Source organism: Pseudomonas sp. GM60 (assembly GCF_000282415.1).
GTDB classification, from domain to species: domain Bacteria; phylum Pseudomonadota; class Gammaproteobacteria; order Pseudomonadales; family Pseudomonadaceae; genus Aquipseudomonas; species Aquipseudomonas migulae.
The window spans coordinates 1-56,001 of sequence record NZ_AKJI01000047.1 but is presented as its reverse complement, the minus strand read 5'-3'; the positions used below and the strand labels follow the sequence as shown (position 1 = coordinate 56,001).

Below are 56,001 nucleotides of genomic sequence, written 5' to 3'. Positions count from 1 at the left end.
CTTCGTCTAGTGGCCTAGGACACCGCCCTTTCACGGCGGTAACAGGGGTTCGAGTCCCCTAGGGGACGCCAGTTTTACAGAAGCGATGTCGCAAGATGCCGCTCCGCCGCGAGGCGAAAAATCCGGGGCTATAGCTCAGCTGGGAGAGCGCTTGCATGGCATGCAAGAGGTCGACGGTTCGATCCCGTCTAGCTCCACCAATTTTACAGTTCAAGGTCTGGCCACACCGGCCTTGAATCGATCAGCTCTCAGCACTGATCAGTTGTATAGAAGGTTTTGCGTCCCCTTCGTCTAGTGGCCTAGGACACCGCCCTTTCACGGCGGTAACAGGGGTTCGAGTCCCCTAGGGGACGCCACGATTACCCGCTCTGCGGGATTTTATAAGGGTCATTCAATTATTGAATGGCCCTTTTGTTTGTCTGGCGTTTGGCCAAATCCCCCATTTCTCTCAAACTGTTCTTCAGACCAGCGGTCACATCTACGACTTGCGGAAAATTATTATGAGAATAATATTCTAGTCGTAATATTCGGAGGCAACGATGAACGATAAAAAAGCTCAAACCCGCGAACGCATTCTCAAGGCCGCCAGCGCAGCGCTGATTCAGCGTGGCCCGGCCGAACCGAGCGTGGGCGAAGTGATGGGCGCAGCCGGCCTGACGGTTGGCGGCTTCTATGCGCACTTCGAAAGCAAGGACGCGATGATGCTGGAAGCGTTCAAGCAACTGCTCGGTCACCGCCGTGGCTTGATCGCCGACATGGACGCCGAATTGACCGGCGAAGAGCGTCGCGCGTTGGTGGCGGCGTTTTACCTGTCACGCAAACACCGGGATTCCTCTGAATCCGCGTGCCCGATCCCGGCCTCCGTCGGCGAGCTGGGACGCCTGCCGGATGCATTTCGGGTGGCATTGAATGAGCACGTGGAAATGATGGTCGCGCAGTTGGCGGCCAGCCCGGAAGACACCGACAAAGCCTTGGCCGACATGGCCTTGATGGTCGGTGGATTGGCTCTGGCACGGGCGCTGGGGCCGGGAGAGTTGTCTGATCGATTGCTGCGTGCCGCCAAGTCGGCGGTGCTATGACCTGAAGGCAATGGCCTGAGGAGTGAGAGCGATGAGCACGTTAAAGTGGGTTCGTGGCGTTAATGGCACCTTGGGCTGGTTTGCACCGAAACTGGTCGCGAGCAAAATGCGACTGGCGTTCATGACGCCGCGGGATCTGCCGCCGCGTGATTGGGAGTTGCCGTTATTGGCGAAATCCGAGCGCATCACGCTCCGTTTCGGTCTCTCGGCGTTGCGCTGGGGGCAAGGCCCGGCGGTATTGCTGATGCACGGTTGGGAAGGTCGGCCAACGCAGTTTGCCAGCCTGATCACCGCGCTGGTTGACGCCGGCTACACCGTAGTCGCCCTGGACGGTCCGGCTCACGGTCGCTCGCCGGGCAACGAAGCCAACGTCGTGCTGTTCGCCCGGGCCATGCTTGAGGCCGCTGCCGAGTTGCCGCCGCTGCAAGCGGTCATCGGTCACTCGATGGGCGGTGCCAGCGCCATGCTCGCCGTTCAGTTGGGCTTGCGCACCGAAACCCTGGTGACCATCGGCGCTCCGGCGCGGATTCTCGGGGTTCTGAGAGGATTTGCCCGCTACGTGCGACTACCGCCAAAAGCCCGTTCGGCGTTCATTCGCCAAGTCGAAAAAGACGTCGGCATGCGTGCGGCTGCATTGGATGTCTCGCGCTATCAGCTCGACATGCCTGGTCTGATCGTTCATGCCGAAGACGACAACTTCGTCCCGGTCAAGGAATCCCAGCTGATCCACGAGGCCTGGTTCGACAGCCGTTTGCTGCGGCTGGAGGACGGCGGTCATCAACGGGTGCTTGCCGACCCGCGGGTGATTGATGGCGTGTTATCACTGCTGGCCGGTCGCAGTCTGCAATCGCGCCAATCGGCCTGAGCATCCGTTACACTGCCCCGGTCGACATTATCTGACCGGGAGTGGGGCATGGGCTGGGATCGGGCAACGCCATTTATCATTGATCTTGCGGTGGACGCCGAGGACATCGACGGGTTGGGCCACGCGAATAACGCGGTATACGTGACCTGGCTCGAACGCTGCGCCTGGCGCCACTCGCAGCGGCTCGGCCTCGATCTGGTCGAGTACCGGCGGCTGGATCGGGCGATGGTGGTGGTGCGGCACGAGATCGATTACCTGGCGGCGGCCTATGAAGGCGATGAGTTGCAATTGGCGACCTGGATCGTCGATTGGGACCAGCGCCTGAAAATGACCCGACACTTCCAGCTCAAGCGCCCGAGCGACAACACCACGTTACTGCGCGCGCAAACCACGTTTGTCTGCATTGAGCTGTCCACGGGCAAACCCAAGCGCATGCCGGCGGAATTCATCGAAGGTTACGGCCAGGCGTTGCAAGTCGCGATTTGAGTGTCTTTGCGGGCCTCTTCGCGGGCAAGCCTCGCTCCTACATGAGATCGCACCGCACCTGTAGGAGCGAGGCTTGCCCGCGAAGGCGTCCGCACAATCATCACCGTCCGGTCTGACGAAATACCTTCTAACCGCCGAAACCAGTAAACTGCCGCACGTTTTTCGTCGAGTGTGTTTTTCATGCAAATTGCTTTGGCGCCCATGGAGGGGTTGGTCGACAACATCCTGCGGGACGTGCTGACCCGTGTGGGCGGTATCGATTGGTGCGTGACCGAGTTCATCCGGATCAACGACCAACTGCTCACCCCTGCCTATTTCCACAAGTTCGGTCCTGAATTGCTGACGGATGCGCGCACCGCGTCCGGCGTGCCATTGCGCGTGCAGCTGTTGGGTTCCGACCCGGTGTGCCTGGCAGAAAACGCCGCGCTGGCCTGTGAGCTGGGTTCCGAAGTCATCGACCTGAACTTCGGCTGCCCGGCCAAGACCGTCAATAAATCCCGTGGCGGTGCGGTACTGCTCAAAGAGCCCGAGCTGCTGAACCAGATCGTCGAGCATGTCCGTCGCGCCGTCCCGGCGCACATTCCGGTCACCGCGAAAATGCGTCTCGGCTTCGACAGCCCTGACGGTTCGCTGGTCTGCGCCACGGCCCTGGCCGAAGGCGGCGCGGAGCACATCGTGGTGCATGCGCGGACCAAAATGGACGGCTACAAGCCGCCGGCGCATTGGGAGTGGATCCCTCGCGTGCAGGAAGTGATCAAGGTGCCGGTATTCGCCAACGGTGATATCTGGAGCGTCGAAGACTGGCGCCGCTGCCGCGAAATCAGCGGCGTGGAAGACATCATGCTCGGTCGCGGGCTGGTGTCGCGTCCGGACCTGGCCCGGCAGATCGCCGCCGCCCGTGCCGGTGAAGAGGTGGTCGAAATGACCTGGGCCGAGCTGCTGCCGCTGATTCAGGACTTCTGGCTGCAAGCCAAAGCCCAGATGACGCCACGCCAATCGCCCGGTCGCCTGAAGCAGTGGCTGGCGATGCTGACCCGCAATTATCCCGAGGCGGTTGAGCTGTTCACCCTGCTTCGCCGTGAAACCGAACTGGATCAGGTTTCGCGTTTGCTGGGGTTGCAGGTAGCCGAAGCGGCCTGAAAAAAATCTCGAAATAATCTCTTGAAATGCAATCAGCGGTCCCTATCTAAGGATTACGCGATGCCGAATTCGGGTCGCGGAGACAAAAAACTTGCTGATTGTTTTCAGGAGATTTGAACCATGACTACTGCATTTTCCCTGGCCCCACTGTTCCGTTCCTCGGTAGGCTTCGACCGTTTCAACGACTTGTTCGAAACCGCCCTGCGCAACGAGCCAGGCAGCACCTATCCACCTTACAACGTGGAAAAACACGGTGACGACCAATACCGCATCGTTGTAGCGGCCGCCGGTTTCCAGGAAGAAGACCTGGACCTGCAAGTCGAGAAAGGTGTGCTGACCATCAGTGGCGGCAAACGCGACGCAACTGAAGGCGTGACCTTCCTGCACCAAGGCATCGCCCAGCGCGCGTTCAAACTGTCGTTCCGCCTGGCCGATCACATCGAAATCAAGGCCGCCGACCTGAGCAACGGTCTGTTGAGCATCGACCTGCTGCGTGTCATTCCGGAAGAGGCGAAAGCCAAACGCATCCCAATCAACGGGACGCAAAAACCTGCTTTGCAGCACTAAGGCGGGGCAATTGAAAAGGGCGCCAATGGCGCCCTTTTTTGTGCCCGCTATCTGTAGGAGCGAGCCTGCTCGCGATGGACTTCTGGGCGACGCGTTTATCCAGACAGTGCGCGTCATCGTTGACGTCCATCGCGAGCAGGCTCGCTCCTACACGAAGTGCGGGCTATTTCAGGAGTTTCTGGAACGCCTCCACCGGCAACGGCTGGCTGTGCAGATAGCCCTGATAAAAATGGCAGCCCAGCCCCTGCAAAAACTCCAGCTGTTCCGGCGTCTCCACCCCTTCGGCAATCACTTTCAACTCCAGGCTGCGGGCCATGGCGACGATGGCGCGGATGATCTCGGCGTCGTTCGGGTCGGTAGTCGCATCGCGAATGAACGACTGGTCGATTTTCAGGGTGTCGACCGGCAGTCGCTTGAGGTAAGTCAGCGAGGAATAACCGGTGCCAAAGTCGTCCATGGCGAAGCTGATGCCGAGTTTTTTCAGGCGGCGCATTTTGCTGATGGTGTCTTCCAGATTCTGGATGACGATGCCTTCGGTGATCTCCAGTTTCAGCAGCGAGCAGGGCAGGCCGTGGGTGGCGAGGCTGAGCTCGATGCGCTCGACGAAGTCGTTCTGGCGGAATTGTCGTGGGCTGATGTTCACGCACAGGCTGAAGTCGAGCGGGTCGATCAGGCCCTTGGCGATCAACTGTTTAAAGGCATCACAGGCTTCGTCGACGATCCAGGTGCCGACTTCCAGGATCAGTCCGCTGTCTTCCAGGACCTTGATGAATTCAGTCGGCGATTGCGCGCCCAATTCCGGATGGTTCCAGCGCACCAGCGCTTCGGCGCCGACGATGCGATTGTCGCGCGCGTCCACCTGCGGCTGGTAATGCACGTCGAATTCGCCCCGGGAAAGGGCCAGGCGCAGGTCGGTCTCCATGCGCAGGCGTTCACTGGCGGCCTTCTGCATGGTGTTGTGATACATCTGGGTGGTGTTGCGTCCCGAATCCTTGGCCCGATACAGCGCGATGTCGGCGCGTTTGAGCAGGTCGGTCGGGGTCGAACCATGATCGGGAATCAGCGCGATACCGATACTCGGTGTCACTTGCAGGCGCTGGCCGTCGAGGAACATCGGTTCCGACAACAGTTCGCGCAAGGTGTCCGCCAGTTCGCGGACCTGCTCGCTGACTTCATTGCGCGAACCTTCCAGGCCGCTGAGCAGCACCACGAATTCGTCACCGCCCAGGCGTGCCACGGTGTCTTCCATGCGCACGCTGGCTTCGAGGCGCGCAGTGATGATTTTCAGCACCGTGTCGCCCACCGGGTGGCCGAGCGAATCGTTGATGTGTTTGAAGTGGTCGAGGTCCAGAAACATCAGGGCGCCGCGCAGGTTGTGGCGTTTGAGCAGGGCGATCTGCTGGCTCAGGCGATCCATCAACAGCGCGCGGTTGGGCAGGTTGGTCAGCGGGTCGTGGTAGGCCAGGTGGCGGATCTGTGCTTCGGCGTTTTTCAACAGGCTGACGTCCCGCGCGGTCAGCAGCAGGCACGCGGTTTCATTGAGGGTGATCGGTTCTACCGAGACTTCGACGGTCAGCAAGTCGCCATGCTTGTTGCGCCCAAGCATTTCCTGGTGATGCACGCGGCCCTTGATCTGCAGCTCGGCCAGCAGCGCCGAGCGTTGTTTTTCTTCGGCCCAGATGCCGACCTGGTACACCGTGCGGCCGACGACTTCATCGGCGCGGTAGCCGGTCAGGCGGCAGAAACCGTCGTTGACCTCCAGATAGCGCCCGGTGTCGCGTTCGGTGATGGTGATGGCGTCGGGGCTGGAGTGGAAGGCCTTGGCGAACTTCTCCTCGCTGGCCTTGAGCGCCGCTTCCGAGCGTTGTTGCTGGGTGATATCACGCAAAGTGGTAACGATGCACGGCTGGTCGCCGACACTGATCTGGCGGCTGGAAATCACGCAGGTCAGCGACTGGCCGTCCTTGTGCTGGACGATGATGGCGACGTTGTTCAGACCTTGTTCGCGGATGACTTGTTCGATCCGGCGCAGGCTTTTCGCCGAGGCGTCCCACAGACCGATTTCGTCGGCGCTGCGACCAATCACCTCGGCGGTGCTCCAGCCGAAGGTCTGGGTGAAACTGGAGTTGATCTCGATGAACTGGCCGGTGTCCTGGCGGGTAACGCAGATCGGGTCCGGGCTGACCTGGAACAGGGTGGCAAACTTCTCTTCGGAGGCGACCAGCTTCTGTTCGCGTTCGACCTGATCGGTAATGTCCAGCAAGGTCCCCGCCATGCGTAGCGGTGCGCCGTTTTCATCGCGGTAGAGGCGGGCGCGGCTTTCCAGGTAACGCGAAGTGCCGTCCTCCAGCTGTACGCGGTAGGTCAACTGATAGTTGCCGGCCGGGCCTTCGCGCAGGCTGCGATAGGCATCGCGCATGCTGTCGCGCTCCTCGCCGGGCACGCCTTCGAAAAACTCGTCGAAGGATTCATGGAACGGTATGGGGTCCAGTCCGTGCAACTGCGCGGCGCGGGCCGAGCCATACAACATGCCGCTGGGAATGTGCCAGTCCCAGGTGCCGAGTTGCGCCGAGTCCAGCGCCAGATCGAGGCGCTCCTGGCTGTCTTTCAAGGCGAGTTCGGCAGCCTTGCGTTCAGTGGTGTCGAGGAAAGTGCTGAGCAGGTAGGGTTGGCCCTCGAGTTCGACCTTTTGTGCGCTGAGAATGCCATCGTGGACCTGGCCATTACTGGCGCGGAACTGCACCTCCATGCTGACCAGCTCACCTTTGGCCTTGGTCGCCTTGACCAGTTTCTCCCGTTGCTCGGGGTGCACCCACAGGCCCAGTTCGAGCGTGGTGCGGCCAATTGCGTTTTGCACCGGCCAGCCGAACAGGCTTTCGAAATACTGGTTGGCTTCGGTGATCAGGCCGTCTTCCTGGCGAGTCAGCAGCACCATGTTCGGGCACAGGTGAAACAGCGTCGCGAAGCGTTTTTCCGAGCTGCTCAGCGCCTGTTCGCGCTGACGCTGGTGGGTGATCTCGCGGATCACCCCGATCATGCGTGGTCGCCCGTGTTTGTCCGGCAGCAGGCTGCCGTTGATTTCCAGCCAGTGCAGGCTGCCATCGGGCCAGCGGATGCGGTGGTGCATCGCCTGTTCCAGCGGCGCGCCGGCGATCACCGCGTGGAAGGCACGGAGGGTTTTCGCTCGATCCTCCGGGGGCAACAGGTCGAGGTATTCCAGATCCGCCGGCAACGGTTGCCGGGGGTCGAAACCGAACAGCGCCTGCGTACCCCGCGACCAACTGATCTGCCCGCGTTCGATGTCCCAATACCAGGCGCCCAACCGTGCGCCGTTGAGGGCGGCCAGCAGCTGCGGCGCACTCTCCCAGCTCTGCTCGGATCGTTTCGGGTCAAGCGCCTGAATACGTGGCATCGGCGGAATACGGTCAACAGATTTCGGCATTGTCAGGCCTTGGGCTGAATGGGGCGTTAGGCGCAGGTATTTGAGGCTCTATAGGAGTAGCACAAATTAGCCTTGAGTCCCTGGCAGATCGAGTTGTGCATCCAGCAAGGCCATAAAAGCCCGTGCTGCGTTCGACAGCGTCCGTTCGGTGTGCAAGATATAGCCTAGCTGGCGAGTCAGTTGTATGCCGGGTAAAGGTATTCGCGCAACCTGATCGTCAAGCATTGTGCGCGGCAACACGCTCCAGGCCAGGCCGATCGACACCATCATCTTGATGGTTTCCAGATAATTCGTGCTCATGGCGATGTTCGGCGTCAAGCCTTGGGCTTCGAACAGGCGCCGGACGATATGGTGAGTAAAGGTGTTGCCGCCGGGAAACACCGCCGGATGCAGGGCGATGTCCGCCAGGCTGACCGCGCCATTGCTGATCAGTGAATGCTCCGGCGCGGCCACGAAATCCAGCGGGTCGTCCCACACCGGCGTGGCCTTGACCAGGGCGTGAGGCTCGGGCGCGAGGGTGATGACGGCCAGCTCGGCGCGACCGTGGAGGATTTCTTCGTAGGCCACTTCCGAATCGAGGAACTGAATATCCAGCGCCACTTGTGGGTAGCGTCGGGTGAATTCCCTTAACAAGGGCGGCAAACGGTGCAGGCCGATGTGGTGACTGGTGGCCAGCGTCAGGCGGCCGGTCACTTCGCCAGTCAGGTTGGTCAGGGCGCGGCGGGTGTCGTCCAGCACGTTCAGAATCTGATAAGCCCGCGGCAGCAGGGCGCGTCCGGCTTCGGTCAGGCCGACTTCGCGACCCAGTCGATCAAACAGTCGCACCTTCAATTGCTGCTCCAGCCCGGCAATCCGTTTGCTGATCGCGGGCTGCGTCAGGTGCAGCCGTTCGCCGGCACCGGAGAAGCTTCCTGTCTCGGCAATGGCAATAAAGGCATTAAGGTTGGCCAGGTCCATCGTCGTATTCCAGTTGGTTATCCAAAGCATAAAAAATATGAATTTGAGTTATTTAATGTAACCCCCTAGGATCGACCTCACAAGCCAAAGGGTTATTGAATCTCTCAAGACCCAGGGCATAGAAACACGCTGATGAGGACCGTCTGATGGCCGGCAAAACGCTTTACGACAAGCTTTGGGATTCCCATGAAGTGAAACGGCGCGACGATGGGTCGTCGCTGATCTATATCGACCGCCACATCATCCATGAAGTGACTTCGCCCCAAGCTTTCGAAGGCCTGCGCCTGGCCGGGCGCAAGCCTTGGCGCGTCGACTCGATCATCGCCACGCCGGATCACAACGTACCGACCACTCCGGATCGCAAGGGCGGCATCGAAGCGATTACCGACCAGGTCTCGCGTTTGCAGGTTCAGACCCTCGACGACTACTGCGATGAATATGGCATCACCGAATTCAAAATGAATGACGTGCGCCAGGGCATCGTTCACGTGATCGGTCCGGAGCAGGGTGCCACCTTGCCGGGCATGACCGTGGTCTGCGGCGACTCGCACACCTCGACTCACGGCGCGTTTGGCGCCCTGGCCCATGGCATCGGCACTTCCGAGGTCGAGCACGTGTTCGCCACGCAGTGCCTGGTCGCCAAGAAAATGAAGAATATGCTGGTGTCGGTCGAAGGCAAACTGCCGTTCGGCGTGACCGCCAAGGACATCGTGCTCGCGGTCATCGGTAAGATCGGCACCGCCGGCGGTAATGGCCACGCCATCGAGTTCGCCGGCAGCGCCATTCGCGACTTGTCTATCGAAGGCCGCATGACCATCTGCAACATGTCCATCGAGGCCGGCGCTCGCGTAGGTCTGGTGGCGGCGGATGAAAAAACCGTGGCGTACGTGAAAGGCCGTCCGTTTGCCCCGAAAGGCGCGGAATGGGACCTCGCTGTCGAAGCCTGGAAAGACCTGGTTTCCGATGCTGATGCGGTGTTCGACACCGTCGTCGAGCTCGACGCCACTCAGATCAAGCCTCAAGTCAGCTGGGGCACTTCGCCCGAGATGGTGTTGGCGGTCGATCAGAACGTGCCGGACCCGGCGAAAGAAATGGACCTGGTCAAGCGCGGTTCCATCGAGCGCGCCCTGAAGTACATGGGTTTGACCGCCAATCAGGCGATCACCGACATTCAGCTGGACCGCGTGTTCATTGGCTCCTGCACCAACTCGCGGATCGAAGACCTGCGCGCTGCGGCGGTGATCGCCAAGGGCCGCAAAGTGGCTTCGACCATCAAGCAAGCCATCGTGGTGCCGGGCTCGGGCCTGGTGAAGGCGCAAGCCGAAGCCGAAGGCCTGGACAAGATTTTCCTCGAAGCCGGTTTCGAGTGGCGTGAACCAGGTTGCTCGATGTGCCTGGCGATGAACCCGGACCGTTTGGAGTCGGGCGAGCATTGCGCATCGACCTCCAACCGCAACTTCGAAGGGCGTCAGGGCGCCGGTGGCCGTACGCACCTGGTCAGCCCGGCCATGGCCGCGGCGGCTGCCGTCAACGGTCGTTTCATCGACGTTCGCGAACTGATCTGAGGAACCGCACATGAGAGCTTTTACCCAACACACCGGTTTGGTCGCGCCATTGGATCGTGCCAACGTAGACACCGACCAGATCATTCCGAAGCAGTTCTTGAAGTCGATCAAGCGCACCGGTTTTGGCCCGAACCTGTTTGACGAATGGCGCTACCTGGACGTGGGTTATGCCTACCAGGACAACTCCAAGCGTCCGCTGAACAAGGATTTCGTCCTCAACGCCGAGCGTTACCAGGGCGCCAGCGTATTGTTGGCTCGCGAAAACTTCGGTTGCGGCTCCAGCCGCGAGCACGCGCCGTGGGCGCTGGAAGAGTACGGTTTCCGCAGCATCATTGCGCCGAGCTATGCCGACATCTTCTACAACAACAGCTTCAAGAACGGCTTGCTGCCGATCATCTTGAGCGACGCTGAAGTGGATGAACTGTTCCAGCAGGTCGAGGCGAATCCTGGCTACGAGTTGAAGATCGACCTGCAAGCCCAGACCGTGACCCGGCCTGACGGCAAGGTCTACAGCTTCGAGCTTGACGAGTTCCGCAAGCATTGCCTGGTCAACGGCCTCGATGACATCGGCCTGACTCTGCAGGATCACGAGGCGATTGCATCGTTTGAAGCCAAGCACCGTGCGAGCCAGCCTTGGTTGTTTCGCGACGCGTAAGTTTGCGTAAGGCGTGATGACGCCTTCGCGGGCAAGTCGGATCGCCGCACCGCTCGCTCCTACAAGGACAGCGCAATACCTGTAGGAGCGAGGCTTGCCCGCGAAGAGGCCCGAAAAAACACCCCAAGACTCACCCGAAAAAGGAAGTCCACATGACCAGCACCGCCCAGCACAGCCAGGTAGTCCAAAAGCAATTCGGCGAACAGGCCTCGGCCTACCTGAGCAGCGCCGTCCACGCTCAAGGCACTGAATTTGCGCTGCTACAGGCTGAGCTGGCCGGGCAGGGCGATGCCCGCGTGCTGGACCTCGGTTGCGGTGCCGGTCACGTGAGTTTTCACGTGGCGTCGCTGGTCAAGGAAGTGGTGGCTTACGATCTGTCGCAGCAAATGCTCGATGTGGTCGCCGGTGCTGCCGTTGATCGTGGGTTGGGCAACGTGTCCACGGTCCTGGGTGCCGCTGAGCGGTTGCCATTCGCCGATGGCGAATTCGACTTCGTCTTCAGCCGTTATTCGGCGCACCATTGGAGCGATCTCGGCCTGGCCCTGCGTGAAGTCCGGCGGGTGTTGAAGCCGGGCGGCGTGGCGGCGTTCATCGACGTGTTGTCACCGGGCAGCCCGTTGTTCGACACTTACCTGCAAAGTGTCGAAGTGCTGCGCGACACCAGCCATGTGCGCGATTATTCCGCCGGCGAGTGGCTGCGTCAGGTCAGCGAGGCAGGGTTGTACACTCGCAGCACCACGCGTCAACGCCTGCGTCTGGAGTACACCAGCTGGGTCGAGCGCATGCGCACACCACAAGTGATGCGCGCCGCGATCCTCGAATTGCAGCAGTCGATGGGCAACGAAGTACGCGAATATTTTGAGATTGAGGCCGATGGTTCGTTCAGTACCGATGTACTGGTGCTGATGGCAGAACGATAAGCTCGGAAACATAAGCACCGAGCGATAGAATTTTTCCGGGCGTGCCCAAGGGCACACCGACTGATGACATGAGGAAAGCATGAGCAAGCAGATTCTGATTCTCCCAGGTGACGGTATTGGCCCGGAAATCATGGCCGAAGCAGTCAAGGTGCTGGAACTGGCCAATGACAAGTACAACCTGGGCTTCGAGCTGAGCCACGACGTGATCGGTGGCGCAGCCATCGACAAGCACGGCGTGCCTCTGGCCGACGAAACCCTGGAGCGTGCTCGCGCCGCCGATGCTGTTTTGCTGGGCGCCGTGGGCGGCCCGAAATGGGACACCATCGAGCGTGACATCCGTCCTGAGCGTGGTCTGCTGAAGATTCGTGCGCAACTGGGCCTGTTCGGCAACCTGCGTCCGGCGATCCTGTACCCGCAACTGGCCGAAGCTTCCAGCCTGAAAGCCGAAATCGTTTCCGGCCTGGACATCCTGATCGTTCGCGAGCTGACCGGTGGCATCTACTTCGGCGCGCCGCGTGGCACCCGCACCCTGGAAAATGGCGAGCGTCAGTCCTACGACACGCTGCCGTACAGCGAAAGCGAAATCCGCCGCATCGCCCGTGTCGGTTTCGACATGGCCATGGTGCGCGGCAAGAAGCTGTGCTCGGTGGATAAGGCCAACGTGTTGGCTTCCAGCCAGCTGTGGCGTGAAATCGTCGAAGAAGTGGCCAAGGATTACCCGGAAGTCGAACTGAGCCACATGTACGTCGACAACGCCGCCATGCAGCTGGTGCGCGCACCGAAGCAGTTCGACGTGATCGTCACCGACAACATGTTCGGCGATATCCTGTCCGACCAGGCGTCGATGCTCACCGGTTCCATCGGCATGCTGCCGTCGGCATCGCTGGATACCCACAATAAGGGCATGTACGAGCCTTGCCACGGTTCGGCTCCGGACATCGCGGGCAAGGGCATCGCCAACCCACTGGCGACCATTTTGTCGGTGTCGATGATGTTGCGTTACAGCTTCAACCAGTCGGGCGCAGCGGATGCCATCGAGAAAGCCGTGAGCCTGGTGCTGGATCAGGGCCTGCGGACGGGCGACATCTGGTCGACCGGTTGCACTAAAGTCGGTACGCAGGAAATGGGTGACGCAGTAGTCGCCGCGCTGCGGAATCTGTAATCTCTCGGGCCCGCTGCCACTTTCCACTTCGAAAGCAGCGGCCCACTTTTCAAGAAGGTGTAGTTGCGATGAAACGTGTAGGTCTGATCGGTTGGCGCGGTATGGTCGGTTCCGTGCTCATGCAGCGGATGCTGGAAGAGCAGGATTTCGATCTTATCGAGCCGGTGTTTTTCACCACTTCCAATGTCGGTGGCCAAGGCCCGTCCGTGGGTAAGGACGTTGCTCCGCTCAAGGACGCTTACAGCATTGAAGAGCTGAAAACCCTCGACGTGATTCTGACCTGCCAGGGTGGCGACTACACCAGCGAAGTCTTCCCGAAGCTGCGCGAAGCCGGCTGGCAGGGTTACTGGATCGACGCCGCTTCCAGCCTGCGCATGCAGGATGACGCGGTCATCGTGCTGGACCCGGTCAACCGCAAGGTCATCGACCAGCAGCTCGACGCCGGCACCAAGAACTACATCGGCGGCAACTGCACCGTCAGCCTGATGCTGATGGGCCTGGGCGGTTTGTTCGAAGCCGGTCTGGTCGAGTGGATGAGCGCCATGACTTATCAGGCAGCCTCCGGTGGCGGCGCGCAGCACATGCGTGAACTGATCAAGCAAATGGGCGTGACCCACGGCGCTGTCGCCGATCAACTGGCCGACCCGGCCAGCGCCATCCTCGACATCGACCGCCGTGTGGCCGAAGCCATGCGCAGCGACGCGTACCCGACCGAGAACTTCGGCGTACCGCTGGCCGGCAGCCTGATCCCGTGGATCGACAAGGAACTGCCGAACGGTCAGAGCCGCGAAGAGTGGAAGGCCCAGGCCGAGACCAACAAGATCCTCGGTCGCTTCAAGAGCCCGATCCCGGTCGATGGCATCTGCGTGCGTGTCGGCGCCATGCGCTGCCACAGCCAGGCACTGACCATCAAGCTGAACAAAGACGTGCCGATCGCCGACATCGAAGGGCTGATCAGCCAGCACAACCCTTGGGTCAAGCTGGTGCCGAACAACCGCGACATCAGCATGCAGGAGCTGAGCCCGACAAAGGTCACCGGCACCCTGAATGTTCCGGTTGGCCGTCTGCGCAAGCTGAACATGGGTTCGCAGTTCGTCGGCGCGTTCACCGTTGGCGACCAGCTGCTGTGGGGCGCGGCCGAGCCGCTGCGTCGCATGCTGCGGATTTTGCTTGAGCGTTGATCGATTGAAGCAATGAAAGAACCCGTGCCTTGAAAGGGGCGCGGGTTTTTTTATGGAAGTTGTGTCGCCAGCAAGGGCCTCTTCGCGGGCAAGCCTCGCTCCTACAGGTGCGGCGCGATCCCATGTAGGAGCGAGGCTTGCCCGCGAAGAGGCCGGTACAGCCACCGCAAACCCTTGGCAGAATTGCCTGCACGCCACCCACCCGGTAAAGTGCCGCTCCCCCCGTTTCGCCAGAGGTACAACCATGAGCCAGTCCTTTGATATTGCCGTGATCGGCGCCACCGGTACTGTCGGCGAAACGCTCGTGCAGATTCTCGAAGAACGCGACTTTCCGGTCGGCAGCCTGCACCTGCTGGCCAGCAGCGAGTCCGCCGGTCATTCGGTGCCGTTTCGCGGCAAGAACGTGCGGGTGCGGGAGGTCGATGAGTTCGACTTCAGCAAAGTACAGCTGGTGTTCTTCGCCGCAGGTCCGGCGGTGACCTTGAGTTTCGCCTCGCGCGCCACGGCGGCCGGTTGCTCGCTGATCGATCTGTCCGGCGCCTTGCCTGCCGATCAGGCGCCGCACGTGGTGCCGGAAGCCAATGCTCAGGTTCTGGCCGGTCTGAAAAAGCCATTCCAGGTCAGCAGCCCAAGCCCGTCGGCCACCACCTTGGCCGTGGTGCTCGCACCCTTGCTTGGTCTGCTCGATCTGCAGCGTGTCAATGTGACCGCCAGCCTGGCCGTTTCTGCCCAGGGCCGCGAAGCCGTCACGGAACTGGCCCGGCAAACCGCCGAGCTGCTCAACGTGCGTCCGCTGGAGCCGAGTTTTTTCGATCGGCAGATGGCCTTCAACCTGCTGGCGCAAGTCGGCAAGCCGGATGAAAACGGCCATACGCTGCTGGAAAAGCGTCTGGTGCGTGAGCTGCGTCAGGTCATGGCCTTGCCTTCATTAAAGATTTCCGTCACTTGCATTCAAGCCCCGGTGTTTTTTGGCGATAGCTTTAACGTGACCCTGCAGTCTGCAAGCGTTGTGGACCTGGTAAAAGTCAACGCGGCGCTGGAAGACGCTCCGGGTATCGAACTGGTGGAAGCCGGCGATTACCCGACGCCGGTCGGCGATGCGGTAGGGCAGGATGTGGTCTACGTCGGTCGGGTTCGCGCTGGAATCGACGACCCGTCGGAACTTAATGTGTGGCTGACGTCAGATAACGTACGCAAAGGCGCGGCGCTCAATGCTGTGCAGGTGGCTGAATTGTTGATAAAAGACCTGCTGTAAAAGATACTTGGCAACAATTTGCAGAATGATTCTGGTCGGGCGTCATGCTCGACCGGATTGCTGAAGGCAAGCCACCCTGCGAGGCTTTCCGGGGCATGAAAGAAATGATCGCGCGCGACGACCCTTCGCCGCCGCGCGCAATGCCTTACGGCAGCGACTATCAACACCTTCTCGCTGGCCGAGGAATGTTCAAACAAAGGATGAGGCTATGGTTCAAGTTCGCAAACTGGTGTTAGCAATAGCGGCCGCCTCGGCGCTGTCCTCCGGTATGGCGCATGCGCTCGGGCTCGGGGAATTGACCCTGAAGTCGTCGCTGAACCAGCCGCTGGTGGCGGAAATCGAATTGCTCGACGTCAAGGAACTCACGGCCGCCGAATTGGTGCCGAGCCTGGCGTCGCCCGAAGATTTCGCCAAGGCCGGTGTCGACCGTCAGGCATTCCTCAATGACCTGAGCTTCACCCCGGTGCTCAACGCCAGTGGCAAAAGCATCTTGCGCGTGACCTCCAGCAAGCCGCTGTCCGAACCGATGGTGAAATTCCTGGTTCAGGTGATGTGGCCCAACGGTCGCCTGCTGCGCGATTACAGCGTGCTGCTCGATCCGTCCAAATTCTCGCCGCAAACCGCTGAAGCGGCTGCGCAGCCGGCACCGACTCAGACTGTCGCTGCACCGGTGACCGGCGCTACCAAGCCGACCCAATACACCACCACGCCGCGCGATACCCTCTGGGAAATCGCTGCGAAGGCGCGTAATGGCGGCTCGGTTCAGCAAACCATGCTGGCCATCCAGGCGCTGAACCCGGATGCCTTCATCAACGGCAACATCAACCTGCTGAAAACCGGTCAGGTGCTGCGCCTGCCGGATCAGACGCAAGTCGCCAGCGTGCCGCAACCCAAAGCCATTGCCGAAGTCGCTGCGCAGAACACTGCGTGGCGTCAGGGGCGTCGCTATGTGGCGAAGCCTGGAGCAGGGCAGCAGCAACTTGACGCGACCAAGCGCCCTCGCGCTGAAGGCGCTCCAGTGCAGCCTGCCAAGGACAAACTGAGCCTGGTGTCTGCCGAGTCCGGCAAGGCCGGTGGCAAAGGTGCTGCAGGTGATGCGAAGGCCTTGAGCAACAAACTGGCCCTGGCCCAGGAAAGCCTCGACACGACCCGTCGTGACAATGCTGAACTGAAAAGCCGCATGACCGATCTGCAAAGTCAGCTGGACAAGCTGCAACGCCTGATCGAGCTGAAGAACAATCAACTGGCCAAGATGCAGGCAGAAGGTGCTGCGGGTGCGCCGGCTGCTGCTGTCGCGGCGGCCCCGGCGATCTCGGCCGAATTGACGCCGAGCCCTGCACCCGCAACGCCAGCCCCGTTGGCGGCCGCTCCTGAGGCCGCGCCAGCTCCGGCTGAAACGCCTGTCGAGCCAGCGCCGGCCGCGTCTGACGATCAAAAATTCAATGACCTGCTGACCAATCCGGTGCTGCTGGGTCTGGTCGGCGGCGGGGCAGTGGTTCTGCTGCTGTTGCTGCTGTTGCTGGCCCGTCGCCGCAAAGCCCAGCAGGAAGCCGAGAAACACCTGCGGATGGCCCGTGCCTTGTCCGAGGAGCAGGATTTCTCCGCTGATCTGGATTTGCCTGAAAGCAGCTTCGAAGGTCTGGAAGTGCCACAGCCAAGCGTGAAACTCGCGACCGCGCCAGCTCCTGCACCCGCGCCAACCCCGGCCCCTGCTCCGGTCATTGAGCCAGTGGTGGTCATGCCGCCGATTGCCGCGCCACTGGTCGCGCCTGCTGCTGAACGTGATGACGACGTGCTGGCCAAGGCGCAGTCGCACATGGCCGCCGGTCGCCTGAACCAGGCGGCTGCGTTGCTGGAAGAGGGCATCAAACAAGAGCCTCAGCGCAGTGACCTGCGTCTGAAGCTGATGGAAGTCTACGGTCAGCAGGGCGACCGCGATGCGTTCGTGGCCCAGGAGCGTCAGCTCGTGGCCAACGGCGAAAACTTCGCCCGTGTCGAAGAGCTGAAAAGCCGCTTCCCGGCCATGGCGGTCGTCGTGGCGGGTGGTCTGGCTGCTGCGGCCGTCGCTGCCGAACTGGACGCCGAATACGTCAAAGAGCTGTTGATGGACGAGTCCGAAGAGCCGGCGCCGGCACTGGCCGATGACGACTTCGACAGCGCGTTTGATCTGAGTCTGGATGATCTGGAAAACGTCGTTCCTGTGGTGGCTGCGCCTGAGCCGACGCCTGAGCCGGAACCAGAGGCTTTGGCCGAGCTGGATGAATTCCCGCTGGACGACGACCTGAGCTTTGAGTCGGTGTTGCAGCAACAGACTGAAATCAAGGAAAACCTCGACGACCTGTCGGACTTCGATCTGGACATGGACCTCGGTGCCGATCCGTCGCCAGGGATCCTCGATGAAGACGATTTCCTGTTGAGCCTGGATGACGACGTCAAGGACTTGCCTGCCGTGGAAGTGCCAGCCGCCGCTCCTGAGGTCGCGCTGGATGATCTGGAGCTGCCGGCAGATTTCGATCTGTCGCTGGCCGATGAAATGGACGCTCCGGATGCATTCGCCGCTGAGCTGGATGACGTCAACGCCGAGCTGGATCGTCTGTCGCAGAGCATCGGCGAGCCGACCTTCACTGCCGAAGATGCATTGGCTTCCGCAGCTGACGAACCGGAATTCGATTTCCTCTCCGGCACCGACGAAGTCGCCACCAAGCTCGATCTGGCCCAGGCCTACATCGACATGGGCGACGCCGACGGCGCGCGGGACATCCTCAATGAGGTGGTCAGCGAAGGTGACGCGGGTCAGAAGAGCGAAGCCAAGGAAATGCTTTCGCGTCTGGCTTGAATGACCGGTAAGGCATAAACAAAACGGCAGCCCATTGAGGCTGCCGTTTTTGTTTTAACAATGGTGCGATGGTGTCTGTTGAGGTGTCTTCGCGGGCAAGCCTCGCTCCTACAGGATTCCACAACTCCTGTAGGAGCGAGGCTTGCCCGCGAAGCTTTTTGGCTCAGGCCAGCAAATCCTCATAAAACGCACCAAACGGCCGGGTAGGGTGGGCGATCTGGATTTCCAGAATCCATAACCCCACATTCGGACATTCCTCGAAATTCCCCAGATCCCCGGCACGATAAATCGCATGGGGGAAATCACTGACCCGGTGCCCCTTGATTTCCAGGTTCAGCTTCCAGCCCATCGCCGTCGCCTGTTCGTCGGCATAGCGATACAGCTCAGGACCGGCCACCTGCTGTGTACGCCAGTAATCGTGAACCTGATCGAACAAAGTCTTCGCGGCCGTCGCGCAGGCCTTCATCTCGGAATCGTCACCGACGATGAACGTTGCGCCGGAGTCGCCTTCATGGCGATCCCAGACCACGCCGAGGTCGATAAAGAAAATGTCGTTCTCGGCCAGTACCGGATCGCCTTCGGAGCGTTGCTTGAAGGTTTTCAGGGTGTTTTCGCCAAAGCGGATCTTTGACGGGTGCCAGATGCGGTCCATTCCCAGTTCGTTTAATACCTCAAGGCTCATGGCCAGCGCCTCGGATTCACGCATGCCGGGTTTGATGCGTCGGGCCATTTCGTCGATCGCTTCCCACGTCTTGCGTTTGGCGTGCAGCATGCCTTCCAGGCTGTACGCCAAGCCGACGGCTTCTTTGAGAGGTGCATTCATCATCAGGTCTCGGTGGTGTTCTGTTTTTTTTCGTTGTGTAGTTATCTATATAGCGAAGTCTGTGTGGACACTGCAACGGCACAAACGACACACGCCTCTGGCGTCCCGGTCCGGCGGCCTTATAATGCCCGCCTTTGCGTAGATCAGCAGGCTGTCACTCCTTGGCAAATATAGATAACCCGGCCGCCGAAATGGCGGCCGACGGCTTTTTCCGCATCGCGTTGGGCGTTGAATACAAAGGCTCGCGCTATCGCGGCTGGCAGCGTCAGGCCTCCGGCGTGCTCACAGTGCAGGAAACCCTGGAAAACGCCTTGTCCAAAGTTGCCGACTCACCCGTGTCGCTGCTGTGCGCCGGGCGCACGGACGCCGGCGTGCATGCCTGCGGGCAGGTGGTGCATTTCGACACACAGGTCGAGCGGTCGATGAAAGCCTGGGTCATGGGCGCCAACATCAACTTGCCCCACGACGTCAGCGTCAGTTGGGCCAAGGTCATGCCGGCGCATTTCCATGCGCGGTTCAAGGCCATCGCCCGGCGCTATCGCTACGTGATCTACAACGATCAGATCCGCCCGGCGCACCTGAACGAAGAAATTACCTGGAATCACCGTCCGCTCGACGTCGAGCGCATGGCCGAGGCTGCGCAATACCTGGTCGGCACCCACGACTTCAGCGCTTTTCGCGCCGGCCAGTGCCAGGCCAAATCGCCAGTCAAGGAGCTGCATCACCTGCGCGTCACGCGTCACGGCAAGATGATCGTGCTGGATATCCGCGCCAGCGCCTTCCTGCACCACATGGTGCGTAACATTGCCGGTGTATTGATGACCATCGGCGCCGGTGAGCGTCCGGTGGAGTGGATGAAGGAAGTGCTGGAGAGCCGCATTCGCCGTTCCGGCGGGGTAACGGCGCATCCATTCGGCCTGTATCTGGTACAGGTCGAGTACCGCGACGAGTTCGAATTGCCTGAACGTTACATTGGCCCACACTTCCTGACCGGTTTCACCGAACTTGACGGCTGACGCCCTCGAACGCATTTGTTACCATCCGGGACTTTCTCGGATTTACCCTGAGGTTTTATCGACATGTCAGCCGTTCGCAGCAAGATTTGCGGGATTACCCGCATAGAAGATGCGTTGGCAGCGGTCGAGGCCGGGGCTGATGCCATCGGGTTTGTGTTTTACGCCAAGAGCCCGCGGGCTGTGACGTTCCAGCAAGCGCGCGACATCATCAAGGCGCTGCCGCCGTTCGTGACGACCGTGGGTTTGTTCGTCAACGCCAGCCGTTGCGAGTTGGGAGAGTTGCTCGACGCCGTGCCGCTGGACCTGTTGCAGTTCCATGGCGACGAAACCGCTGCCGACTGTGAAGGCTGGCATCGACCGTACATCAAGGCGCTGCGGGTCAAGGCCGGCGACGATATCGCGGCGGCATGCAATGCGTTTCCAAGTGCCAGCGGTATCCTGCTCGACGCCTACGTTGAAGGTGTACCTGGCGGAACCGGCGAGGCGTTCGACTGGACTCTGATACCGCAAGGCTTGAGCAAGCCGATCATCCTGGCGGGCGGTTTGACGCCGGACAACGTCGCCGAAGCGATTGCCCGGGTTCGGCCTTACGCGGTGGACGTCAGTGGGGGAGTAGAGGCGAGCAAGGGCATCAAGGATCACGCAAAGATTCAGGCATTCATTAACGCGGTACGCAGCAGCAAGTAGTTGATGTGACGGCTGGCAGACTGCCGCCGTCCCAAAATGCACTGCGCTGCACAAAGCAGGCACGGCTGAGGATTGATGGGTTGTACGCAGGTCACGCTTCACTGACCCGGCCACCCACCGATCATCGCCACACACATGAATTTAGCTCAAGGGCATACGCGGGGCTGCGAACCAGAGCGTTCGGGCCGCCGGTACTGGAGAAAGAAAGCATGAGCAACTGGTTAGTAGACAAACTGATCCCTTCGATCATGCGTTCCGAGGTCAAGAAGAGCTCGGTGCCTGAAGGTCTGTGGCACAAATGCCCGTCTTGCGAGGCTGTGCTGTATCGTCCGGAGCTGGAAAAGACCCTGGATGTTTGCCCGAAGTGCAACCACCACATGCGTATCGGCGCCCGCGCCCGTATCGACATCTTCCTCGACGCCGAAGGCCGCAGCGAGCTGGGTGCGGACCTGGAGCCAGTCGACCGTCTGAAATTCCGCGACGGCAAGAAGTACAAGGACCGCCTGACCGCTGCGCAAAAGCAGACCGGCGAAAAAGACGCACTGATCTCCATGAGCGGCACCCTGCTGGGCATGCCGGTGGTGGTTTCGGCCTTCGAATTCTCCTTCATGGGCGGTTCCATGGGTGCGATCGTCGGTGAGCGCTTCGTACGCGCCGCCAACTACGCCCTGGAAAACAAATGCCCGATGATCTGCTTCGCCGCTTCCGGTGGTGCGCGGATGCAGGAAGCCCTGATTTCCCTGATGCAAATGGCCAAGACCTCTGCGGTACTGGCGCGTCTGCGTGAAGAAGGCATTCCGTTCATCTCCGTGCTGACCGATCCGGTCTACGGCGGCGTCTCCGCCAGCCTGGCGATGCTTGGTGACGTGATCGTCGGCGAGCCGAAAGCCCTGATCGGCTTCGCCGGTCCACGCGTGATCGAGCAAACCGTTCGCGAAAAACTGCCGGAAGGCTTCCAGCGCAGCGAATTCCTGCTGGAGCACGGTGCGATCGACATGATTATTCACCGTCAGGAACTGCGTCCACGCCTGGGTAACCTGCTGGCGCAACTGACCGGCAAGCCGACGCCGAAATTCGTCGCCGCGCCAATCGAGCCGATCGTCGTTCCGCCGGTGCCTGCAAACATATGACCCAACGCACCCTTGGCGAGTGGCTCGCCTACCTTGAGCAGTTGCACCCTTCGGCCATCGACATGGGCCTTGAGCGCTCGCAACAGGTAGCGTCCCGCATGGGGCTGGGCAAGCCGGCGCCTCGGGTGATCACGGTCACCGGCACCAACGGCAAGGGTTCCACCTGCGCATTCGTGGCTTCATTGCTGCGAGCGCAGGGTCTGAAGGTTGGTGTCTACAATTCTCCGCACCTGCTGCGTTACAACGAGCGGGTGCAGGTCAACGGCGTCGAAGCGACGGATGCCGAGCTGTGCGAGGCCTTTGCTGCAGTAGAGGCGGGGCGTGGCGAAACTTCCCTGACTTACTTCGAAATGGGCACCCTGGCGGCGTTCTGGCTGTTTCAACGGTCAGCGCTGGATGCCGTGGTGCTGGAAGTCGGTCTGGGCGGGCGACTGGACACGGTCAACGTGGTGGATGCCGACATGGCGCTGGTGACCAGCATCGGCGTGGATCACGCGGATTATCTGGGCGACACCCGTGAGTCAGTGGCCTATGAAAAGGCCGGCATCTTCCGCCAGGGCGCGCCTGCGCTCTGTGGCGACCTGAATCCTCCTCAACCTCTGCTGGACAAGGCGCGCGAGCTCGCTTGCCCGTTTTTCCTGCGGGGGCGCGATTTTGACCTTGGTGTCACCGATCACAACTGGCAATGGCGCGGTCTTGACGCTCAAGGGCGTGTAGTCGAGTTGCATGATCTGCCGTTGCTCGAACTGCCGATGGAAAACGCCGCGCTGGCGTTGCAGGCGTATCTGTTGCTTGGTTTGCCCTGGGTCGATGCGCAGATTATTGATGCGCTGAAAGCCACGCGGGTGGTCGGTCGCCTCGACCGCCGCCAGTTCGACTGGCAGGGCAAGCGTCTGAACCTGTTGCTGGATGTGGGGCATAACCCTCACGCCGCCGAATACCTGGCCCGTCGTTTGGCGAGCCGACCGCCGGCCGGCAAGCGTCTGGCGGTGTTTGGATTGCTGGCGGACAAGGATCTGGATGGTGTTGTCGGCGAATTGAATGCTAGTGTCCAGCACTGGGCTGTTGCGCCGCTGGATTCGCCGCGGGCGCGACCGGTCGCCGATTTGCACGGGGTGTTGCACAACCTCGGTGCTTCAGTCGCGTCCTATGACAGCGTGGCCGCCGCCCTGGAAGGGCAGTGCGCGCTGGCGACGAGCGACGACGAAATTCTGTTGTTCGGATCATTTTATTGTGTTGCCGAGGCCCTTGAATGGCTGGCCCGGCGCTCCACGGAGGAAGCGGCAAATGGCATTGCTGGATAAGGCTTACAAACAGCGCATGGTCGGCGCCCTGGTGCTGGTGGCGCTGGCGGTGATTTTCCTGCCGATGCTGTTTTCCCGTCAGGATGAGCAGCGTCAGGTAACGGTCGAAGCGCCAGCCGCCCCGCAAGCGCCTTCGGTGCCGCAGGTGCAGGTTGAGCCGGTGGCGGTGCCTGAGCCGCAAGTCTTGCCGCAGGAGCCTGTGCCGAGTGATGACGACATCGCGCAGCAGGAAGAACCCGTAATGCCGATCGCGCCGACTGCACCCGTCGCGCCTGCGCCTGCCGCAAAACCGGTAACGCCGTCTCCGGCACCGGCTCCGGTCAACAAACCGACGACTGCGCCGAGCCAGCCGATTACCGCCGCACCGGGTAAACCGGATACTACTCAAAGCCGCGTCGACGCCAATGGCCTGTCGATCAGCTGGTCGGTGCAACTGGCCAGCCTGTCGAGCCGTGCCAGCGCAGAAAACCTGCAGAAAACCCTGCGCAGCCAAGGCTACAACGCCTACATTCGCACGGCTGACGGCAAGAATCGGGTGTTCGTAGGGCCGCTGATCGAGCGTGCGGAAGCCGATCGTCTGCGCGACTTATTGAACCGCCAGCAGAACCTCAAGGGTTTTGTGGTGCGCTTCCAGCCTGAGCGCGGTTGAAAACTATCGACCCGATTTGAAATGCACTGACAATCGCAGCTTACCGATAAGCATGGGCTCTGCTAAAATGCGCCGCCTTATCCGTCTGTAGGCTGCACTGTGCCATTTACCTGGGTTGACTGGGCGATCGTTGCAATCGTCGCCATCTCCGCATTGATCAGTCTGAGCCGCGGCTTCGTCAAAGAAGCATTATCGCTGGTGACCTGGATCATCGCAGGAGTCGTCGCCTGGATGTTCGGTGGTGCATTGTCCGAATACCTCGCCGGATACATCGAAACGCCATCGGCACGTGTGATCACGGGCTGCGCAATTATGTTTGTCGCCACGCTGATCGTAGGCGCAATGATCAATTATCTTATCGGCGAATTGGTTCGCGTCACCGGGTTGTCCGGGACCGATCGATTCCTCGGCATGGCCTTCGGCGCCGCGCGTGGCGTGTTGTTGGTGGTCGTGGCGGTCGGGCTGTTGAGCCTGGGGCCGGTACAGCAGGACGGGTGGTGGCAACAGTCGCAACTCGTGCCAAAATTTCTATTGGTCGCAGACTGGTCCAAAAACCTGATTCTCGGGTGGAGCAGTCAGTGGCTTGCCAGCGGTATCAGCGTACCCGCTGAAATACCGTTCAAGGAGCACCTCTTGCCGACGGCCAAAACGCCTCAGTGAGTTGTGTTCAGTTCAGATCCATTAAGTAGGGGTTGCGTCGCATGTGTGGCATCGTCGGTATCGTCGGTAAGTCGAACGTCAATCAGGCGCTGTATGACGCGCTAACCGTCCTCCAGCACCGCGGCCAGGACGCTGCCGGTATCGTGACCAGCCATGATGGCCGGTTATTCCTGCGCAAGGACAATGGCCTGGTGCGTGACGTGTTCCATCAGCGTCACATGCAGCGTCTGGTCGGTCACATGGGCATTGGCCATGTGCGTTACCCGACCGCGGGCAGCTCGACCTCGGCCGAAGCTCAACCGTTCTACGTCAACTCGCCTTACGGCATCACCCTGGCGCACAACGGTAACCTGACCAACGTTGAACAGCTGGCCAAGGAGATTTACGAATCTGACCTGCGCCACGTCAACACCAATTCCGATTCGGAAGTGCTGCTCAACGTGTTCGCACACGAGCTGGCCCAGCGTGGCAAGTTGCAGCCAACCGAAGAAGACGTGTTCGCTGCCGTCACTGACGTGCACAACCGTTGCGTCGGTGGTTACGCCGTCGTGGCGATGGTGACCGGTTACGGCATCGTCGGTTTCCGCGACCCGCACGGCATCCGCCCGATCGTTTTCGGTCAGCGTCACACCGACGAAGGCGTCGAGTACATGATCGCCTCCGAAAGCGTGTCCCTGGACGTGCTCGGTTTCACCCTGATTCGCGACCTGGCACCGGGTGAAGCGGTCTACATCACTGAAGACGGCAAGCTGCACACCCGTCAGTGCGCGACCAACCCGTCCCTGACTCCGTGCATCTTCGAACACGTCTACCTGGCGCGTCCGGACTCGATCATCGACGGTGTCTCGGTTTATAAAGCCCGTCTGCGCATGGGTGAGAAGCTCGCCGAGAAGATCCTGCGCGAGCGTCCGGATCACGACATCGACGTGGTTATCCCTATTCCGGACACCAGCCGTACCGCTGCGCTGGAGCTGGCGAACCACCTGGGCGTCAAGTTCCGCGAAGGCTTCGTGAAGAACCGCTATATCGGCCGGACCTTCATCATGCCGGGCCAGGCTGCACGGAAAAAATCCGTACGCCAGAAGCTCAACGCCATCGAACTGGAATTCCGCGGCAAGAACGTGATGCTGGTGGATGACTCGATCGTTCGCGGCACTACTTGCAAGCAAATCATCCAGATGGCCCGCGAAGCTGGCGCCAAAAACGTCTACTTCTGCTCTGCGGCACCGGCCGTTCGTTACCCGAACGTCTACGGCATCGACATGCCGAGCGCCCACGAGCTGATCGCCCATAACCGTTCGACCCAGGACGTCGCGGATCTGATCGGCGCAGACTGGCTGATCTATCAGGACTTGCCTGACTTGATCGAAGCGGTCGGTGGCGGCAAGATCAAGATCGACAAGTTCGATTGCGCGGTGTTCGACGGCCAGTACGTGACCGGCGACGTCGACGAGGCTTACCTGAACAAGATCGAGCAGGCACGTAACGATGCCTCCAAGGTCAAGACGCAGGCAGTCAGCGCGATCATTGATCTGTACAACAACTGAGTAAACGCGCGGCCTGTAGGAGCGAGGCTTGCCCGCGAAGCTTTTGGTGTTCCCAAAGGCCCCTTCGCGGGCAAGCCATGCTCCTACAGGCCGTTTTTGTATCTATTAGCGAGTAGGGCAAGGAGTGACAGCATGAGTCAGGATTGGGATGCCGGTCGGCTGGACAGCGACCTCGAAGGCGTAGCGTTCGATACCCTGGCCGTACGCGCCGGTCAGCACCGCACGCCGGAAGGCGAACACGGTGATCCGATGTTCTTCACTTCCAGCTATGTATTCCGTACCGCCGCCGACGCGGCCGCACGTTTTGCCGGGGAAGTGCCGGGCAACGTTTACTCGCGTTACACCAATCCTACCGTGCGCGCGTTCGAAGAGCGCATTGCCGCCCTGGAAAGCGCTGAGCAAGCCGTGGCCACCGCCACCGGCATGGCCGCGATCATGGCGGTGGTGATGAGTCTGTGCAGCGCCGGCGATCATGTGCTGGTCTCGCGCAGCGTGTTCGGTTCGACCATCAGCCTGTTCGAGAAGTACTTCAAGCGCTTCGGCATCGAAGTCGATTACGTGCCTCTGGCGGATCTGTCCGGCTGGGACGCGGCAATCAAGGCCAACACCAAATTGCTGTTCGTCGAGTCGCCGTCCAATCCGCTGGCCGAGCTGGTGGATATCGCCGAACTGTCGAAAATCGCTCACGCCAAAGGCGCGATGCTGGTGGTCGACAACTGCTTCTGCACGCCTGCGCTGCAGCAGCCGCTGAAGATGGGCGCGGACATCGTCGTGCACTCGGCGACCAAGTTCATCGACGGTCAGGGCCGTTGCATGGGCGGCGTAGTGGCCGGTCGCAGCGAGCAGATGAAAGAAGTGGTCGGTTTCCTGCGTACCGCTGGGCCAACCCTGAGCCCGTTCAACGCGTGGATCTTCCTCAAAGGCCTCGAAACCCTGAACCTGCGCATGAAGGCGCACTGCGCCAATGCCCAACAACTGGCCGAGTGGCTGGAGCAGCAGGACGGTATCGAGAAAGTCCATTACGCCGGCCTGAAAAGCCATCCGCAACACGCGTTGGCACAGCGTCAGCAGAAAGGTTTCGGTGCCGTGGTGAGTTTCGAGGTCAAGGGCGGAAAAGAGGGCGCGTGGCGCTTTATCGATGCAACCCGATTGATTTCGATCACCGCCAACCTTGGCGACAGCAAGACCACCATCACCCACCCGAGCACCACCTCCCACGGCCGTCTGGCGCCGCAAGAGCGTGAAGCCGCGGGCATTCGTGACAGCCTGATCCGCATTGCGGTCGGTCTGGAAGACGTGGCCGACCTGCAGGCTGATCTGGCGCGCGGGTTGGCTGCCTTGTGATCGAGTTGTCCACATCGTCCGCTTCCAATGGTCGCGTTGCGCTGGTCACCGGTGCTGCGCGAGGCATTGGTCTGGGGATTGCGGCCTGGCTGATCAGCGAAGGCTGGCAGGTGGTGCTGACGGACCTGGATCGGGTGCGCGGTTCGAAGGTGGCGAAGGTGCTGGGCGACAACGCCTGGTTCATCGCCATGGACGTCTCGAACGAAGGGCAGGTGGCGTTGGGTGTCGCCGAAGTGCTGGGGCAGTTCGGGCGTCTGGATGCGCTGGTGTGCAACGCGGCAGTGGCCGATCCGCACAACATCACCCTGGAAAGCCTCGATCTGGCGTACTGGAATCGGGTGCTGGCGGTAAACCTCAGTGGGCCGATGCTGCTGGCCAAGCACTGTGCGCCGTACCTGCGTGCTCACAGCGGTGCGATCGTCAACCTGGCCTCGACCCGCGCCGGGCAGTCGGAACCCGACACGGAGGCCTATGCGGCGAGCAAGGGCGGTCTGCTGGCCTTGACTCACGCTTTGGCAATCAGCCTCGGGCCGGAAATTCGCGTCAACGCCGTCAGCCCTGGCTGGATCGATGCGCGAGACCCTGGGGTGCGGCGTGCCGAACCCCTCACCGAAGCCGACCATGCGCAGCATCCGGCGGGCCGGGTAGGGACGGTCGAGGACGTGGCGGCGATGGTTGCCTGGTTGCTGTCGAAGAATGCGGGTTTCGTCACGGGCCAGGAGTTTGTGGTCGATGGCGGCATGACCAAGAAGATGATTTACAGCGAGTAGGGTGAGCTGTCTTCAATATTGATTTTGGATGTACCGCCGCCTTCGCGAGCAAGCCCGCTCCCACATTTCAATGCATTCCCCTGTGGGAGCGGGCTTGCTCGCGAAGGCGGCCTGCCTGTTGCCTGCACCCTGAATGACACAATTCTTTCTTTTTCAGAAAAACTTCAATCCTGCTATTGACTTAGCTTCGTTAGGTGCGTAAATTTCGCGGCCTCAGAGAAGCAAAGGGTGATTAGCTCAGCTGGGAGAGCGTCTGCCTTACAAGCAGAATGTCGGCGGTTCGATCCCGTCATCACCCACCACTTCTTGAGACTCTTGCGAAAGCAGGAGGGAAGCTGAAAAGCCTCCACCGACGCGCAGCGGTAGTTCAGTCGGTTAGAATACCGGCCTGTCACGCCGGGGGTCGCGGGTTCGAGTCCCGTCCGCTGCGCCATATTTTCCGAGTCAGGTTTATCCCTGATTTGAGATTGAAAGAGAGATTGAAAAGTCTCGCAGCTTCAATCAGACGAGTTAGGACGCAAGTCCAAAGCGATACGCAGCGGTAGTTCAGTCGGTTAGAATACCGGCCTGTCACGCCGGGGGTCGCGGGTTCGAGTCCCGTCCGCTGCGCCATATCTGCCTCAAGGCCCACTGAACGCCTTGGAGCTACGAAGAAGCCTCTGGTGATCTTCGAGTCGATAGCAAAGACCCTGGTCGAAAGACCGGGGTTTTTTGTGTCTGAAATTTGGCTTTTATGCCACTTCACGCTTACCCATATGACCTTTCTGCGCGTCCGTTGCATAAAGGACTTCCTTCGTAGCTCTGACATTAATTAGAATCACTCTCATTTACGATAACTCCTTGGCACAGGGCTTCTTGAGATGAGTGATGCAGCGATGCCGAAGGAGCAAACCCTCCACGACCTGTACCGCGACCACCGTGGCTGGCTGGAAGGCTGGTTGAGAAGGCGCATGGGCAACGGCTGTGATGCGGCGGATTTGAGCCAGGATACGTTCCTGCGTGTGCTCGCCAGCTCTCAGCGCATCGCTGACTTGCAAGAGCCTCGTGCCTATCTGCTGACCGTCGGCAAACGCCTGCTGAGCAACTTCTACCAGCGTCGCAGCCTTGAGCAAGCCTATCTGGCTACGTTGGCGTCGATGCCTGAAGACTGTGCGCCATCACCCGAACAGCGTTGGTTGCTGCTGGAAACCCTGCAAGCACTGGATGAGCTGCTCGACGGACTGCCAAGGGCGGTGCGCCGGGCGTTTCTCTGGAGTCAGCTCGAAGGCTTGAACTACCAGCAAATCGCCGAGCGCCTGCGGGTGTCGGAGCGCACGATCAAACGTTACATGGCGCAAGCCTACGAGCATTGTCTGTTGGTGGAACTGTGAACAGTCAGTCTTCCTCCGATCCCCGTCAGGCTGTTCGGGCTGCCGCGCAATGGCTTGCGTTGCTCGAATCTGGCGGCGCCAATGAGCAGGATCGTGCGAATTTGCAGCGTTGGCGCGACACCTGCGCCAGTCACGAGCAGGCTTGGCAGAAGGCCCAGGCCTTGCGTCAGCGTTTCGCCGATCTGCCGTCGGCGCTGGCGCTGAGCAGTCTGGACCGTCCTGATCCTGGCCGACGCGCAGTGCTGAAGCGCGCATTGGGCGCTGTGGCGTTGGTGCCGACGGCCTGGCTGATCAGTCGACAATTGCCTCTGGACGTCTGGCGTGCCGACCTGCACACCGCCACAGGCGAGCGCAAAACGGTGCAGCTCGCCGATGGCAGCTCCTTGCAACTCAACACCGCCAGCGCCGTCGATGTGGATGTGCAGAACCGCCGCGTGAAGTTGATCGAGGGCGAACTGTCGCTGAAGGTGCCGGGCATTGCGCCGCTGACGATCCAGACGAAGTTCGGCAACGTTATCCTCAGTCAGAGCGAAGTCTGCGTACGCCAGGAGGCGCGCGGCTGTCGGGTGTCGGTGTTCAACGGTAGCGTGCAGTTGCGGCCCCTGCATGGGCCGGCACTGGCATTGCGCGAAGGGCAGCAGGTCAGCCTTGAAGCGGCGGGTGTCGGCGCGATCACGCCATTCGATGCACTTGCGCCGGGTTGGCGTGAAGGCGTGCTGATGGCGAAGAACCAGCCGCTGGGGGATTTCCTGCGCGAACTCGGCACTTACCGACCGGGTGTTTTGCGCTGGGAGGCTGAACTGGAAAGCCTGCGTGTCACCGGCAGTTTCCGTCTCGACGACACGGATCGCGTCCTCGCGCTGCTTGCGGCCAGTCTGCCGCTGGAGGTGCATTCCCGAACCCGCTACTGGGTCACGTTGCTGCCGCGCAAAAATAGTGTGTAAAGCCTGTCCCCTTTTTTCGACTCGCTTGTCATTCAAGGCATGTGAACGAATCAAGAGAGCAAATTCAATGCCTGTACCTTGTTATCCGCGTCTGCGTCCGTTGTTGCACCTGAGTCTGCTGCTTGGCCTGAGTGCCAGTCCATTGTTCATAACCGCAAGCTGGGCCGAAGAGAGTGCTCGACGCAATTATCAGGTGCCTGCCGGCAGCCTGAGTGATGCGCTGACCCGTTTCGCCGGGCTGTCCGGGGTCAATCTCTCGGTTGATCCGGCGCTGGTCAGCGGTCGCAACAGCAGCGGCCTGTCTGGCGAGTACGCGGTCGAGGAGGGCTTTGCGCGACTGTTGCAGGGTTCCGGTCTGCAGTTGCAAGCGGTCGGCGAGCAGGCGTACATCCTGACCCCGGCGCCAGAAGGCAGCAGCTTGCAACTGGCCCCGACCTCGATTCTCGGTGCCACCGGCGGAGCGGATGGCGAGGTGTATGCCGGCGGTCAGGTTGCGCGTCGCGGTTCGCAAGGTTTGCTCGGCTCGAAAGACTTCATGGAAACGCCGTTCAGCATGACCACCTACACCAGCGAGGCGGTCAAGAACTTGCAGGCGCGCACCCTGGGCGAGCTGATCGCCAGCGATCCTTCCGTTCGCGCCACCAACCCGGCCGGTGGGCGCTATGAGCAATTCACCATTCGCGGGTTCAGTCTGTTCAACAGTGATGTCGCCTACAACGGCCTCTACGGCGTTTTGCCGACCTATACGATCGACATGGAGATGGCCGATCGCGTCGACATTCTCAAAGGCCCGAGCCAGCTCATCAACGGCATCTCGCCGCGAGGTGCCGTGGGTGGCGGGATCAACGTGGTGCCCAAACGCGCGACCGACAAGCCGATCACTTCGTTTACCGGCAACTACGCGTCCGACAGCCAGACCGGCGGTGCCGTGGATATCGGCAGGCGCTTTGGTGAAGACAACAAGTTCGGCATTCGTTTCAACGGCGTAAAACAGTCCGGCGACACCGAATGGGATCACCAGAATGTCGACCGCGAGATGGCCGTGCTGGGCCTGGATTTTCGCGGTGAGCGCCTGCGACTCTCGACCGACCTGGGGCGCACCGAACGCGATACCGACGCCCCGCAGGAGCGCGTGCAAGTTGGCGCCGCCGCACAGGTTCCGCATGCCAGCGATGTCCGCCACAACTATGCGCAGCCCTGGAGCAAGGCGAGTACCAACGACACGTTCGGCACGGTGAACGGCGAATTCGATGTCAGCGATAACGTGATGCTATACGGCGGTGTGGGTGCACGCGAAAGCAATCATGACTTCCTCCGTCATGCTGTTGCGGTCACCAACAACCGGGGCGACTTTAGCGTTCAACCTCGTGACTTCACCCGTGACGAAAGTGTCCGGACGGCTACTGCCGGGGTGCGCAACTGGTTTCACACCGGGCGCGTGAGCCACGAGGTCAACCTGGCTGCCAGTTATTTCTACATGGACTTCGAAAATGGCGGCGCCCGTTATGCCACGGCCAACAGCAACCTCTATAACCCGGTGGTAACACCGACACCTGTCAGGCCCACTCGACTCGATTCGAAGGTCTACACCGAGAATCGCTTCAGCGGTCTGGCGCTGTCCGACACGCTGGGGTTCTTCGATGATCGTGTGTTGCTGACCCTCGGCGCCCGCTGGCAGCGGGTGAAGGTTGACGACTGGGCGGACGATGTCAAAGGCGACACGGCCTACGATGAAGAAAAGGTTTCGCCGTCGGGCGGCATCCTGTTCAAGGCTACCGACAAGCTGTCGCTGTACGCCAACTACATGGAAGGCTTGAGCCAGGGCAAGATCGCGCCATCGACTTCAGTGAACGAGGACGAAATCTTCCCGCCGTTCATCAGCCGGCAGGTCGAGGTCGGCGCCAAGTATGACGCGGGTGCGTTCGCCGTGACCGCTGCGGTGTTCCGGATCAAGCAACCGGCCTATGAAACCAACGCCACGACCCGCGTCTTCGGCCCGAACGGCAAACGCCAAAACGAGGGTGTGGAGCTGAGCGTGTTCGGTGAGCCGCTCAAGGGTTTCCGCCTGCTCGGCGGCGTCATGTACATCGACAGCGAGTTGACTGATACCACCAACGGCACCTTCGACGGTAACCGCGCGCCGGCGACGCCGAAATATAACGTCAACCTCGGCGCCGAGTGGGATGTGCCGACCTTGCAGGGGCTGACCCTGACCAGTCGCGGCATCTATTCCAGCTCGCAGTATCTGGACCAGTCCAACGTCAAGGAAATCGATTCGTGGGAGCGCTTTGATGTAGGCGCCCGCTACGCGTTCAAGGTCGAGGAAAAGAACATCACCTTGCGCGCCAACATCGAGAACGTGGCGGGCAAGCGCTACTGGAGTTCGGCCGGTGCTTCGGATGACAGCGAGCCGGGATTGACGCTGTCGACGCCGCGCACGTACTTGCTTTCGGCGACTGTCGATTTCTGAATCGAACCTGTGGGAGCGAGACAGGCTTGCTCCCACAAAGTAGTGCGGTGTTGCTCAGTAGCCGAACTTGTCTCGCAATCCGTAGTACCAGGCGCCCAACGCCGCAAACGGCGTGCGCAGCAATTGCCCGCCGGGGAAGGGGTAGTGCGGCAAGTCAGCAAACGCGTCAAAACGCTCAGCCTGGCCGCGCAACGCTTCGGCCAACACCTTGCCTGCCAGGTGCGTGTACGTCACGCCGTGGCCACTGCAACCCTGGGAGTAGTAGATGTTGTCGCCCAGGCGTCCGACCTGCGGAAGACGCGATAGGGTCAGCAGGAAATTGCCGGTCCAGGCGTAATCGATCTTCACGTCCTTGAGCTGCGGGAAAGCCTTGAGCATCTTCGGTCGGATGATCGCTTCAATGTTCGCCGGGTCCCGCGCGCCGTACACCACGCCACCGCCGAAAACCAGGCGCTTGTCGCCGGTCAGACGGTAATAGTCGAGCAGGTAGTTGCAGTCTTCGACACAGTAATCCTGCGGCAACAGGCTCTTGGCCAACGCTTCGCCCAATGGCTCGGTGGTAATCACTTGCGTACCGCACGGCATCGACTTGGCTGCCAATTCCGGCACCAGATTACCGAGGTACGCGTTGCCCGCCACGATGATGAACCTGGCCCTGACCCTGCCCTGAGGCGTGTGCACTACCGGGGTTGCGCCGCGTTCGATGCGCACCGCCGGCGATTGCTCATAAATCGTAGCCCCCAACGACTCGACCGCTGCGGCTTCGCCGAGTACCAGGTTCAGCGGATGAATGTGCCCACCACTCATGTCGAGCATGCCGCCAACGTATTGCTCGCAGTTCACCACTTCACGAATGCGGCGTTGATCCAGCAGCTCAAGCTGCGTATGACCAAAACGTTCCCACAGGCGCTTCTGCGATTCCAGGTGGCCCATCTGCTTAGCGGTGATTGCAGCGAACACGCCGCCGTCCTTCAGGTCGCACTGAATATTATATTTGGCGACCCGCTCACGAATGATCCGTCCGCCTTCAAACGCCATCTGCCCCAACAACTGCGCCTGCTTGGGGCCAACGCTGCGCTCGATCACATCGATGTCGCGGCTATAACTGTTAACGATCTGGCCGCCGTTACGACCCGATGCACCGAAACCCACCTTGGCGGCTTCCAGCACCGTGACCTTGAAACCGTTCTCCAGCAGAAACAGGGCAGAGGACAGGCCGGTGTAACCGGCGCCGATCACACAGACATCAGTGTCTACGTCACCCTGCAAGGCCGGGCGCGGCGGAACCGCATTGGCCGATGCGGCGTAGTAGGACTCTGGGTAGGGAGTGTTCGCCATCCTGCTGCCTCTGTTTAATATATTTTACGAGTGCATCGATCCTACCCGAGTTAAAAATCGACCGCCAGCCACCGCAAAATCTTCTTTGCAGCCGAGAAATTAAATATTTTGCATATTCATAGGGTTAGCTCGAAAAAAGGTGTTGACACCCCTCCGGAATTCCGTAGAATGCCGCCTCACAGCAGGCACGTAGCTCAGTTGGTTAGAGCACCACCTTGACATGGTGGGGGTCGTTGGTTCGAGTCCAATCGCGCCTACCAAACAAAATCCGCTCTGCTGGGCGGTCTAGAAGGGCTCACCGAAAGGTGGGCCCTTTTTTGTTGTCTTGGATTTCTTCAGAACGTTCACAAAATATCGGGTTCGTTCACACTGGGCAATGTGAACGCCGATATCAGTTCGTTTTCGGGTGGGATTCTGCTTTGGGGTGGTGGTGGTGGTGGTGGTGGTGGTGGTGGTGGTGGTGGGGTGTTGAAAGTAGTAATCAGCCCTGCGACTGCTTGATGGCAATATCTCGGATGGTTTGGATATTCTGATGGATTGCTGAAAGTACAAACCACACTCCAGAGCCTAGGCAGCCTACGGCGAAGCCAATCAGGGCGCCGATGTACTCGTAGTTGCCCTTCATTGCGAAATACCCCACAACCGTTGCAACGATGATTCCTGCCCAAGCGAAGAAATTCACTACGGTAATCACGATGTCTTTCATTGTCTTTGCTTCCTGCGTGGTTAGAGTCGGGTCACTTTGCCATCATCAGGTTGAGCGGTAAACGGTGGTTCTAAAAGGGTCTTGGCTCGCAACTATATACAGCGGAATTTTGAGATAGGGTTCGCGCCCTTAAAAATCCGAATGACTGTTTTCAATCGCTGAAAATCAGTGAAAAACGGTGCGCTCCAGCTAGGTCGCGGCCTACACGCTCGTTCCATCTTTCACACACAATTTACGCACAGGTTTATCCACAGGTAGTACGTTGCAACACCCTGTGAAACGCATTATCTTGTATCTCGGCGGCGAAAAAACCCTACATGTAGGGGTTTGCCGTTAGCTGCTGACCTCGAACGAGGTACTTAGAAAAGTCTGCGAATGGTCGTGCTTCGGTCTCCACAACTTAGAACACAACCATCCGCACCAACTAAAGCTAAACAGTAGCGATTACGTTAGCCCTAGGGGGACTGCATTGAGCCAAACATTGACGTGATCGTCAACGGTTCTCTGCTGGCCGGTAATCCTTGGGGCTGACAAATCTATCCTTTGCTACAAAGGTAAAACGTCATGCCTAGTAATAAAAAGCAGTCCTCATCGAAGTCGGCCAAACTGGCCTCTGAAACCCTCCGCGATCCGCATGCCTCTAAAATTGCCAAAAGTCTCGCTGCCTCCACGTTGGCCCAAGCCAACACTGGAAAGCAAACGAGTGCTGAGATGGAAACGGTTGCGGGCAAGGTTCTCCAGAGCGACAAATATAGCGAGGAAACGAAAGCCCTCGCTGCGTCTGTTGTCTCCCAATCCAACCAAGAGCGGGGGAATTAATCATGCCTTACCATGCGGTTGTAACGGTCGATTTGGATAACGGCGTCAGCTCAACAGCTCGCACGAAATTCAATGAGGAGCTGAAGAAAAAGAACTTCAGCAAACACAAACTCACGACTCTCTGGACAGCGGTCTTTACGCCAGCGACAACGAGGGAGGGCGCAGTCAAGTATGCCCGCGACAGCATTGATGCTGCGGCTGCATTGGCAGGGATTTCCACCTACGAAGCCTTCGTGTCAATCAGCGAGGCGCCGCCAGTCGAGTGGAAGAAAAGCTCGACAAACCCTCTGTTAGAGGGGCTGCTGCGGTTCCAGAAGTAAAAAGCTTTAGGCCCCACTTCGGTGGGGTTTTTCACGTCTGGCCATCTGGTTTTTAGCTACTGATGATTTTGACGAAGCTTCTCTATAGCTGTGGTGATGGCGTCTGCGTTCAAATCTAACGTTCCCAATGCGGTGGTGATGTTGTCGTGCGTATCGACAGAGCCGCGTGCCTCGATCCACAGCGCCACTTCCTCAAGCCCGGCGGCGATAGCATGTTGGTTGAGGAGAAGTAGTTCCAGTGCGTCAGCCACTGTTTCGTTGTTATCAGTCATGAGGCATCGTCCCTGATTAAGTAAAAAATGTGTTACCGAACCACGGTTGCGTCTTGACCGCTGAAAGGAAGGAAGCACCCGCCAGCAGTTTTCATTAGAAATCGTACTTTGAGCTGGCTTCCTTTTGAGAGGTCATACCCGGCGTTCTTGTCGGCGAAATCGACCTGTAGGTCTTGAGTTCCAATGCCATCCACATTCAACGAAACCTCATCAGACTCCAGCAGAGCAATCTCGCCTTTCCATGTCATCCAGTGATTTTTGTATTTCGCATTGAATATGTCGTCTTTCTTCTGATCGCTATAGGTGCTTTTGCATCCTATGTCCGCGTTTACTTGATTGTAGGCTGCTGTGCTCTCGGGATATTCGGTGGCGGGGGCAGAAGCTGTGTAGGTGCTCCCGGTTGAACTTGTAGGCTTGGTGGGTGCGTTGATCACGCCTTTAATAACAACGTAGGCGAGGCCGACCGCGAGCACGATTCCGATAGTTCTTTTGGCTGACAAGATTCAATCCTTGAAGGGTAGAAGATGCCTTATGGTGGCAGCGTGATGTGATTTGTGTCCAGATGTCAGGCTGGATCGTTCCCTGCTGATTTCCCAAAATCCGTATTTTCAGAATCAGCACTACGACAGCGTTTCAGATATTCCAGCCTGAAAATAAGGAAAGGCGTTCCTGTGCGAACTACCCAGCCGCCCAAATTTTTCATGAGCACTTTCAGGAAGAAGGGGTGGGGGTATTCTGAAAACTGTCGCTCACGCAGCGTTACTTAGTGCTGTGCTCCTAGCTCAACCAGAAACCCAAGCTTTTGAGAAATAACCCTAGGCCGCTGGAAGCTCTGACAGCCTCAGAATGAGACGTTGAAAGCGAGCATCAGGCGACGTACTGCCGTTGGTGTGAACTCGCTACCACGAACCGTACGCAAGCCTTTGGAGTTGAGGCAATCGGCTACTGACTGAAGCGTATTCACTTTGTTGTACAGGCCGGCGAGCAGTGAGGTTGGACAGCCGCTTGATGTGGGTTCACATTCTTCATGCGTTGATCATTAACCCCGAGCGACGTTCGCGTTTCGTTGATGCTATCAAGCCAAATTCGATTTCTATAGTGTTGAACTGTGCGGCTATTTGCCATCATTCAACACCCGATTCCAACCCGATATCCTCCGCACCTCAGCAAATGAAATGGATCAGGGAGTTTTCAGCATAGCTTTTGGGATTTGTCCTACAGCCAGTGCTTGAGCTTCCCGGTAACGTCATTCTGCCCCAGCTACAGGCTGGAATTCCCCGCAACGATTCAAGGACGATTCATGATTTCTTCTGCACGACTGGGTGACAAACATGTCTGCCCAATGCCCGGTCATGGCACCACCCCGATAGCCTCTGCCTCCGCTGACACGAATATCAACTTCATGGGCTCTGCACGTGTTGGCGATACCTGTGGCTGTGGCGCTGTTATCACTACCGGGTTTCCCTCGATTCAAGTGAACGGGAGGCCTATGGCTCACTTAGGCAGTCCCACCAGCCATGGCGGAACAATCATCACCGGATCAGGCGATGTCGGTGGTGGGTTTGTAATGGGGGGCGCTGGCGGTGCAACGATCATCAACTTCATGGCACTCGGTGCATTCCGCCCAGATTGCACTGTGGACGATGAGAAAATGGCCACATTGCTGGCTGATCCGAAGCTGACAGAGAAGGCAACCGCTGCAAATGCGTTGGTAGATCCCAAGGCAGCCGCTAAGCAGCCGGAAACGAAGGCTGAGCCAAAGTCCGACCCCGCTGTTTGCAATGAACCTGACCAAATGCAAGAACTGGCCAGCTACATCGCTGGTGAGATGAACACCAACATCAATAGCCCGTATGTTCGCCAGATGATTGACCTAAATAGCTACGATGCGGCAGCAGAGACGAAGAGGTATGAAGAACTTCCGCTGTATCTCAGGATGGGTTCGGGGCCTGACTTCTACAGCTTGGCACTTGGAAAGAAGGCGAAGGCTTTCGCCATCTGGACGGAGCGCGTTGGACAAAATCGCCCATGGGACCACAAGCCCACATTGCTGAAACTCTTCGGCGGCAAGCCCCGGCACAAACAAGGTGCCTACGACTACTTTTACGACATCTGGTCGAACGTCCACTACGGTTATGTAGGTATGGCCGCTGGGTTTTCAGAAAGCGTTCTCTCGGACGGTGCAGGGGGTGAGCAAATTGCCTCAGACTCTATACGGAAATTTAAAGAACTGGTCACACCGAACACAGGTAGAAAACCACTCCCCGGCCCCCATCGCTCAGAAGATGTTGACGGGCTACGGGCTTGGGACGATGCTCCTGACCGGATATCGATTGGTATCGGTGTAAAGCTCTACAAACAGCACCCCAACGGAGGCATTACAGCCAAGATGGTCATGGACGAAGTATTGGCAGTATCGCCAGAGGAATGGGGGGACGGTGTAAGTGAGCACAAATGCGAAACCAATTAGATATGGGCGGATATTCTCCGTGCTCCTACTCCTATTGCTCTCCCCGTTTGCGTTCTGGTATATCGCAACCCCCACAGTAATCGTCCACTACTCAGAGGATGCGACGGAAAAGCTTGGGTGCGTCTGGAATACACAGAACAGGATCTATAGGAGTGGTCGCGGGGGGTTGTACCCCGGCGAATCGTCGTTAGACTTAGGCCACATCTTCCCAGACGAAAACTTCTTTATGGAGTTCTACTGGTGGGGCAAAAAGACTCGCAACCATTGCGTTAATGTCACCCCGAAGTGGCCGACGACTCATATCTACCTTGATGCGAACGGCGACATTGATACCAGTGAAGGAAGCGGCACGGACACTGATCGCTTGCAGCAGTGCACCACGGACACGGCGAAACCATAAGGTGATATTCCAGAAACTGGCCCAACGCGTGAAGATGACAGCGGGCCAAGCCACCGAGTAATCTCAGCGGAACACACCGCCTCAGGGATTGAAAATGTCAGGACAACAAAACCCAGTACAACTACTGACAACAATGCATAACGAAGCAGCGAGCAAGTTGGACTACTTCATTCTGGGTGTCACGTTAGCCATCTGTGCCTACCTTGCTCAAACCAACCCTTACGCCCAAATCGGCGTGAACAAAGAAACGTTCCTGCTCGGTAGTCTGCTGGTGTTTGCAACAAGTGCCATCTGTGGGTTCAAGCGGATTGAATCGACCATTGCAGCTCTACGAATGAACGCGGCTGCACTTGAAGAAAAGGATCCACAGCTAAGGGCATATTGCCTACAAAGACTCAGGGACAGTCGTGAGTCGCACCACTGGTACAAAGTGCGTAACTACCTTCTGGCCACTGGTCTTCTCTGCTATCTCGCAACCAAGGTGTGGGACTCATACCAAAGCCACGGCTGGATATCTGTGCATTAGGCCGATTTTGACCAATCCCATTTTTCGCCAGAGCTTCGACCATTAGTAGCGAGAATGATCTTGGTGACCCGCTCACACCTAGGGACTGTCATCCTGCACGGCGGTTAAACTGAAGGTGTGAACGAGCGGTGGGTATTCTACATGACTCGTTCCAATCAGATTCCTTGCCGCCGTCAAAATTTCCGATGCACTTCAACATGCGTTTGGCTGTCGAGCTTGGAAAGTAATTCTTGCAGTTTTTCAAGCGGTGCTAAGCATCGAGCAGTGGGCTTGCCCAGAAACGCCCAAAGAGCACCACAAATAACATGAGGTACGTGGCCCCGGATAGCTTGCACAGAAGCATCTGTGCAATAGCCAGCGTTAGGCCGCCTTCGATTCTTTTTTGATCCTGTACACCGTTGCAACACCACAGTCAGCTTGCTTGGCGATCATCTCAGCGGACATCGTTGGGTACTTCTCCATCAGCGTCTGTACCTTTGCCCACTTGGCAGCGTTCCTTCCTTTGCCTGATGGCTTCCATTCAGGGTCAGCAGCCTTCTTGTTTTCCAAACCCTGCTTGATGCGTTCAACACGCTTCTCTTGATCCAGTCGTGCCATGGTGGCCATCAAATCAATCAGCATGTTGTTGATCACATCCATGATTTGACCTGTGATTCCTTTGGCTTCAACCAGCATGTGACTGGTAGGCAAATCAGCTACAACCAACCGCAAACCCTTGGCCTTGATGGTAGCTTTGAGAGTGTCCCAATCAGTCTGTGAGAGGCGGCTGAGGCGGTCTACGGACTCAACCAATAGCACGTCTCCACTCTCGGCAGTATCGAGCAAGGCGAGCAGCTCAGGACGGTTGAGCTTGGTCCCACTGATGTTTTCTGCGTACACGCCAACGATGCTCAATCCTTTCTCGGTAGCGAACGATTCAAGGGCAACTCTTGCACGATTGGCGTCTTGATCTTTGGTCGATGCACGTAGGTACAAGTGGGCATTCATGGGTGGTTATCCTTTGTCATTCGGTTTGATAGTCAAATGATAAACAAATCATATATCTATCATCAATAGGCTATTGATAGTTATTTCCCTGCCTCTATCGCACTACCGGATAGGTCTACTTCTCTGATAGTGGTTTGTGGGGCTGGGTGTGCCTGTGTGAATCTTTACAAGCCTTCGAACAGAGCCGATAGGTCGATGCTCAAGGCATCAGCGAACACCTTGATGGCGTCGAGGCTGGGGTTGGCGCCGCCTGTCTCAACACGGGACATATAGGTTCGAGCAAAACCGCAATGGTCTGCGAAAGCTTCTTGCGTCATGCCAGTGGCAAGACGAAGTTCCCGTATGCGTGTACCGAAGGCTTTGCGGATGGAGGGTGAATACATCCATATATCGTGTGGCAACGATCACTGATCGTGAACACACTAATCGTGACATTGGCTGTATTGCGATGGCATCATGGGCCGCGATTTTGCGTCTCCGAACAACCTCAAAGGACTTTGCTAATGAAGTTTGCTACCTACGTGCTATGTGGGCTTTCCCTCCTTGCATCCGCTGCCATGGCTGATACCTACCCTAAACGCACGTTGATTGCTGGCTCTGTCATCTGTTCTAAGGCTGGTGACTGGAGTGACATGGTCGAAGCATCCACAGATCAAGACGAAGGTGCAGCCGGGCAACTCCTTACCTCTGGAAAGTGCCGGATCATCTCAACCGCAATAAAGGTGAGCTTGATCGAGCCGGAGGAGGATGGTGTAGGTGCACTCATTCTGTTACCAAGCGGTAAGACAGCTAACACCTCTGAGAAATTTCTTCGTTGATTATTAACTGACCAGTCATGCACAGGGGGGCGTATGCAAATACATACCCAAAAAATTGCACTGATTATTGCTGCTTGTTTGTCCTCGTCAGTTTTCGCGGGTGAGGATTTGAGTTCGAGCTACTGGTCCCTCGGTTGGTCCAACAAGGCAACGGTAATAAGTAAAGAAAGTAAGAACACCTACATTCGTCTCATCCCTAGCGATGAGGGTATGCGTCTGGCCTACATCGTTAGCGGTGAGGGTGCGTGCCCTAGCGGGGAGTCGACCTTCAAAGCTCAGGGTGTCGTGAATGGTAAGACATTGAGCTTCTCCGGGAAGTGCACGGATGAATACTACAAGGAGTTGATACCGGCCACGGAGGAGGAAGGGGTTGTCCTGAAAGGCGAGTTCATGACCAAGAAAAGCGTATCGGTAAAAATTGGAACCCTACCAAAGCGCACGTTCACGACCTCAAGATTTGAGTCTGTTTTTGCGACCGCAGGCGGAGTGTAGCGTTAGCACAGGCAATGCGTAGCTGTAGGTTGATTATGCTAGGAAGTGATTGGCGGATTAAATTCATTCATGTGGAATCCGCCTCTCTGGAAAAAGTCAGTCGCAGGCTTTGCCTTGACCGTGCAAATATGTCAGCGATAAAAGCTGTAGTTCGTAGCCAGCTCAGTAATACAAGCTGCACATCTTTCCTTAAGAGTTCCTTAGGGTAGGTGTGCAACTGTGGGTCAGTGCGAAATGTGCCTCTGACTCCACAGGGTTGCGATACGCAGAAAATCCATTAACCAATCATGCTACCTGTGATTCCCGCCAAGCTTTTCTCCAAGCCGAGGCGGTATTGCGATGAATTCCGGTGATGGCGACTACATCAGCGTTTGTCTTTTTCTGTGCAAATAGCTCGTGAACTTTTTGCCTGCGAGGGTCTTCTGTCGTTCTGCGATCCTCAAGTACGGGTGCTTCCAGTGACAGGCTCCAGTCAATGAGAGCGTGGGGCATGTACGTCGATACCAAGTAGTTGGCTACCCGTTCATCCTGAACAAACAGCCGAATTGGCTGTGTATTGCCACTGACACGAATAGCTGTGCGAGTAACTGCTTGGAGACTTACCTCCAGTAGCCGAGTCGTTACAAACGCATCAGTGAAAATGCGGTCGTACTTCTTGGCGAGGTAATCCAATCCGCATTGCTCGGCTGGAGATGGGTTGCCACCAAACAAAAGGATTGCATCGGTTGCAATCATATAGTCATTCAGCCCGCGACTGTCCATCGTGCAAACTGTGGCTTGCCCCTTTGGCAGCCAACGAAAATCGGCCCATTCATTTTTGAAGAGCAGGGGTTTGCTTCCTGCTTTAGATAGGGCTGTATTCAGCAGTGCGTCGATGATCTGTCTTGGCTCACCACCATCATGTTTTTGGGTTCTCTCCCCGTTCAAGGTCGTCAGTACCGCTGATTTACTGTACTTCTTGCCTTGAGGAAACAGTGGATAGATGGTGGTTGGGCACTGATATCCTGCGAAGTCGGGCGTGAACATCGAACGTGTAAAGGTGAATCCGTGCACTTGAGCAAAGCTATCGAATAGTCCCCCTTTCACGTTGGCTCCAAGTACATGAACCTCTTCGGCTGCCGTAAACCGTGACCAACAGTCCAGCTCCAGAATTGGTCGAATGCATCGATTCCCAGAGTCTGTTGCGGAGTCGATAAAAACAGTTTTGCCTAGAAGTAGGGATTGGAAGATGATCGCGCCCGCCTTGCTCAGCATGGATGTACGGTCAGCGGCAACAGCAGCAGCCCGATGAGTTTCAAGGGCGAACTCGACTCCCACCTTTTGCTCTTCACGGAGGAATAGTTGTCCTTCGCTCTCATACGCGACGACATGAATGCTTCCCAGCTCGATAGGGTCGAACCAATAGTAGGGCAGTGAAAGAACCTGCGGAATCTCGTCGACGACCACTATCCATCCATTTAATAGGCGAGGCTCAACCTGAAAGAGACTTTCATGAGTCGTGATCAAGAAATGGTCGCACTTTTCCCTAAGTGCAGATGCCAGCACAGGGCCAACGGGTTGGCAAGTTGTTGAGTTGACTACTCGGAAGGCGATGCCTTTGCAGCGTTGGACGATACTGTCAGTCAGCTTGATAGTTGGTAGCGCCAGCACGATACACTTGCCTTCAGATAGCAAGCGGGGAGCATGCTGGATGAAGCTTTCTGTTTTTCCTGCACCGGGGGCAGCTAGTGCGGTATGAATTGCTTTGTTGCGGGCGATGAATGGCATTGTTTTTTCTCCTTGTTCAAGTTCATTTCAGTAGGCAAGCCCTCGGGTTGTGCCAGTTGGTTATTCGATGCCCACAAAAAAGCCTCATCTAAAACCCTGTCGTAACAGTGTTCGTGTGAGGCTATTCGAGGTGTCGGTCTGTCCGTCGAGACAGGCGATCATCATACACTTTCTAGGTAATAAGTCAATCCGTCCTATTGACTTTCTAAATTGACCAGTGTTGCGAAACCGGTTTTCAGTGGGAGAGAATGGCCCTTGCTTAATCCAGACAGCCATGTAAGCCAGTAAGCACTGGGCAGAACGGAAGTGAGTGCTTGGAGAATGACGAAAGTGATGCAGGTTTTTATGGAGTTTACCTATGGTTTCCAATGGGTTTCCGACGCAGGTGGAAAGGACATACTCATTGATGCTTCCGACGGTTTCCGTTAACCGCTTGTCTTTGAATGGGAGAACTGCCGCCCATTAGCACTCCTTGGGTGGCAGCTCGTTTCATTTGATCAGTCGATGAGGTGCAGCACGTCCCTGACATTTAGGTGGGAGTAACGCGCCACGGATCGAGTATCCCTGTGCCCTGAGACGATCATGATTTGAGCGTTATTGAATCCCTTCTTTGCCACGTTGGTGATTCTGGTGTGCCTGAGCTGGTGCAGCCGGACACTACTGTCTAAGCCCGCCTTGACTCGTGCCAATCGCACTGCCTGAGATACGGCGTGTGGAGTGACAGTGAAGATCATGCCATGTGGATGACGTTCCACAGTGGCCCAGAGTTGGGCGATCTGAAGAATTTCCACTGCACGGTGGGTGAGGGGAACTGACCGTGTACCGTTCTTTCCATCGATCACATCGGCAATACGATCTTTGAGGTGCAGGCAGTCTTTAGTCAGCTTCAGGATTTCAGAGCGCCGCATGGCAGTCTCATAGGCCAGTTCGACAATGGGTTTCATGATGGGTGACAGCTTCGCCAGCAATCGCTCAAGCTCGCTTGCACTAATCACCTTGTCTGAAGACCGATCAGGCTTGGGGAGTGCGATATCACTGACAGGGTTGTGAATGTCGATCAGCAAGCCGCGTTTTGCGAATCGGTAGAACCGCGACATGAAGGCGAGTTGAATTCTGCATGTGGCTGGCTTCACCTTCTTCAATCTCATGATCTTGAAGTCGTTGATCATCTGTGGCGTGATTTCGTGAATGGGCTGCGTGAAGTGTCTGCCCAGATGCTCCACGATCTTCAGTGCGTGGTCGTAGCTGCCTTTACCCTTGAGCATCGTCTCGCAGTAGGTCATGCCCAACGTATATATAGTGTGATGCTTGCGATCCATCGTCACGGCTTCGATCTGGTTCGCCCATAACTCTGCTTCAGCTTTGGTGCTGAAGGTTTTCGACTGTGGAGATTTACCCTTTACCCGTACCTGAGCGTTCCAGTTGCCGGACGGAAGTAAGCGGAAATTAGCCATTGTTGACGCCTCATAATGTGAATGGGCGTTCTGTGAAGCTCTTGAGCACCAAGGCTTGCAGCTTGCTCAAGCAGACCTTGACATGGTGGGGGTCGTTGGTTCGAGTCCAATCGCGCCTACCAAACAAAATCCGCTCTGCTGGGCGGTCTAGAAGGGCTCACCGAAAGGTGGGCCCTTTTTTGTTGTCTGCGATTTGCTAAACGGATCGCAAGTCCTGGACACATCGCGGTGTTCTTTCCGCTTTGATGGGGGAGGGCGTTACTGCTTTGTTGCTTGATCCGACGAGGACGTCGAGGAGAGGGCCAGCAATCACCACCCGTGCAAGCGATAATAGCTGAGCAGGCAATCCCCGATTTTATGGGCTACTACTGACAGGCTGATCCAACTCAAACCTGACTGGAGTCTCTCGATGTTTGCCCACTGGTTTTTTGCGGCGATTCATCTCTTGGCGTTCGCCCTGGGTTTCTGGGCCGTTCTGACCCGCGGCAGTGCTTTTCGGCGGCTGGCCTCGGGGCTGGGTGAGGCGCGCAGCGTCTTGATTGCAGATAATCTGTGGGGCATTTCAGCGGTCATTCTGCTGATCACCGGTGGGATGCGAGCCTTTGCCGGGTACGAAAAGGGCACTGACTACTATCTTCACCAGCCGCTGTTCCATCTGAAGATGACGCTTTTCGTTCTCATCCTGCTGCTTGAAATTGCGCCGATGATCACGCTGATCAAGTGGCGGATTGCGCAGGCGCGCGGCGCAGCCATTGATGTCGGTCGATCGAAGTTGTTTGCGCGGATCAGCCATATCGAAGCGCTATTGGTGATGCTGATGGTCGTGGCGGCCACGGGAATGGCGCGGGGAGTAACGTTTGGTTAGCCGAGTATGAATGCATACTTCCCCAGGCTTAATCCGAAACGTCCGACAGCCATGACGTGAGACATGCCGGTAGTATCGGCTTCACGTTCGGGGATGGGGTGGGATGCAGGAGTGATCGCTGTGCGTGAATCTTTAGCCAGCCGTGGTCCGGGGGCGAACAGGCTGGCTACTGACTGCAGCAGGATTCAGGATTGCGGCTTGTCCGGGGCGGTCAGGCCAGCCTGAATGCGCTGATAGATTTCTTCGCGGTGCACCGCAACGTCTTTCGGGGCGTTGATGCCAATTCTGACTTGCTGACCGCTTACGCCCAGAATGGTGATCGTAATGTCATCGCCAATATTTATGCTTTCACCGACTTTGCGGGTGAGTATCAGCATGGTCTTCTCCTTGATTGCTTTGTAGGGCACCTGATTCGGACAGTGCAGAGGTCGGTGGTATGTATAGATTAGTGCGAAGTTTCACGGTTTGGGTGCCTCTTTCTGACGCGCAGATGCTGCATTGATTCCCAAGGCGTAACTATACAGAGGCCGCCTCCATGATTCTCGTTGTTTTGCGCCCATTTTGCGGCACTCGAGAAGTATTCATGGGTGTTAAAATCTCCGCTTTCGGCATTCAGAGGGAAGCGTTGTGCGCAAAATGGCTTTGGTAATCGCAGTACTGGCATTGGCGGGATGCGGTGAGGATAAGCGCGCTGATGCGCCAAAGCCGCAGCCAGCCGTGGCGGCAGCACCGGCGGCGGTATCTGCGCCGCAGTGGGATCTGGAAGTGCGAGGTGAAATAACCCAGGCTGTCAGCGACCTGAGTGGCTGGCTGATCGAGCACAGTTTCGTTTCCAGCGTGATCAAGGAAAATGGCAAGACCCGCATCCTGATGGGGCCATTCAATTCCAAAGCCGAAGCTGAAGCCAAGCAGGCAGAAGTGCGCGCGGCGCTGACCCGGGCGAAAAAACAGAACATCGAACTGCTGGTCATCGAGCATCCGGTGACTCAGTAAGGCGTCATTGGTCGCCCAAACGCTTGGGCGCCAGCAGCACGATTGAAAACGAAAAAGGCCTGGGGCATTCAATCCCAGGCCTTTTTGTTTTCAACAAGCGCTTAACCGCACGCTTTCATGTCCACCGGCCCGACAAACTCGTTGCCGCGCCCCATCACGCACGCCACGCTCTGGTTGCGCTGACGTTCCCAGGCCTGTACCGGATAGGTTTTGTTCCATGCTTCGTACAGTTGCCGATCCTGTTTCGACAGGCGCAAACCGTACTGCTTGCTCATGTAAAAGTACGTCCGGGCGATCATGCCGCGAATGGAAGGGCGGGGCATGACCTTTTTTGCCTTGAAGTCGACCTGGGTCAGGCACGAACCGTATTGGCCCGATTGCTCCGGCAACCAGCCAAAACTGAAATTGCTGCGATCACCATTCACCTCGCCGATGCTCGGCACCAGATTATGCAAGTCGGCCTCGGCCTTCTGGTAAGTCGGGTCGTAGCGCGTGCAGTTCTTGCGTCCGCCTTCCTGCCAGCACTGACGCTGATGGCCGATCTGCCAGGCGGGGACAATGTGCTCCCACTCGATGCGCGAAGCGCGCTTGGCATTTTTGCGTGGCACATAACCGCAGGCCGACAGGTCCACCTTGTTGCCGGTGTATTTACAGCCGCAATAGAACTCGGTGGATTGCGGGGCGTACAGTTTCCAGGCGACTTTCTTGGCTTCGTTGAAGGTGCGCGGGGCGTCAGCCTGCGCGCCCATCGCGAAGAGCAAAAACAGCAAAGCAAAAAAACGGACACTCATTGACTCAATCTTCCTTCGGCACAACCCAGAAAATCTGCACACCGCCATCGTCGCGGTAGGCGAGGGTGACGTTGTCGTTTTCGTCGATTTCTTCGAGTAATTGCTCCCACTCATCCACTGGCTCGTCCGGAAGTCGGAAGATCAGGGCCGCCTTGGCTTTCTGGGCGGTGGGGGAGTTGATGATTTTCTGAACGCGCATACCCATGCGTACATAGGTGTCAGGAGAGGCAGAGGTGGTGGCCACGGAATTGTCCTTATTAAGCTGTACGTGCATACAGTATTTAACTGTAGGCATTTTCGCAACTGCTTAAAATTCAAGAAAATCCTCTGACAGCAGTTTTTCCCGATTGATGTAGGACGAAGGAGTTTTTTTTATCAGATAGGAGGCCACTCGCCGCAGTGGGCGAGTGGTGAAAGCGGTGCCCGACCGGAACAGGTCGGGCGATGGCGAATCAGTATTCCCAGAACATCCGTTGCAGCTCTTTGCTGTCATTGGTCTTGGTCAGCGCGACCATGGCCAGGATGCGGGCCTTCTGTGGGTTCAGGTCATGGGCCACAACCCAGTCGTACTTGTCGTCAGGCTGTTCGGCGTTACGCAATACGAAGCCACCGGCGTTGACGTGGGAGGAACGAATGATTTGCACGCCATCCTTGCGCAGGGCTTGCAGGGCTGGAACCACGCGCGAAGACACCGAACCGTTGCCGGTGCCCGCGTGGATGATGGCTTTGGCGCCGGATTGATGCAGCGCTTTGTAGGCGGTATCACTCACGTTGCCGTAGGAATAGGCGATTTCGACGTCAGGCAGGCTCTTGATGTTCTTGATGTCGAACTCCGAGTCCATGGTGTGACGCTTGGCCGGCAGGCGGAACCAGTAGGATTTGCCTTCGACCACCATGCCGAGAGGACCCCAGGCACTTTTAAACGCCTCGGTCTTGATGTTGATCATCTTGCTGACGTCGCGACCCGACTGGATTTCATCGTTCATGGTCACCAGTACGCCTTTGCCGCGCGCGTCTTTGCTGCCGGCTACGGCCACGGCGTTGTACAGGTTCAGCATGCCGTCTGCGGACATCGCGGTGCCTGGGCGCATGGAGCCCACGACGATGATCGGCTTGTCGGTTTTTTCCACCAGGTTCAGGAAGTAGGCAGTTTCTTCCAGGGTGTCGGTGCCGTGGGTGATGACGATGCCATCGACGTCTTTGCTGTCAGCCAGTTCGGCCACGCGACGACCCAATTGCAGCAGGTTGTCGTTGGTAATGCTTTCGGAGGCGATCTGCATGACCTGTTCGCCGCGAACATTGGCCAATTGGCTCAGTTCCGGAACGCCGGCGATCAACTGTTCGATGCCGACTTTCGCCGCTTGATACGTCGCGCTGTTGGCGGCGCTGGCGCCCGCGCCGGCAATGGTGCCGCCGGTGGCCAGGATCACCACGTTCGCCAGTTTCTGTTTGGTTTCGACTTCTTTCGCCTGAAGGGCTGTCGGAAGGAGTAGCAGGAGGGCCAAGGCGCCCGGAACAAAAGTCTTGAAAGCAGATGTCATTATTTTTCTCTCTAGTAGTGAGACGGTGCGGATGCAGGTTCATCTAGATGCGCCCCGGACAGATCTGAATGTCTGGGGTGAATGAGAGGGAGCAGGATCTGTACCAGTCATGTCTGGAAATGAAAAATAGCTTTAACCCAATGATTTGTATCAATTATTCGGACTGTGTTGAACGAGGTTTAAACGTCCTGTTGTCCGGTTTTCCGAATATGTTTGTTATTTGCGTTCGGCTCTCCGAAAAGGGCTACGACTTCTGTTGAGCAGGTCTTCTTGCCAGATGGCAAATCATTGCTAAAGAAACCCGCGCGCAGGTCGATGCCTCTCTGAAGGATCTTTTTATTCAGGAGTTCACATGTCGTTTTCGATCGGCTTTCCCAATGCAGGCGCAATCACCATCGGTGGCAAATCCACCGCAACGATCAACGCCTTGAGCGAATCAACTTCCGAGGCTTCGACACTGGCGTTGGGTACCGAGGAGGAGGGTGGCGCAACCAAGGTCCGGACCGGTGGCGGCGCGGCAAACGAAACGAAAACGGACAGTGACAGCGGCGGTGACCAAAGCGTCGCGGTGAAGATGTTGCTCAAGCGTATGCAGGAACTGCAGCAGCAACTGCGCGAACAGCAGCAACAATTGGCGGCGGCTCAAGCGGCGCCTTATACGACGCCGGAAGCCAAAACGGCTGTCGTCATGTCGATTCAGGGGCAAATTGCCAACACCAGCGGGGCGCTGTCGGAGGTCACAGGTAATCTGGTCAAAGAACTGGCCAAGGGCTCCAGCGCGGGTAGTGTGATCAGCACTACGGCATAACCGGTTCTGTTACCGGAAGCACAAAGCGTGCTTTTCGGTCGTTGACAAATAGCGGCAGGATTCGCATAGTTCGGTCTACGCAAACGTTTGCGCGGCACTGCCGATGGCCTGTTCCATCGGCAAACGCGGTGAAACATACGCCAGCGCAAGCGTTGCTCAAGAATAATCATAAGATCGGAGTGAACCCATGAAGCTGCCATTCGCTGGACGTCTTCTCGCTGTCGCTATGCTGGCTGCCGCATCCGCCGCGTTGCCTGTCTCCTCGGCCTTCGCCGACACTGAAAAACCCAAAGTCGCACTGGTGATGAAATCCCTGGCCAACGAATTCTTCCTGACCATGGAAGACGGCGCCAAGGCCTACCAGAAAGATCACTCCGCCGATTTCGACCTGATCTCCAACGGCATCAAGGACGAAACGGACACTGCGGGCCAGACACGTATCGTCGAGCAAATGATTCTGGCCAAGGTCAATGCACTGGTGATCGCGCCTGCTGACTCGAAGGCCATGGTCCCGGTGATCAAGAAAGCCATCGATGCCGGCATCACTGTGGTCAACATCGATAACCAGCTGGACCCAGCGGTCGTCAAAAGCAAAAACATCAATGTTCCGTTCGTAGGCCCGGACAACCGCAAGGGTGCGCGTCTGGTGGGTGAGTACCTGGCCAAGCAGCTGAAGGCCGGTGACGAAGTCGGCATCATCGAAGGTGTGTCTACCACCACCAACGCCCAGGCTCGCACTGCAGGTTTCAAGGATGCGATGGAAGCGGCGCAGATCAAGGTCGTGTCCCTGCAATCCGGTGATTGGGAAATCGATAAAGGCAACAAGGTCGCCGCGTCTATCCTCAGCGAATACCCGCAAGTCAAAGCCTTGCTGGCCGGCAACGACAGCATGGCTGTCGGCGCAGTGTCTGCCGTGCGTGCCGCGGGCAAGGCCGGCAAGGTGCAAGTGGTCGGCTACGACAACATCAACGCCATCAAACCGATGCTCAAGGATGGCCGTGTCCTGGCCACCGCTGACCAGTTCGCTGCCAGGCAAGCCGTGTTCGGCATCGAGACGGCGCTGAAGATCGTCAAGGGTGAGAAAGTCGACAGCGGCACCAACGGCGTAATCGAAACTCCGGTAGAGCTGGTTACCAAGTAGTCCTACTGGCGACACAACGGTGCTCGCCCGTCCGGGCGAGCGCATGGAGAGTTTTTATGTCTGTTTGCGCTCCGAACGCTGTCCTCTCGGTCAGCGGTATCGGCAAGACCTACGCGCAGCCTGTCCTCACCGGTATCGACCTGACGCTGATGCGCGGCGAAGTGTTGGCGCTGACCGGCGAGAACGGCGCCGGCAAAAGCACGCTGTCGAAGATCATTGGTGGATTGGTCACGCCGACCACCGGCCAGATGCAATTCCAGGGGCAGGATTACCGCCCCGGCAGCCGTACCCAGGCTGAAGACCTGGGCATTCGCATGGTCATGCAGGAACTCAATCTGTTGCCGACCCTGTCGGTGGCGGAAAACCTGTTTCTCGATAACCTGCCCAGCAACGGCGGCTGGATCAGCCGCAAGCAATTGCGCAAGGCCGCGATCGAAGCCATGGCTCAGGTCGGGCTCGATGCGATCGATCCGGACACCCTCGTCGGCGAACTGGGCATCGGTCACCAGCAAATGGTCGAGATCGCCCGCAACCTGATCGGCGATTGCCATGTGCTGATCCTCGACGAACCGACCGCGATGCTGACGGCCCGTGAAGTCGAAATGCTGTTCGAGCAAATCACGCGCCTGCAAGCTCGTGGCGTGTCGATCATCTATATCTCCCATCGTCTCGAAGAGCTGGCGCGGGTGGCTCAGCGTATTGCGGTGTTGCGCGACGGCAATCTGGTTTGTGTCGAGCCGATGGCCAACTACAACAGTGAGCAATTGGTGACCTTGATGGTTGGCCGTGAACTCGGTGAACACATCGACATGGGCCCGCGCAACATCGGCGCACCAGCGTTGACGGTCAAGGGGCTGACCCGCTCCGACAAAGTGCGCGATGTCTCCTTTGAAGTGCGCGCCGGCGAGATCTACGGGATTTCCGGTTTGATCGGAGCAGGGCGCACCGAGTTGCTACGCCTGATCTTCGGCGCCGATACCGCGGACAGCGGCACGGTTGCGCTGGGTTCGCCGGCACAGGTCGTGAGTATTCGTTCGCCGGCGGACGCGGTCGGTCACGGCATTGCCCTGATCACCGAAGACCGCAAGGGCGAGGGCTTGCTGCTGACGCAATCGATCAGCGCGAATATTGCTCTGGGTAACATGCCGGAGATTTCCCGCGGCGGTTTCGTCAACAACGGTGACGAGATGTCGTTGGCTCAGCGTCAGATCGACGCCATGCGCATCCGCAGTTCCAGCCCGACGCAGTTGGTCTCGGAGCTGTCCGGCGGCAATCAGCAGAAAGTCGTGATCGGCCGTTGGCTGGAGCGCGATTGTTCGGTGTTGCTGTTCGATGAGCCGACTCGCGGCATCGACGTCGGCGCCAAATTCGACATTTATGCACTGCTCGGTGAGCTGACTCGTCAGGGCAAGGCGCTGGTGGTGGTGTCCAGCGACCTGCGCGAACTGATGCTGATTTGCGACCGCATCGGCGTGCTGTCGGCGGGGCGCCTGATCGAGACATTCGAGCGCGACAGCTGGACCCAGGATGACTTGCTTGCCGCTGCTTTTGCCGGCTATCAAAAACGTGATGCGCTGCTCAACGAAGCAGCGCCTAGGGATCTTCCATGAAAACTGCAACATCTGCCGGTAAACGTAGTGGCAATTTTTACGGCCTCGGCACCTATCTGGGCCTGGCCGGTGCCTTGCTGGCGATGGTCGCGCTGTTCTCGGTCCTGAGCAGCCATTTTCTGTCTTACGACACGTTCAGCACCCTGGCCAACCAGATTCCGGACTTGATGGTGCTGGCGGTCGGCATGACGTTTGTGTTGATCATCGGCGGCATCGACCTGTCGGTGGGCTCGGTGCTGGCACTCGCGGCGTCGACGGTCAGCGTGGCGATTCTCGGCTGGGGCTGGAGCGTATTGCCGGCAGCATTGCTCGGTATGGCGGCCGCCGCATTGGCGGGGACGATCACCGGTTCGATCACCGTGGCGTGGCGGATTCCTTCGTTCATCGTCTCCCTCGGCGTGCTGGAAATGGCGCGTGGTGTGGCGTATCAGATGACCGGCTCGCGCACCGCCTATATCGGTGATGCCTTTGCCTGGCTGTCCAACCCGATCGCCTTCGGCATTTCGCCGTCGTTCATCATTGCCTTGCTCATCATCTTCATTGCCCAGGCCGTGTTGACTCGCACGGTGTTCGGTCGCTATCTGATCGGCATCGGCACCAACGAAGAAGCCGTGCGTCTGGCAGGGATCAATCCGAAACCCTACAAGATTCTGGTGTTCAGTCTGATGGGGCTGCTGGCCGGTATCGCCGCGCTGTTCCAGATTTCCCGCCTGGAGGCGGCGGACCCGAATGCCGGCTCCGGCCTGGAACTGCAAGTGATCGCCGCGGTGGTGATTGGCGGTACCAGCCTGATGGGCGGGCGCGGTTCGGTCATCAGCACGTTTTTCGGGGTGTTGATCATCTCGGTACTGGCGGCCGGTCTGGCGCAGATCGGTGCAACCGAGCCGACCAAACGCATCATCACCGGCGCGGTCATCGTGGTGGCGGTGGTGCTTGATACCTATCGCAGTCAGCGCGCAAGCCGGCGGACCTGAGTCATGGCAACAATCAAGGATGTGGCAGCGCTCGCGGGGATTTCCTACACCACGGTTTCCCATGTGGTGAACAAGACCCGGCCCGTCAGCGAAGAAGTGCGGATCAAGGTCGAAGCGGCAATCAAAAGTCTCGACTACGTGCCCAGTGCCGTGGCCCGCTCATTAAAAGCCAAGACCACCGCGACCATCGGTCTGTTGGTGCCCAACAGCCTCAACCCATACTTCGCCGAGCTGGCGCGGGGCATCGAGGATTACTGCGAGCGTAATGGCTATTGCGTGATCCTCTGCAACTCCGATGACAACCCCGACAAGCAACGCAGCTACCTGCGCGTGTTGCTGGAAAAACGCATTGACGGACTGATCGTGGCGTCGGCCGGTGGGGATGCGGTGCTGGCAGAAGGTCTGGCGGGCGTGCGCACGCCGATGGTGATTGTCGACCGAGGGCTGGAAGGGGTTGATGCGGACCTGGTGCGCATCGATCACGAATACGGCGCTTATCTGGCGACCCGCCATCTTCTGGAATTGGGGCATCGGGATATCGCCACCATTGGCGGGCCGGCCAGTACCAGCGTCGCGCAAATGCGTCTGGCAGGTTATTGCCGCGCCTTGAAAGAGGCGGGCGTCGAAGTGCCTCACGAACGCATACTGGAAAGCGACTTCACCAGTACCGGCGGTTACAGCGCGGCTGCGATCCTCCTGGAAAACAACCCGCCCAGCGCCATCTTCGCCGGTAACGACATGATCGGCATCGGCGTGTTGCGCGCCGCCGCCGAGCGCAATATTCGTGTGCCGAGCGAACTGTCGGTGATTGGCTTCGACGATATCCAGATGAGCCGTTATGTCTATCCGGCGCTGACCACCGTGGGCCAGTCGATCCTGCAGCTCGGCGAGATGGCGGCCGAAGTGCTGTTGCGCAGGATCGCCACCCCGGCTATGGCCACCGATCAACGGATCGTGACGCCCAGTATTGTCCTGCGCGAATCGACTGCGCCGCTGGCCGGTGTGTTTGCCCACTTCCGTTAAACAGAAAGCACCGTTGAAATTGCATTTATGAGTAGTGATGTATGCCAGCAAAAGTAGTGGTGATAGGCAGCCTGAACATGGACCTGGTGACCCGGGCCTCCCGGCTGCCCCGTGGCGGTGAAACGCTGATTGGTGAGTCGTTTGCCACGGTCTCCGGTGGCAAGGGTGCGAATCAGGCGGTTGCTGCGGCGCGACTGGGTGCGCAGGTGTCGATGGTCGGTTGCGTGGGCAGCGATGCCTATGGCGAGGAGCTGCGCGGAGCGCTGTTGGCCGACCGTATCGATTGTCAGGCGGTCAGCACCGTCGATGGTGCCAGCGGTGTGGCGTTGATCGTAGTCGATGACAACAGCCAGAACGCGATCGTGATTGTCGCCGGTGCCAACGGTGCACTGACGCCGGCAGTGATTGACCGCTTCGATGCGGTGTTGCAGGCAGCGGATGTGATCATCTGTCAGCTCGAAGTGCCGGATGCCACGGTCGGTCATGCGCTCAAGCGCGGTCGTGAACTGGGTAAAACCGTGATTCTCAACCCGGCGCCCGCCAGCCGACCGTTGCCGGCAGACTGGTATGCGGCCATCGACTATCTGATCCCTAACGAGAGCGAAGCCTCGGCCCTTAGCGGTTTGCCGGTGGATTCACTGGAAACCGCCGAAGTCGCGGCGACCCGATTGATCGCCATGGGGGCCGGCAAGGTGATCATCACCCTCGGTGCCCAAGGCTCGCTGTTTGCCAATGGCAACAGCTTCGAACACTTTCCTGCGCCGAAGGTAAAGGCGGTCGATACCACGGCGGCGGGCGATACCTTTGTCGGCGGTTTTGCTGCCGCACTGGCCGCAGGTAAAAACGAGGCGCAAGCGATCCGTTTCGGCCAGGTCGCTGCGGCGCTGTCAGTGACCCGTGCCGGCGCGCAACCCTCGATCCCCACTTTGTCCGACGTACAGGCCTTTAAAGCACCATGAAAAAAACACCGTTGCTCAACATCGCGCTGTCGCGACTGATCGCTTCCCTGGGGCATGGCGACATGGTCGTGATTGGCGATGCCGGCCTTCCGGTTCCGCCGGG

The 56,001-nt window shown here is 58.4% G+C and carries 54 protein-coding genes and 8 tRNA genes (1 of these 62 only partly in view); 47 read left to right on the top strand and 15 right to left on the bottom strand.

Translation table 11 applies throughout. The annotated features are described in order from the left end of the window. The 8 genes from PMI32_RS17285 to PMI32_RS17320 form a co-directional block, all read left to right on the top strand. Positions 1-71, top strand: a tRNA-Glu gene (locus PMI32_RS17285) (it extends 5 nt beyond the left edge of the window). Positions 72-124: 53 nt separating this feature from the next. Continuing rightward, positions 125-200 (top strand) — tRNA-Ala (locus PMI32_RS17290). Positions 201-280: 80 nt separating this feature from the next. Further along, positions 281-356: transfer RNA gene (locus PMI32_RS17295), tRNA-Glu, on the top strand. A gap of 183 nt (positions 357-539) precedes the next feature. Then, the gene (locus PMI32_RS17300) at positions 540-1,079 is read left to right on the top strand and encodes a TetR/AcrR family transcriptional regulator (protein WP_008028313.1); all 540 of its coding nucleotides are present in this window, start codon (positions 540-542) and stop codon (positions 1,077-1,079) included. 31 nt (positions 1,080-1,110) lie between these two features. After that, positions 1,111-1,944, top strand: coding sequence for an alpha/beta fold hydrolase (locus PMI32_RS17305; RefSeq protein WP_008028312.1), 834 nt, complete (start codon positions 1,111-1,113; stop codon positions 1,942-1,944). Between the two features lie 48 nt (positions 1,945-1,992). Then, complete coding sequence (locus PMI32_RS17310; RefSeq protein WP_008028309.1) at positions 1,993-2,430, top strand: acyl-CoA thioesterase; 438 nt, start codon at positions 1,993-1,995, stop codon at positions 2,428-2,430. A gap of 180 nt (positions 2,431-2,610) precedes the next feature. Continuing rightward, the gene (locus PMI32_RS17315; RefSeq protein ID WP_008028308.1) at positions 2,611-3,570 is read left to right on the top strand and encodes a tRNA dihydrouridine synthase; all 960 of its coding nucleotides are present in this window, start codon (positions 2,611-2,613) and stop codon (positions 3,568-3,570) included. 120 nt (positions 3,571-3,690) lie between these two features. Further along, on the top strand, positions 3,691-4,137 hold the full coding sequence (locus tag PMI32_RS17320) for an Hsp20 family protein (protein ID WP_008028306.1): 447 nt from the start codon (positions 3,691-3,693) through the stop codon (positions 4,135-4,137). A 163-nt stretch (positions 4,138-4,300) separates the two neighbouring features. Here the strand turns inward: PMI32_RS17320 and PMI32_RS17325 are convergent, their stop codons facing one another. Then, positions 4,301-7,579, bottom strand: coding sequence for a PAS domain S-box protein (locus PMI32_RS17325; RefSeq protein ID WP_008028304.1), 3,279 nt, complete (start codon positions 7,577-7,579; stop codon positions 4,301-4,303). A 66-nt stretch (positions 7,580-7,645) separates the two neighbouring features. Next, a complete protein-coding gene (locus PMI32_RS17330; protein ID WP_008028303.1) occupies positions 7,646-8,536 on the bottom strand; it encodes a LysR family transcriptional regulator in 891 nt (296 codons plus the stop codon). A 146-nt stretch (positions 8,537-8,682) separates the two neighbouring features. Here PMI32_RS17330 and leuC point away from each other — a divergent pair, with 146 nt between their 5' ends. From leuC to PMI32_RS17365, 7 genes are all read left to right on the top strand, one after another. After that, positions 8,683-10,101 (top strand): 3-isopropylmalate dehydratase large subunit, encoded by a 1,419-nt coding sequence (gene leuC, locus PMI32_RS17335; protein ID WP_008028300.1) that lies wholly within the window; start codon positions 8,683-8,685, stop codon positions 10,099-10,101. Between the two features lie 10 nt (positions 10,102-10,111). Next, entirely contained in the window at positions 10,112-10,756 is a 645-nt protein-coding gene (leuD, locus tag PMI32_RS17340) for a 3-isopropylmalate dehydratase small subunit (RefSeq protein ID WP_008028298.1), read from the top strand. A 152-nt stretch (positions 10,757-10,908) separates the two neighbouring features. After that, positions 10,909-11,676: a class I SAM-dependent methyltransferase gene (locus tag PMI32_RS17345; RefSeq protein WP_008028296.1), complete on the top strand. Its 768-nt coding sequence runs from the start codon at positions 10,909-10,911 to the stop codon at positions 11,674-11,676. A 79-nt stretch (positions 11,677-11,755) separates the two neighbouring features. Beyond that, complete coding sequence (gene leuB, locus PMI32_RS17350; protein ID WP_008028295.1) at positions 11,756-12,838, top strand: 3-isopropylmalate dehydrogenase; 1,083 nt, start codon at positions 11,756-11,758, stop codon at positions 12,836-12,838. A 68-nt stretch (positions 12,839-12,906) separates the two neighbouring features. Beyond that, entirely contained in the window at positions 12,907-14,019 is a 1,113-nt protein-coding gene (gene asd, locus PMI32_RS17355) for an aspartate-semialdehyde dehydrogenase (protein WP_008028293.1), read from the top strand. 244 nt (positions 14,020-14,263) lie between these two features. Next, complete coding sequence (locus tag PMI32_RS17360) at positions 14,264-15,274, top strand: aspartate-semialdehyde dehydrogenase (RefSeq protein ID WP_008028291.1); 1,011 nt, start codon at positions 14,264-14,266, stop codon at positions 15,272-15,274. A 208-nt stretch (positions 15,275-15,482) separates the two neighbouring features. Continuing rightward, positions 15,483-18,110 (top strand): FimV/HubP family polar landmark protein, encoded by a 2,628-nt coding sequence (locus tag PMI32_RS17365; protein WP_008028289.1) that lies wholly within the window; start codon positions 15,483-15,485, stop codon positions 18,108-18,110. A gap of 163 nt (positions 18,111-18,273) precedes the next feature. Here PMI32_RS17365 and PMI32_RS17370 read toward each other — a convergent pair whose 3' ends face one another. Next, positions 18,274-18,933: a M24 family metallopeptidase gene (locus PMI32_RS17370; RefSeq protein ID WP_032828723.1), complete on the bottom strand. Its 660-nt coding sequence runs from the start codon at positions 18,931-18,933 to the stop codon at positions 18,274-18,276. Positions 18,934-19,124: 191 nt separating this feature from the next. Between PMI32_RS17370 and truA the strand changes: the two genes are divergently transcribed. From truA to PMI32_RS17445, 15 genes are all read left to right on the top strand, one after another. Continuing rightward, positions 19,125-19,949: a tRNA pseudouridine(38-40) synthase TruA gene (truA, locus tag PMI32_RS17375; RefSeq protein WP_032828713.1), complete on the top strand. Its 825-nt coding sequence runs from the start codon at positions 19,125-19,127 to the stop codon at positions 19,947-19,949. Positions 19,950-20,012: 63 nt separating this feature from the next. Further along, positions 20,013-20,636, top strand: coding sequence for a phosphoribosylanthranilate isomerase (locus tag PMI32_RS17380; RefSeq protein ID WP_008028284.1), 624 nt, complete (start codon positions 20,013-20,015; stop codon positions 20,634-20,636). A gap of 209 nt (positions 20,637-20,845) precedes the next feature. Then, positions 20,846-21,766: an acetyl-CoA carboxylase, carboxyltransferase subunit beta gene (gene accD / locus PMI32_RS17385; RefSeq protein ID WP_008028281.1), complete on the top strand. Its 921-nt coding sequence runs from the start codon at positions 20,846-20,848 to the stop codon at positions 21,764-21,766. Continuing rightward, on the top strand, positions 21,763-23,070 hold the full coding sequence (gene folC / locus PMI32_RS17390; protein ID WP_008028279.1) for a bifunctional tetrahydrofolate synthase/dihydrofolate synthase: 1,308 nt from the start codon (positions 21,763-21,765) through the stop codon (positions 23,068-23,070). The genes accD and folC overlap by 4 nt, the downstream gene beginning before the upstream one ends. Then, positions 23,054-23,719, top strand: a complete 666-nt coding sequence (locus PMI32_RS17395) for an SPOR domain-containing protein (RefSeq protein WP_008028277.1) — start codon at positions 23,054-23,056, stop codon at positions 23,717-23,719. The genes folC and PMI32_RS17395 overlap by 17 nt, the downstream gene beginning before the upstream one ends. A 99-nt stretch (positions 23,720-23,818) precedes the next feature. Then, the gene (locus tag PMI32_RS17400; RefSeq protein WP_008028275.1) at positions 23,819-24,379 is read left to right on the top strand and encodes a CvpA family protein; all 561 of its coding nucleotides are present in this window, start codon (positions 23,819-23,821) and stop codon (positions 24,377-24,379) included. Positions 24,380-24,420: 41 nt separating this feature from the next. Further along, positions 24,421-25,926, top strand: a complete 1,506-nt coding sequence (gene purF / locus PMI32_RS17405) for an amidophosphoribosyltransferase (protein ID WP_007935163.1) — start codon at positions 24,421-24,423, stop codon at positions 25,924-25,926. A 132-nt stretch (positions 25,927-26,058) separates the two neighbouring features. After that, positions 26,059-27,270, top strand: coding sequence for an O-succinylhomoserine sulfhydrylase (locus PMI32_RS17410; RefSeq protein WP_008028272.1), 1,212 nt, complete (start codon positions 26,059-26,061; stop codon positions 27,268-27,270). After that, positions 27,267-28,040, top strand: coding sequence for an SDR family oxidoreductase (locus PMI32_RS17415; protein WP_008028269.1), 774 nt, complete (start codon positions 27,267-27,269; stop codon positions 28,038-28,040). Before PMI32_RS17410 ends, PMI32_RS17415 begins: the two co-directional genes overlap by 4 nt. A gap of 226 nt (positions 28,041-28,266) precedes the next feature. Further along, a tRNA-Val gene (locus PMI32_RS17420) sits at positions 28,267-28,342 on the top strand. 54 nt (positions 28,343-28,396) lie between these two features. After that, positions 28,397-28,473: transfer RNA gene (locus PMI32_RS17425), tRNA-Asp, on the top strand. Between the two features lie 102 nt (positions 28,474-28,575). Continuing rightward, positions 28,576-28,652, top strand: a tRNA-Asp gene (locus tag PMI32_RS17430). Positions 28,653-28,900: 248 nt separating this feature from the next. Next, positions 28,901-29,410, top strand: a complete 510-nt coding sequence (locus tag PMI32_RS17435) for a sigma-70 family RNA polymerase sigma factor (RefSeq protein WP_008028266.1) — start codon at positions 28,901-28,903, stop codon at positions 29,408-29,410. After that, a complete protein-coding gene (locus PMI32_RS17440; protein ID WP_008028264.1) occupies positions 29,407-30,354 on the top strand; it encodes a FecR domain-containing protein in 948 nt (315 codons plus the stop codon). The genes PMI32_RS17435 and PMI32_RS17440 overlap by 4 nt, the downstream gene beginning before the upstream one ends. A 67-nt stretch (positions 30,355-30,421) precedes the next feature. After that, on the top strand, positions 30,422-32,824 hold the full coding sequence (locus tag PMI32_RS17445) for a TonB-dependent receptor (protein ID WP_008028263.1): 2,403 nt from the start codon (positions 30,422-30,424) through the stop codon (positions 32,822-32,824). A 54-nt stretch (positions 32,825-32,878) separates the two neighbouring features. Here the strand turns inward: PMI32_RS17445 and PMI32_RS17450 are convergent, their stop codons facing one another. Continuing rightward, positions 32,879-34,162 carry an NAD(P)/FAD-dependent oxidoreductase gene (locus PMI32_RS17450; protein ID WP_008028261.1) on the bottom strand — a complete coding sequence of 428 codons (1,284 nt, stop codon included), beginning with the start codon at positions 34,160-34,162 and terminating at the stop codon, positions 32,879-32,881. 183 nt (positions 34,163-34,345) lie between these two features. Here PMI32_RS17450 and PMI32_RS17455 point away from each other — a divergent pair. Beyond that, positions 34,346-34,422 (top strand) — tRNA-Val (locus PMI32_RS17455). A gap of 221 nt (positions 34,423-34,643) precedes the next feature. On the opposite strand, the gene PMI32_RS17460 is transcribed toward PMI32_RS17455, so the two are convergent. Beyond that, positions 34,644-34,868, bottom strand: a complete 225-nt coding sequence (locus tag PMI32_RS17460; protein ID WP_008028259.1) for a hypothetical protein — start codon at positions 34,866-34,868, stop codon at positions 34,644-34,646. Positions 34,869-35,432: 564 nt separating this feature from the next. Between PMI32_RS17460 and PMI32_RS17465 the strand changes: the two genes are divergently transcribed. Continuing rightward, positions 35,433-35,687 (top strand): hypothetical protein, encoded by a 255-nt coding sequence (locus PMI32_RS17465; RefSeq protein ID WP_008028257.1) that lies wholly within the window; start codon positions 35,433-35,435, stop codon positions 35,685-35,687. A gap of 2 nt (positions 35,688-35,689) precedes the next feature. Then, a complete protein-coding gene (locus tag PMI32_RS17470) occupies positions 35,690-36,007 on the top strand; it encodes a hypothetical protein (protein WP_008028256.1) in 318 nt (105 codons plus the stop codon). 56 nt (positions 36,008-36,063) lie between these two features. Here PMI32_RS17470 and PMI32_RS17475 read toward each other — a convergent pair whose 3' ends face one another. Together PMI32_RS17475 and PMI32_RS17480 are read right to left on the bottom strand one after the other, a co-directional pair. Then, complete coding sequence (locus tag PMI32_RS17475) at positions 36,064-36,279, bottom strand: hypothetical protein (protein ID WP_008028254.1); 216 nt, start codon at positions 36,277-36,279, stop codon at positions 36,064-36,066. Between the two features lie 32 nt (positions 36,280-36,311). Next, a complete protein-coding gene (locus PMI32_RS17480; RefSeq protein WP_008028253.1) occupies positions 36,312-36,779 on the bottom strand; it encodes a hypothetical protein in 468 nt (155 codons plus the stop codon). 800 nt (positions 36,780-37,579) lie between these two features. On the opposite strand from PMI32_RS17480, the gene PMI32_RS17485 reads away from it, so the two are divergent. Beyond that, the gene (locus PMI32_RS17485) at positions 37,580-38,749 is read left to right on the top strand and encodes a polymorphic toxin type 44 domain-containing protein (RefSeq protein WP_008028251.1); all 1,170 of its coding nucleotides are present in this window, start codon (positions 37,580-37,582) and stop codon (positions 38,747-38,749) included. 494 nt (positions 38,750-39,243) lie between these two features. Continuing rightward, positions 39,244-39,675: a hypothetical protein gene (locus tag PMI32_RS17495; protein WP_032828711.1), complete on the top strand. Its 432-nt coding sequence runs from the start codon at positions 39,244-39,246 to the stop codon at positions 39,673-39,675. A 360-nt stretch (positions 39,676-40,035) separates the two neighbouring features. Here PMI32_RS17495 and PMI32_RS17500 read toward each other — a convergent pair whose 3' ends face one another. Then, on the bottom strand, positions 40,036-40,662 hold the full coding sequence (locus tag PMI32_RS17500; RefSeq protein WP_008028247.1) for a recombinase family protein: 627 nt from the start codon (positions 40,660-40,662) through the stop codon (positions 40,036-40,038). A 164-nt stretch (positions 40,663-40,826) separates the two neighbouring features. After that, positions 40,827-41,045 carry a helix-turn-helix domain-containing protein gene (locus PMI32_RS0128780; RefSeq protein WP_081501763.1) on the bottom strand — a complete coding sequence of 73 codons (219 nt, stop codon included), beginning with the start codon at positions 41,043-41,045 and terminating at the stop codon, positions 40,827-40,829. Between the two features lie 120 nt (positions 41,046-41,165). Between PMI32_RS0128780 and PMI32_RS17505 the strand changes: the two genes are divergently transcribed. After that, positions 41,166-41,480 (top strand): hypothetical protein, encoded by a 315-nt coding sequence (locus tag PMI32_RS17505; RefSeq protein WP_008028246.1) that lies wholly within the window; start codon positions 41,166-41,168, stop codon positions 41,478-41,480. A 33-nt stretch (positions 41,481-41,513) separates the two neighbouring features. After that, positions 41,514-41,972 (top strand): hypothetical protein, encoded by a 459-nt coding sequence (locus PMI32_RS17510; protein WP_008028245.1) that lies wholly within the window; start codon positions 41,514-41,516, stop codon positions 41,970-41,972. 285 nt (positions 41,973-42,257) lie between these two features. Here PMI32_RS17510 and PMI32_RS17515 read toward each other — a convergent pair whose 3' ends face one another. Both PMI32_RS17515 and PMI32_RS17520 read right to left on the bottom strand, forming a co-directional pair. Further along, the gene (locus tag PMI32_RS17515; RefSeq protein WP_008028244.1) at positions 42,258-43,739 is read right to left on the bottom strand and encodes a DEAD/DEAH box helicase; all 1,482 of its coding nucleotides are present in this window, start codon (positions 43,737-43,739) and stop codon (positions 42,258-42,260) included. A gap of 497 nt (positions 43,740-44,236) precedes the next feature. Further along, a complete protein-coding gene (locus PMI32_RS17520; RefSeq protein ID WP_008028243.1) occupies positions 44,237-45,193 on the bottom strand; it encodes a tyrosine-type recombinase/integrase in 957 nt (318 codons plus the stop codon). A gap of 23 nt (positions 45,194-45,216) precedes the next feature. Here PMI32_RS17520 and PMI32_RS0128775 point away from each other — a divergent pair. Beyond that, a tRNA-Val gene (locus tag PMI32_RS0128775) sits at positions 45,217-45,315 on the top strand. A 287-nt stretch (positions 45,316-45,602) separates the two neighbouring features. Beyond that, positions 45,603-46,058, top strand: a complete 456-nt coding sequence (locus PMI32_RS17525; protein ID WP_008028242.1) for a DUF2214 family protein — start codon at positions 45,603-45,605, stop codon at positions 46,056-46,058. 185 nt (positions 46,059-46,243) lie between these two features. On the opposite strand, the gene csrA is transcribed toward PMI32_RS17525, so the two are convergent. Continuing rightward, positions 46,244-46,435, bottom strand: a complete 192-nt coding sequence (csrA, locus tag PMI32_RS17530; protein WP_008028241.1) for a carbon storage regulator CsrA — start codon at positions 46,433-46,435, stop codon at positions 46,244-46,246. A gap of 250 nt (positions 46,436-46,685) precedes the next feature. On the opposite strand from csrA, the gene PMI32_RS17535 reads away from it, so the two are divergent. Continuing rightward, entirely contained in the window at positions 46,686-47,051 is a 366-nt protein-coding gene (locus PMI32_RS17535; protein WP_008028240.1) for an SPOR domain-containing protein, read from the top strand. A 101-nt stretch (positions 47,052-47,152) separates the two neighbouring features. On the opposite strand, the gene PMI32_RS17540 is transcribed toward PMI32_RS17535, so the two are convergent. The 3 genes from PMI32_RS17540 to PMI32_RS17550 all read right to left on the bottom strand — a co-directional run bounded on the left by PMI32_RS17540 (position 47,153) and on the right by PMI32_RS17550 (position 49,383). After that, a complete protein-coding gene (locus PMI32_RS17540; protein WP_008028239.1) occupies positions 47,153-47,842 on the bottom strand; it encodes an endonuclease in 690 nt (229 codons plus the stop codon). Between the two features lie 4 nt (positions 47,843-47,846). Further along, positions 47,847-48,137 (bottom strand): DUF1654 domain-containing protein, encoded by a 291-nt coding sequence (locus tag PMI32_RS17545; RefSeq protein ID WP_008028238.1) that lies wholly within the window; start codon positions 48,135-48,137, stop codon positions 47,847-47,849. Between the two features lie 157 nt (positions 48,138-48,294). Further along, a complete protein-coding gene (locus PMI32_RS17550; RefSeq protein WP_008028237.1) occupies positions 48,295-49,383 on the bottom strand; it encodes an asparaginase in 1,089 nt (362 codons plus the stop codon). Positions 49,384-49,735: 352 nt separating this feature from the next. Here PMI32_RS17550 and PMI32_RS17555 point away from each other — a divergent pair, with 352 nt between their 5' ends. The 7 genes from PMI32_RS17555 to PMI32_RS17585 all read left to right on the top strand — a co-directional run. Further along, positions 49,736-50,191: a hypothetical protein gene (locus PMI32_RS17555; protein ID WP_008028235.1), complete on the top strand. Its 456-nt coding sequence runs from the start codon at positions 49,736-49,738 to the stop codon at positions 50,189-50,191. Positions 50,192-50,378: 187 nt separating this feature from the next. Continuing rightward, positions 50,379-51,332 carry a sugar ABC transporter substrate-binding protein gene (locus PMI32_RS17560; RefSeq protein ID WP_008028234.1) on the top strand — a complete coding sequence of 318 codons (954 nt, stop codon included), beginning with the start codon at positions 50,379-50,381 and terminating at the stop codon, positions 51,330-51,332. A gap of 56 nt (positions 51,333-51,388) precedes the next feature. Next, on the top strand, positions 51,389-52,942 hold the full coding sequence (locus PMI32_RS17565) for a sugar ABC transporter ATP-binding protein (RefSeq protein WP_008028233.1): 1,554 nt from the start codon (positions 51,389-51,391) through the stop codon (positions 52,940-52,942). Continuing rightward, positions 52,939-53,916: an ABC transporter permease gene (locus tag PMI32_RS17570; RefSeq protein WP_008028232.1), complete on the top strand. Its 978-nt coding sequence runs from the start codon at positions 52,939-52,941 to the stop codon at positions 53,914-53,916. The genes PMI32_RS17565 and PMI32_RS17570 overlap by 4 nt, the downstream gene beginning before the upstream one ends. A 3-nt stretch (positions 53,917-53,919) precedes the next feature. After that, the gene (locus tag PMI32_RS17575) at positions 53,920-54,939 is read left to right on the top strand and encodes a LacI family DNA-binding transcriptional regulator (RefSeq protein ID WP_008028229.1); all 1,020 of its coding nucleotides are present in this window, start codon (positions 53,920-53,922) and stop codon (positions 54,937-54,939) included. 41 nt (positions 54,940-54,980) lie between these two features. Then, positions 54,981-55,898, top strand: coding sequence for a ribokinase (rbsK, locus tag PMI32_RS17580; RefSeq protein ID WP_008028227.1), 918 nt, complete (start codon positions 54,981-54,983; stop codon positions 55,896-55,898). Then, positions 55,895-56,001: RbsD/FucU domain-containing protein (locus PMI32_RS17585; protein ID WP_008028225.1), on the top strand; the 107-nt coding region annotated here is incomplete at its 3' end. The genes rbsK and PMI32_RS17585, both read left to right, overlap by 4 nt.

Excerpts from the sequence above, each read along its gene's own strand:
- PMI32_RS17300 (WP_008028313.1), top strand. The coding sequence starts at position 540 with ATGAACGATAAAAAAGCTCAAACCCGCGAACGCATTCTCAAGGCCGCC.
- PMI32_RS17305 (WP_008028312.1), top strand. The coding sequence starts at position 1,111 with ATGAGCACGTTAAAGTGGGTTCGTGGCGTTAATGGCACCTTGGGCTGG.
- PMI32_RS17310 (WP_008028309.1), top strand. The coding sequence starts at position 1,993 with ATGGGCTGGGATCGGGCAACGCCATTTATCATTGATCTTGCGGTGGAC.
- PMI32_RS17315 (WP_008028308.1), top strand. The coding sequence starts at position 2,611 with ATGCAAATTGCTTTGGCGCCCATGGAGGGGTTGGTCGACAACATCCTG.
- PMI32_RS17320 (WP_008028306.1), top strand. The coding sequence starts at position 3,691 with ATGACTACTGCATTTTCCCTGGCCCCACTGTTCCGTTCCTCGGTAGGC.
- PMI32_RS17325 (WP_008028304.1), bottom strand. The coding sequence starts at position 7,579 with ATGCCGAAATCTGTTGACCGTATTCCGCCGATGCCACGTATTCAGGCG.
- PMI32_RS17330 (WP_008028303.1), bottom strand. The coding sequence starts at position 8,536 with ATGGACCTGGCCAACCTTAATGCCTTTATTGCCATTGCCGAGACAGGA.
- leuC (WP_008028300.1), top strand. The coding sequence starts at position 8,683 with ATGGCCGGCAAAACGCTTTACGACAAGCTTTGGGATTCCCATGAAGTG.
- leuD (WP_008028298.1), top strand. The coding sequence starts at position 10,112 with ATGAGAGCTTTTACCCAACACACCGGTTTGGTCGCGCCATTGGATCGT.
- PMI32_RS17345 (WP_008028296.1), top strand. The coding sequence starts at position 10,909 with ATGACCAGCACCGCCCAGCACAGCCAGGTAGTCCAAAAGCAATTCGGC.
- leuB (WP_008028295.1), top strand. The coding sequence starts at position 11,756 with ATGAGCAAGCAGATTCTGATTCTCCCAGGTGACGGTATTGGCCCGGAA.
- asd (WP_008028293.1), top strand. The coding sequence starts at position 12,907 with ATGAAACGTGTAGGTCTGATCGGTTGGCGCGGTATGGTCGGTTCCGTG.
- PMI32_RS17360 (WP_008028291.1), top strand. The coding sequence starts at position 14,264 with ATGAGCCAGTCCTTTGATATTGCCGTGATCGGCGCCACCGGTACTGTC.
- PMI32_RS17365 (WP_008028289.1), top strand. The coding sequence starts at position 15,483 with ATGGTTCAAGTTCGCAAACTGGTGTTAGCAATAGCGGCCGCCTCGGCG.
- PMI32_RS17370 (WP_032828723.1), bottom strand. The coding sequence starts at position 18,933 with ATGAATGCACCTCTCAAAGAAGCCGTCGGCTTGGCGTACAGCCTGGAA.
- truA (WP_032828713.1), top strand. The coding sequence starts at position 19,125 with ATGGCGGCCGACGGCTTTTTCCGCATCGCGTTGGGCGTTGAATACAAA.
- PMI32_RS17380 (WP_008028284.1), top strand. The coding sequence starts at position 20,013 with ATGTCAGCCGTTCGCAGCAAGATTTGCGGGATTACCCGCATAGAAGAT.
- accD (WP_008028281.1), top strand. The coding sequence starts at position 20,846 with ATGAGCAACTGGTTAGTAGACAAACTGATCCCTTCGATCATGCGTTCC.
- folC (WP_008028279.1), top strand. The coding sequence starts at position 21,763 with ATGACCCAACGCACCCTTGGCGAGTGGCTCGCCTACCTTGAGCAGTTG.
- PMI32_RS17395 (WP_008028277.1), top strand. The coding sequence starts at position 23,054 with ATGGCATTGCTGGATAAGGCTTACAAACAGCGCATGGTCGGCGCCCTG.
- purF (WP_007935163.1), top strand. The coding sequence starts at position 24,421 with ATGTGTGGCATCGTCGGTATCGTCGGTAAGTCGAACGTCAATCAGGCG.
- PMI32_RS17410 (WP_008028272.1), top strand. The coding sequence starts at position 26,059 with ATGAGTCAGGATTGGGATGCCGGTCGGCTGGACAGCGACCTCGAAGGC.
- PMI32_RS17435 (WP_008028266.1), top strand. The coding sequence starts at position 28,901 with ATGAGTGATGCAGCGATGCCGAAGGAGCAAACCCTCCACGACCTGTAC.
- PMI32_RS17445 (WP_008028263.1), top strand. The coding sequence starts at position 30,422 with ATGCCTGTACCTTGTTATCCGCGTCTGCGTCCGTTGTTGCACCTGAGT.
- PMI32_RS17450 (WP_008028261.1), bottom strand. The coding sequence starts at position 34,162 with ATGGCGAACACTCCCTACCCAGAGTCCTACTACGCCGCATCGGCCAAT.
- PMI32_RS17460 (WP_008028259.1), bottom strand. The coding sequence starts at position 34,868 with ATGAAAGACATCGTGATTACCGTAGTGAATTTCTTCGCTTGGGCAGGA.
- PMI32_RS17465 (WP_008028257.1), top strand. The coding sequence starts at position 35,433 with ATGCCTAGTAATAAAAAGCAGTCCTCATCGAAGTCGGCCAAACTGGCC.
- PMI32_RS17470 (WP_008028256.1), top strand. The coding sequence starts at position 35,690 with ATGCCTTACCATGCGGTTGTAACGGTCGATTTGGATAACGGCGTCAGC.
- PMI32_RS17475 (WP_008028254.1), bottom strand. The coding sequence starts at position 36,279 with ATGACTGATAACAACGAAACAGTGGCTGACGCACTGGAACTACTTCTC.
- PMI32_RS17485 (WP_008028251.1), top strand. The coding sequence starts at position 37,580 with ATGATTTCTTCTGCACGACTGGGTGACAAACATGTCTGCCCAATGCCC.
- PMI32_RS17495 (WP_032828711.1), top strand. The coding sequence starts at position 39,244 with ATGTCAGGACAACAAAACCCAGTACAACTACTGACAACAATGCATAAC.
- PMI32_RS17500 (WP_008028247.1), bottom strand. The coding sequence starts at position 40,662 with ATGAATGCCCACTTGTACCTACGTGCATCGACCAAAGATCAAGACGCC.
- PMI32_RS0128780 (WP_081501763.1), bottom strand. The coding sequence starts at position 41,045 with ATGTATTCACCCTCCATCCGCAAAGCCTTCGGTACACGCATACGGGAA.
- PMI32_RS17505 (WP_008028246.1), top strand. The coding sequence starts at position 41,166 with ATGAAGTTTGCTACCTACGTGCTATGTGGGCTTTCCCTCCTTGCATCC.
- PMI32_RS17510 (WP_008028245.1), top strand. The coding sequence starts at position 41,514 with ATGCAAATACATACCCAAAAAATTGCACTGATTATTGCTGCTTGTTTG.
- PMI32_RS17515 (WP_008028244.1), bottom strand. The coding sequence starts at position 43,739 with ATGCCATTCATCGCCCGCAACAAAGCAATTCATACCGCACTAGCTGCC.
- PMI32_RS17520 (WP_008028243.1), bottom strand. The coding sequence starts at position 45,193 with ATGGCTAATTTCCGCTTACTTCCGTCCGGCAACTGGAACGCTCAGGTA.
- PMI32_RS17525 (WP_008028242.1), top strand. The coding sequence starts at position 45,603 with ATGTTTGCCCACTGGTTTTTTGCGGCGATTCATCTCTTGGCGTTCGCC.
- csrA (WP_008028241.1), bottom strand. The coding sequence starts at position 46,435 with ATGCTGATACTCACCCGCAAAGTCGGTGAAAGCATAAATATTGGCGAT.
- PMI32_RS17540 (WP_008028239.1), bottom strand. The coding sequence starts at position 47,842 with ATGAGTGTCCGTTTTTTTGCTTTGCTGTTTTTGCTCTTCGCGATGGGC.
- PMI32_RS17545 (WP_008028238.1), bottom strand. The coding sequence starts at position 48,137 with ATGCCTACAGTTAAATACTGTATGCACGTACAGCTTAATAAGGACAAT.
- PMI32_RS17550 (WP_008028237.1), bottom strand. The coding sequence starts at position 49,383 with ATGACATCTGCTTTCAAGACTTTTGTTCCGGGCGCCTTGGCCCTCCTG.
- PMI32_RS17555 (WP_008028235.1), top strand. The coding sequence starts at position 49,736 with ATGTCGTTTTCGATCGGCTTTCCCAATGCAGGCGCAATCACCATCGGT.
- PMI32_RS17560 (WP_008028234.1), top strand. The coding sequence starts at position 50,379 with ATGAAGCTGCCATTCGCTGGACGTCTTCTCGCTGTCGCTATGCTGGCT.
- PMI32_RS17565 (WP_008028233.1), top strand. The coding sequence starts at position 51,389 with ATGTCTGTTTGCGCTCCGAACGCTGTCCTCTCGGTCAGCGGTATCGGC.
- PMI32_RS17570 (WP_008028232.1), top strand. The coding sequence starts at position 52,939 with ATGAAAACTGCAACATCTGCCGGTAAACGTAGTGGCAATTTTTACGGC.
- PMI32_RS17575 (WP_008028229.1), top strand. The coding sequence starts at position 53,920 with ATGGCAACAATCAAGGATGTGGCAGCGCTCGCGGGGATTTCCTACACC.
- rbsK (WP_008028227.1), top strand. The coding sequence starts at position 54,981 with ATGCCAGCAAAAGTAGTGGTGATAGGCAGCCTGAACATGGACCTGGTG.